We start from the raw sequence: 56,912 nt of genomic DNA, 5'->3' as shown, positions 1-56,912 counted from the left end.
CCGCTAATATACTAAAAATATTAGGTGCGTTTGCGGAGAATCAGTAAAATTAATAACAAGTGAGTAGAAACAATATGCTGTTGAGTTAATTTTTTGAGGCTCGGCACCTACTCTCATCTTAAACTTAATGAAAAAAAAATTTGTTTAGCCACTGAAAATACTCAAATTAGGCATTGATAAATATTTTATTTACGGATTAACCTTATTGTTTATGGGATTTATGAAAGAATTCAAGGAATTTGCCATGCGCGGAAGCGTGGTAGACCTTGCTGTCGGTGTGGTCATTGGCGGGGCCTTTGGCAAAATCGTCACCTCGCTAGTCAATGACGTCATCATGCCTCCTATCGGCTTCCTCACAGGGGGGATAGACTTCTCGGAGATGAAATATGTCATCAAACCGGGAGATGAGGCCAATGAGATCGCCGAAACGGCTATCAATTATGGTAACTTCATCAACGTAATCATCGAATTCCTAATTATCGCGTTCTGTATTTTCCTTGTTATCAAAGGTCTCAATTCCCTCAAACGGAAGGAGGAGGAACCGCCGGCAGCTCCACCCGAACCTTCGAAAGAGGAAGTGCTCCTCACGGAGATCAGGGATCTCTTGAAGGCGAAGCAATAGCAAAAATAAAAAAGGGGGTGTCTATGCCCCCTTTACAGTGTCTTCTAAAATGTTTTAGGTGTTTCCGGATTCGTGAGGATGATGAAATCGCCAAGGTGGGTGAAAGAGGCCCAGTCCGGCCGGTTGAAATTCTCATCGGGAAAACACGAAATATTGGCGATAGAAGTACGTCTTGGCACATAGTTGCGGAGCTGTGCTACCGTGCCCAGCCGTTCATCACTGTGGAACCGGCCGTTGAGGTGCAGGACTTTCCGTACATTCTTCCTTTTAATGAACCTCCCGATGCGGTAAGCCATGGTGGCGTCCCAGAGGTTCTGGCTTTGGTATATCTTCATGTTGCCCATGCCCTCGTGGCCGCCCATCAGCCCGGCGAACTTCTCATAATACCTGCCAGTCAAGGTATCTATAGGTAATGGGGCAAGTAATCGCTTGGCTGATTTGTCCAGTTGGTCCAGGCTTTCGAGCCCGGCACGCGTCACCCGGTTGGTGTATCGGCTCGGTGCGTTGGCGGCCAGCACAGATAGCCCATTTTCCTTGGCATATTCCACCATTGGGCGGTAATCCTTATAGTTGTTCCACAATACTGCATCCTTGTTGAGGTTACGTTCTGTGATGATACCGGCAAGGTATTCATCCAACACCAGCTGGTCGTCGCTTACGAACATTTCCATGGAGAGGGCTACGCCGTCGTATAACTTATCCATAGCTTTTAAAAGCCCGTGTTGCAAAACGTGAGCAATCGAGTCGTTATGCTCTTCACCGAAGAATACGATGTCTACACCGTCAAGAGAGGCCGCCAATTCATCTAATGTAATCTCTGCTTTTTTCTGCGTATCGTATATCACATAGAGCGAACGATCATTCTGGGCATGTAATGCGGCTTGCTGAATGAATAACGTGGCACAGAGCGCTGCAATTTTCATTATTCTCATCCTGCAAACTTAGATAAATTCTCGGTGTCTTAATTGCCGGTGGAAATATTTTTATAACGGAAATTTACTTAAGTTTAGGGCGTAAACGAAATAAGAAATGAAGTGCATCCAAACTATCTGTTTGTTTTTATTGGTGGCAATCTGTGCCCACGCATACGGCCAGGCTGCTACCCGGGGTGAATCAACCGTTCGGCTGAAAGTCCTATCGTACAATTTGCGTTTCGGAGAACTGGCGTCATTGGAAGAGTTAGCCGCTTTTATTTCGGCGGAAAGCCCCGATATCGTGGCCTTGCAGGAAGTTGATTGCCGCACGTATCGCGACCGGACACCACAACAACACGGCAAAGATTTTGCTACGGAGCTGGCTTTCCGTACGGGCATGATTCCGGCTTATGGAAAAACGATACCCCATGCAGGCGGATATTATGGAATCGCCATCTTGTCGAAATACCCTTTGGCGAAAGTAGAACGTATCTACCTGCCGAAAACCGAAAACGGGAAAGAGCAGCGGGCCGTATTGGTTGCCGATGTGGAATACCGGGAGGGTGAATATGTCACGTTTGCCAGTACACACCTAGACTATACCAATGCCGAAGAGCGGCAAGTGCAGGTGGCGAAGCTGAATGACGTGTTATTGAAGAGCGCTTATCCGGTTATCGTGGCCGGCGATTTCAACGCGAAGCCCGATGCCAAGGAAATCAGGGAAGGCATGGCTTCCTGGAAAACCGTATCCGATCTGGAGCCAACCGCGCCGGCCGATAACCCCCGTAATACCATCGATTATATTTTCTGTTATCCGAAAGATAGGTGGCACGTTGTAACATCGACCACCATGCGTGTGGAGCTTTCCGACCATTTGCCCGTCAAAGCCGTGATCGATTTAAAATAATTAGCCACATATATTTGATATTTATACGATTTACCCGTACATTTGCGCTCTCATTTTGGGGTTATAACAAAAAAAGATATCAAGCGTCATGAAGAGAACATTTCAGCCGTCACGACGGAAAAGAAGGAATAAGCACGGGTTTAGGGAGCGCATGAGTACCGCCAATGGCCGCCGTGTATTGGCCGCTAGACGGGCGAAAGGGCGGAAGCGCCTTTCGGTATCCGACGAAGGCCGCCATAAAGCCTAAATTTCAACGTTGCCGGTGACCGCTCGTGCCCGGGGCCCTCTGCCGGATTCGGGAGTATGTCATCGATAATGAAAAGGAATACATTCTCAAAAGAAGAACGGTTATGTAGTAAAAGGTTGATTGACGGCCTTTTCCGTGATGGTTCTTCTTTTTTTATTTATCCCTACCGGGTAGTGTTCATGCGCATGGAGGGCGTGCCTACGGCACAAGTGCTGCTCTCCGTATCCAAACGTCGTTTCTCCCGCGCTGTGGATCGCAACTTGCTGAAACGCCGTATGCGCGAGGCCTATCGGCTTCAGAAAAACGAGCTGTTATATCCGGTTATTGAAGGCAAGCCATACGGTTTGGTTGTTGCTATCCAATATGTTGCCGACAAACTACTGGATTTCCCATTGATGTACCAAAAGATGGCTGCCGTTTTGAAGCGGATGCATGATGAAGCGTTATGAAGGTACTGCATGACATCTGGGTTCGCATTATCGGTGGCACGATAAAAAACCTGTTTATCCTGTTGATACGTGCGTATCAGCTGCTACTTTCGCCTATGCTCGGCGCGTCGTGCCGTTACACACCCACATGCTCGCAATATGCTGTGGAGGCCATACGTAAACATGGACCGTTCAAAGGCGGCTGGCTCGCCGTCAAGCGGATTGCACGCTGCCATCCGTGGGGTGGGCATGGCCACGACCCTGTGCCATGAAAATTGCTGCTAAATATAGCCATCGATGAAAATCGCTAACTTTGCCTTCAATGATGTCCACCCAATACATTTTACAGATTGAAACCGCAACCCAGGTATGTTCCGTAGCCCTATCGGGCAATGGGGAAACGGTAGCTGCCATCGATATCGACGAGCCGAATGTACATGCCTCGCGGCTGACCCTTCTGGTGGAAGAAATCCTTCAGAAAACAGGACTTACGATTAATGACCTGTCTGCTGTTGCAGTAAGTATGGGCCCCGGGTCGTACACTGGGCTACGCATCGGTGTTTCCACCGCCAAAGGCTTATGTTATGCTGCCGATTTACCACTCCTTGGCGTAGGGACATTGGATGGAATGGCCGCAGGTTTCGTCAGTGTAAACGATAGTCCCATCGATGGAGATACGGCGCTATGCCCGATGGTGGACGCCCGCCGCATGGAAGTGTATACCGCGACGTTCGGCAGCGATGCGCAGCCGATAACACCCCCGCAGGCCTCCATCATCGACGCGCACTCATTCGATGGGATTGATCTAAACCGGCGGATCGTTTTATTTGGGAACGGCGCAGATAAATTCGGTGAGCTTTTTGCCAATCATCAGCAAGTTGAGGTGGTAGCAGGCTTTAAGAATTCGGCTAAGCACATGAGCCTATTGGCGTACAAGGCATTTGGGACAGGCCAGTTTGCCGACGTGGCTTATTTCGAACCGTATTACCTGAAAGATTTCGTGGCGACTACGCCGAAAAAACGACGATAACGTTTTTTGCTCGTGCCGCACGTCGGGAGGCCGCAGGCAGTGTGACGGGTTATATACCATAAAAAAAGCCGCCCAAGGGCAGCTTCTTACCTAAATGATATGTTTTTCACTACTTTTTCTCCTTGGCATACTCCGCATTCAGCGCGGTCAGTACGGCATCGGTAATCTCGAGGCTCTCGTCGGCGTATAGCACACCGGGGCTGGCAGCAGAATAGGTGAGGACAAACTTGTAGCCATTTTCCTTTGCATGCTTCTTTAGGTAATCGGTGATCCGGGCATAGAGTTTTTCATTTTCAGAAGCTTCTTCCTGCGCGAAAGAGGTGCTGGCATTTTGGTTATGGCGGGCGAGCTCATCTTGTTTACGTGCAAGGCGCTCTTCCGTACTCTGCCGGTCGGACGCGCTCATCGTTGCTGCCTTTTGTTGGTAGTCTGCCACCTCCCGCTGGAAAGCGGTGCCGCGCGATTGGAGGTCGGCCTGTGCTTTTTTAGCCTTTTCCTCCAGCTTGGTGCGCACATCCTTGAAATATTCATATTTCTCGAGCAGCGTATCCACGTTTACGTATACAATTGTTTCCGTATTTGCCTGTGTAGAATCACCTGTGGTTGAAACCGAGGCCGGACTTGTTCCCTGCTGGTTGCACGACATCCCCGTTACCACTAACATCCCTATACCAACTTTTGCAATCCATGCGAATGCTTTGTTCATAGTTTTCTAGTTTTCTTTTCAAATCAAAGCGCAAACCTAATATAAAAATCCGATATTTCAGTACTGGTGACCTCCTAATGTGGTACTTTTTTCGTATCTTTGGGCAACGAATTCAAAAACGATAATGAGCGAAGAAAACAAGAAAAATTCAACGTATTCTGCAGATAATATTCAGGTATTAGAAGGTTTGGAGGCCGTTCGCAAACGGCCTTCCATGTATATCGGCGACACCGGTGTCAAGGGGCTCCACCATTTGGTCTATGAGGTGGTGGATAACTCCATCGACGAAGCGGTGGCAGGATACTGCGACGATATCCAGGTTATTATCCATAAAAATAATTCGATCACGGTAATCGATAACGGCCGGGGTATCCCCACCGGTATCAACAAGAAAGAAAATAAATCGGCGCTTGAACTGGTCATGACCGTGCTGCATGCCGGTGGTAAATTTGATAAAGATACGTATAAAGTATCGGGTGGTCTCCACGGTGTGGGTGTTTCCTGCGTGAACGCACTTTCTACGGTGTTGACAGCTGAAATCCACCGGGAAGGGAAAATTTTCGTTCAGGAATACCATCAGGGAAAGCCCCAGTATGAAGTAAAAGCAATTGGCGATAGCGACCGCACGGGTACCAAGATCACGTTCCAACCGGACCCTGAAATTTTCACCACGGTCACTACCTACAACTACGATACACTTGCCAGCCGCCTTAGAGAGTTAGCATTCCTGAACAAAGGGATAAAGCTCACGCTGGTCGACGAACGCGAAGAGCAGGAAGACGGCTCATTACGCCAAGAAGTATTTTTTTCAGAAGGTGGCTTACGAGAATTCGTGCGGTTCCTCGATGGCACACGCCAGCCGTTGATCCCCGAGCCAATCTACGTAGAAGGTGTTAAACAGGGCATCCCGGTCGAACTCGCCTTGCAATATAATGAGACATACACAGAGAATGTGCACTCCTATGTCAACAATATCAACACCATTGAAGGGGGGACTCATGTAGCCGGTTTCCGCCGTGGCCTCACCCGTACATTGAAGGCATATGCCGACAAATCGGGGCTGCTCAAAAACATGAAGGTGGAAATCACGGGCGACGACTTTCGGGAAGGGCTCACAGCCGTCATCTCCGTGAAGGTGGCGGAACCTCAGTTTGAAGGGCAAACCAAAACCAAGCTGGGTAATAGTGAAGTGATGGGTGCAGTGGATATGGCCGTTGGGGAAATCTTGAATAACTACCTGGAGGAAAATCCGAAAGAAGCCAAAATCATCGTTCAAAAGGTTGTCCTAGCCGCCCAGGCACGGGCAGCGGCCCGCAAGGCCCGGGATCTGGTGCAGCGGAAAAGCGTGATGGGCGGAAGCGGGTTGCCCGGGAAATTGGCCGACTGTTCCAATAACGATCCGTCCAAGTGCGAACTGTACCTGGTGGAAGGGGACTCTGCCGGTGGCACAGCCAAGCAAGGGCGCGACCGGGAGTTCCAAGCCATATTGCCGCTGCGGGGTAAAATACTCAACGTAGAAAAAGCCATGGAGCATAAAATCTACGAAAACGAGGAAATCAAGAACATGTTCACCGCCCTGGGTGTGACCGTAGGGACCGAAGAAGATGCCAAAGCGCTGAATCTCGACAAGCTACGCTACCACCGGGTCATTATCATGACCGATGCCGACGTCGATGGATCGCACATTACTACGTTGATCCTTACGTTCTATTTCCGGTATATGAAAGAGCTTATCGAAAACGGATATGTCTATATCGCCACGCCGCCGCTCTACTTCGTGAAAAAAGGCAAGGAGCAGGAATATGCATGGAACGAAGACCAGCGCGATGCAGCCATACAGCGCCTCAAGGGATCAGGTAGGGAAGACAGCGTGCATGTACAACGATACAAAGGTCTTGGTGAAATGAACGCTGAACAACTATGGGAAACCACCATGAACCCCGAAACGCGGACATTGCGCCAGGTGACAATCGAGAATGCAGCCGAATGTGATCGGATATTCTCCATGCTGATGGGCGACGAAGTCGCACCACGCCGGGAGTTCATCGAACGTAACGCCAAGTACGCGAAGATCGATACGTAGGGTTAAAAACCTACTGCTACCTTGCTGTATAAGTACTTTTTCTTGTACTCCAAGGGTGTCATGTCGGTTACTTTCTTGAAGTGCCGGTAGAAGTTGGAAACGTTGTTGAAGCCGCACTCGAAGCAGATAACTTCCGTGGGAAGTATATCTTCGACGAGCAGCCGGCATGCGTGGCTGATACGTATTTCAATCAGGAAATCGTAGAACGTTTTCTTGGTCATCAGTTTGAAATACCGGCAGAACGACGTAACACTCAGGTTGGCAATGTTCGCTATTTCTTCCAAACTGATGTCTTTTTTATAATTGCTCAGCGTATAGGTACAGACCTTATTGATACGCACAGCATCCATTTCGTTTGATTTATAAAACGCGTGTGCCGAGGCAATCGATATGTATTCGTCGGTTTCAGCCATTGTTTTGAGGATTGAGAGCAGTACAATCAATCGTTCCATATCGGTGGCTTGCGTAGCTTTATACATCAGTTCGATCAGCCGCGAGCGGCTTCTTCCGGTAAACTTCATTCCTTTCCGCGCATTCTCGAAAAGTTTTGGCATCAAGTACATCTCAGGTAGATTAATGAAATCCCTGCCCATGCAGTCGGGAAGAAATTGGATGACAATGGCTTCTACCTTCCGCGTAGGATGGCTTTGATAGTACTCTTCGTTGCACTGCCACATGTGCGGTAAGTTGCTGCCCAATAACACGACCTCCCCAGCTGAAAAGTTGCCGATATTATCACCGATAAAGCGGACGCCCTTGCCCCGGATAACATGATGGAGTTCTAGTTCGGGGTGGTAATGCCAAAGTGATCCGAAGTTGGGCTGCACATCATGGCGCGCACTGAACGACGCCTGGATTTGGGTGGGTACCTTGTGGAAGAGTGGTTTCATAATTCATAATCGTTGTTTCTCCCTCCGTTTCCGAACGAAAAATGGTTTCTAATCTGCCGGTGTAACGGGAAGCCAAGTGCCCGGTTTTACATCATGAGTACTAAGGTATGCAATCGGAATCCGATATGCAAGGGAATGCTAAAATCGTACAATAAGTAGGCAATAACCACCAACAATGCCAAAGGCAATACCCCCACCTTTGTTGCGTCCCTTTTTTATAATCTTATATATGAATAATCATCCACATCAAGAAATTTGGCTGGTTGCGAGCGGCGACTTGCGACTCGCCGCTAATCAACTTTGTTGGCAAGCGCAGGAAGCGATGGAAACGAAACTAATTGCTGCCATCGAAAAATTGGGTAGGACCGTGAGGCGGGCACACGCCTACGATCCGGTAAAGCAGCATGGGTTTATCGACTCCCAACGCATGGGTATTGAGGTATTCAAAGGTATACCTGCCAATGCACCGCTGATTGTTGCGGAGAGTGTATGGCAGTACACCCATCACGTATTGGCCGGGCTGACCACCCATCGTGGACCTATCCTTACGGTAGCCAATTGGAGCGGCCAGTGGCCCGGCCTGGTGGGCATGCTCAACCTCAACGGGTCGCTTACCAAGGCGGGGGTTGCTTACAGTACCCTGTGGAGTGCGGATTTCACCGACGATTTTTTCAGCAGTGGCCTCAACGAATGGTTGCAAAAAGGCACTGTAAAACATGACGTCAGGCATGTGACCCCCTTCGCACTGGCTAAAATCCCTACGGCCGATGAAGATGCCGGCCGATCGTTTGCACGTCGGCTCCGCGATGCGAAGGCAATCATGGGGGTTTTTGACGAAGGTTGCATGGGCATGTACAACGCCATCGTGCCGGACGAGTTACTCCATGCAACGGGCATATTTAAGGAGCGGCTTAGCCAGTCGGCATTGTATGCCCGTATGCGCTCGGTGGAAGATGATGATGCGGAGGCCGTACTGGCATGGCTGTTGGAACGGGGGATGGCCTTTAAGTGGGGCGACGATGAACACACCGAGCTCACCCGTAGGCAAACGCTTGAACAGTGCAAAATGTATATCGCGGCGGTGCGTATCGCGGCCGAATTCGGCTGCGATACCATCGGCATCCAATACCAACAGGGATTGAAGGACCTTACCGTGGCCAGCGACCTAGTGGAAGGTTTGCTCAATAACACGGAACGGCCACCGGTCTATTCCGAAACCGGACAAGAACTATTTGCCGGAACGGCCATTCCACATTTCAATGAGGTGGATGAGTGTGCCGGTATCGATGCATTGGTTACCTACCGGCTTTGGAACGAACTGGGTATGGGCGGTGAAAATACACTGCACGATATCCGGTGGGGCGAACATTACACAGGTGAGGGCATCGATGATTTTGTATGGGTGTTCCTCATCTCCGGTGCGGTGCCCGCAGCCCATTTCGATGGTGGTTATGCTTCGGCAAGCAGCTGGCGGCAGTCGCCCATGTACTTCAGGCTGGGCGGTGGCACCCTGCGCGGGGTAAGCAAGCCCGGCCCTATCGTTTGGAGCCGCATTTACGTTCGGAATGGCCGGCTGCAAGCCGATTTGGGCGTGGGCAAAGCCGTAAGTCTGCCCGAAGCAGAAACACAGCGCCGCTGGCAATCCACTTCGCCCGAATGGCCCATCATGCACGCGGTGCTGGATGGGGTAGGGCGCGACCAGTTGATGGCCCGCCACCAAGCCAACCACATCCACGTGGTGTATGCGGATGATGAGTCATTGGCGCACCGGGCCTGCCGTATCAAGGCAGCGGCATTGGATGAGCTGGGTATAACCGTACATTTCTGTGGCGACGTAAATATTTCAGGCGAATGAGCAAAGCAGGTGAGAACTACGTGATAGGGCTGGATTTCGGAACAGACTCCGTACGTGCCCTATTATTGGATGCGGAGACCGGTTCGGAAATCAATGATGCCATAACGCACTACCGTCGATGGGGCGAAGGATTGTATTGCGACGATGGGCGTTCGCAGTTCCGCCAGCACCCCCTAGACCATATCGAAGCCATGGAAGCCTGCATCCGGGATGTCCTTTCGGGTCTTTCCGATGATACGGTGAACAGCATCCAGGGGCTATCAGTAGACACAACGGGCTCTACCCCGGTGGCTGTCGACCGCCAGGGTACACCCCTTGCCTTGCTTCCCGAATTTGCCGATAACCCCAATGCCATGTTTGTGCTGTGGAAAGACCACACCGCCATTGCCGAAGCCGAAGAAATCAATCAGCTGGCTCGTCGTTGGGAAGTGGACTATACGAAGTATTCCGGCGGTAGTTATTCATCCGAGTGGTTTTGGGCAAAGTTGCTTCATATTATCCGCACCGACCATGCTGTAGCGGCAGGGGCCTATTCCTGGATGGAACATTGCGATTGGATACCCGCATTGCTCTGTGGCTGTGATGACGTCCACGCTAACAAGCGCAGCCGTTGTGCTGCAGGCCATAAAGCCATGTGGCACGACGAATTCGGTGGACTCCCGTCGCAGGATTTCCTGACCGCCCTCGACCCGCGGTTGGAAGGTATCCGGGATCGGTTGTTCCACCAAACGTATACATCAGATGTAGCCGCGGGCATCATCGCGCCCGAGTGGGCCGACCGTACCGGACTGCCCAGGCATACGAAAATAGGGGTAGGTGCGCTGGATGCACACATGGGGGCCGTGGGCGCTGTGATCAGTCCCTATAGCTTGGTGAAGGTTATCGGTACATCCACCTGCGATATGTTGATCGCACCAAACGACCAATATGGTAGCCAATTGGTCAACGGGATATGCGGTCAGGTCGACGGATCTATCATCCCGGGAATGTTGGGTATGGAAGCCGGGCAGTCGGCTTTCGGCGACCTGTATCAATGGTTTGCCCGGTTGTTATCCTATCCGATTACTGACTTGTTGGATGGTAGCTTCAACCAACTTGAACAACATACCCTGACCAACCGTATACTGGCGGGATTGAGCCGGGAAGCAGCGGAACTTCCGGTAGCCGTTACAGACGAGGTGGCACTGGACTGGGTGAATGGCAGGCGTACGCCTGATGTCGACCCTACACTCAGCGGCTGGCTCACCGGTATCCGACTTGGTACCGACGCGCCACGGCTGTTCAAAGCGTTGGTAGAGGCGACGGCCTTTGGCTCCAAAGCCATCGTGGACCGCTTTGAAGCGGAAGGTGTTCCTGTGAAGGAAATCATCGCTACCGGTGGTATCAGCAAAAAATCTCCCTATGTGATGCAAGTATTGGCAGATGTGCTCGAACGGCCGATAAAGACGGTGAAAACTGAACAGGCCTGTGCGTTGGGGTCGGCCATGTATGCCGCGGTGGTGGCAGGTATCTACACCGATATCGCCGAAGCGCAGGTAGCGATGTCGCCCGGGTTTGAGCAAGAATACCTCCCGAGGCCAGACCGCGTTGCGGTGTACCGCCAACTGTATCATCGTTACCAGCAGCTGGCAGATGCCCAGGCGGGCGCAAATATCCTATAAATAGGCGCAAACATCGTAGAGCCAGTTATCAAATGAAGCCATTATCTTTACTCCTTGATTACGATAGCAAAATAGACCCCTGATGAACAATCTTCCCGTTATTGATATTACCGTCATCATCATCTACCTACTGGCCATGCTATTAGTGGGTGTATGGTTTTCGCGGAAAAACAAAAGTTCAGAACAATTCACAAAAGCCTCCGGCATGATACCCGGTTGGGCGGTAGGTATCTCGTTGTATGCCACCTTCCTCAGCAGCAATACCTTTCTCGGGGTACCCGGAAAGGCGTTTGGAACTAACTGGAATGCGTTGGTATTCAGCCTTTCCATGCCGCTTGCCGCGTGGGCGGCGGTGAAGTACTTCGTTCCGTTTTACCGTACCTCAGGCGATGTTTCTGCTTATACGCATTTGGAACACCGGTTTGGTGCATGGGCCCGCACCTATGCTGTGGTTTGCTTTTTGCTGACCCAGTTGGCGCGCATGGGATCCATCTTTTTCGGGATCGCGCTAAGCTTGCAGGCACTCACCGGATATGACATGACAACCATTATGGTCGTCACCGGTTTCTGTATCGTTATCTATACGGTGATGGGCGGTATTGAAGCCGTTATCTGGACCGAGGTGGTACAGGGTATCCTGCTGACCTTCGGCGGTCTGTTGATTTTGTATTTGGTGGTGATGAACGTGGATGGGGGTGTTTCCAGTATCATAGACGTTGGGATGGCCGACCACAAATTCAGTTTAGGTAGTTTTGATATGGATTTTGTCGGTTCGTCGTTTTGGGTGATTCTGCTATACGGCTTTTTTATCAACCTCAATAACTTCGGTATGGACCAGAATTACGTGCAACGGTACCACACCGCTACCTCTGCTAAGGAAGCAGCGAGGTCTGTATGGCTATGTGTAAAGTTATATATCCCCATTTCTTTATTGTTTTTTATTATCGGAACCGCGCTTTATGCATACTATGCGCAAAATCCCGACCTGACCGAGACCATCCGGCTGCAAGCTGCTGCTGAACGGTTGCCCGGAAGTGCCACGGAAAGCGAAATCAGCACCCTTGCCGCGACGTTGCAAGCCGAAGACTATGCCGATAAGGTGATGCCCCATTTTATGGTAAACATGGTGCCCGTCGGTTTACTGGGCTTGGTCATATCCGCAATTATGGCAGCGGCAATGAGCACCATCAGTTCCGGGATGAATGCATCGGCCACCGTATTCACCGAAGATATCTATAAACGCTATTTTAACCGTAAGAGTACCAATAAGCAAGCGTTGCGGATGTTATTCATCGCTACGGGGGTATTTGGAGTACTTGGCATCGTTACTGGGATAAGCATGATCGGGGTAAAGAGCATCCTTGATGTCTGGTGGGAATTGTCGGGCATATTTGCCGGCGGCATGCTTGGCCTGTTTTTATTGGGCCTTATCAGCAAGAAGGCTAACAATAACGATGCGGCCGTTGCGGTGATTGTGGGTGTTTTGGTAATCCTATGGATGACGTTCTCGTATTTGATACCCGAGCAATACAGTTACCTACGGTATCCGCTGCATGCGAATATGATCATCGTGGTGGGTACGTTGGTGATTTCGCTGGTGGGCTCGGGGATGGCCCGGTTGGGATGTACACGTAAATCGGAAAGGAAGACATGAAAAGCGAGCGCAATGACATGTATTCTGTGCCTGCATCCATGTCGTTTATCTCCAAAGACACGTAGTTCCGGCATAAATACATGTAATGCAGGGTAAACAACATTGCTTTTTTTGATAACTACCATGTCATCGTGTCTAAAGACACGTAATCCGTGGCTTTATACATGTTGTTGCAAACAGATTACATGTAAATGGAGATAAACTACATGTAGTTAGCGGCAAACAACATGTAGTTAAGAGAAAACTACATGTAGTTTGGAACTCATCAGTGATGGGTTTTTTGCGTAAATAACTATAATTTAGCATGTTAACAAAATTGGAGACATCGGTTTATGTTGCCATAGCGGTAGCGAGGTGTAATTTCAGGCCAGAATTCCGACTCGTCCGTCGGAAAATTGGCCCAAAGTGGCATCGGTTTGCCGTACGCGTGCCGGTACGATTTGCAAATAAAACGATTATTGGAATCCTTCCAAATTTCTTAAAAATTTTTTATCGGGTATCGGATGAATTGACCGTCGGCTTAACGTTTTGCATAAACGCGGAGGGGCTCATGCCGAATTGCTTCTGGAAATCCCGGGAGAAGTTACTTGGCGTCGTATAACCCATCTGATGCGCCACCTCGTTGACCTTATAGTCTCCCGTTGCCAACAGTTCGGCCGCTTTCTTCAATTTGGATAGGTTGATCAACTCGTTTGGTGTCAGGTCGGATAATCCCTTGATTTTCCGGTACAGCGTAGGCTTACTCATGTTCATCAGCGCCGCGAGTTTGTCGACGTCAAAGGCTTCTTCAACCATGTGAGCGTCAATTACCTCATTGAGACTTTTCAGAAAGGTCTGATCGGCTTTTGATGTCGAAATGGACCGGAGATGGCCCAGCGGTGAGCTCGAGAAATGTTCTTTGATGATACGCCTGTTGGCCAATAGGTTTTCGATCTGGGCGACCAGATGCTGCATGGAGAATGGTTTGGATAGGTAGGCATCAGCCCCCACTTCAAGCCCTTCTATTTTGGTGTTCAAGGTGTCCTGGGCAGTCAACAGGATGATGGGGATATGGCTGAACCGCAGATCGTTTTTTACGGTTTTGGACAAAGTAATCCCATCCATTACGGGCATCATGATATCGGTAACGATTAGGTGGACCTCGTGCTGGGCCAATAAGTTCAGTGCCTCCTGCCCGTGTGAAGCCTTCAGTACTTTATAGTTGCCGGCGAGTTCACGTTGCAGGTAGTGGATAATATCCCAGTTGTCTTCCACGATCAGGAGCGAAGGCCGCTGGTCATTGCGTTTCACATCATCAGCTAAATCACCGGATTCCTCGTTCGTTACCGGTGCAAAATCCTGGAGTGTTCGGATATCTTCTTCCAAGTTGGTCGGTAGTGACAAAACAAATAATGCACCCGGATCTGTTTGGCGGTCAAGCACCAAATTGCCCTGATGCAACTCGGCCAGGAAGCGGGCGAGCGATAAACCGATGCCCGTTCCGGTTTCTTTCGAGCGGTTTGGAACACGGAAGAAGGGTTCGAAAATTTTTTCGTGATATAACGCAGGTATTGGTGGCCCATCGTTGTAGCATTCGATTCGTAGCAAGCTTTCTGTCTCCTTCACGGATAATAGGTTTACCGTTACGGTTGAGGCAGCGTACTTCAGCGCATTACCGATTAGGTTATTCAGGATTTTTTTCACCGCCTCCCTATCCAACGCGATGGTAATGGCGGTTGCCGGAAGGAGCAACTGGTAATCAAGGCCTCTTTTTTCGGCAAATGGTATGAAAGATTGATATATCTCGGTTACCAGCTCATTGACATTGGCTTTGACCAAGTTGAGGTTGAGCTTATTGGCCTCCGCTTTCCTGAAGTCCAGCAGTTCATTGGTGAGGCTGATTAGCGTATTGGTGTTTCGCTCAATGAGGGTGAGCTGCTCCTGGTCATCCTCATGGCGGTGGGAAGTGGCCAACAGTTTGTCCAACGGCATCTTGATCAACGTCAAGGGGGTTCTTATTTCATGTGCTACGTTGGTGAAAAATTCGATTTTCGCATGGTAAAGTTCGCGTTCTTTATTGCTGTTCACTTGTTCCAGTTTACGCTTGTTTTTTTCGTTGAGTGCTAGGAAATAGTAGCGGAGTACGACGGCTACAATGCCACCAACGACAACCAGGTACAGGAAGTACGCCCATCCCGAAAGCCAAAAGGGTGGTGTGACGGTAATATGGAGTATCCGCTCGTGGTCGCCCCACAGGCCTTCATGGTTGGCCCCCCGTAGGTGAAACGTGTACTGGCCGGGAGAAAGCCTGCTGTAATTGATCGGATGCCCTTGCTGGGCCGTTACCCATTCCTTATCAATGCCATCCATTTTATATTGATACCTGTTCATGGAGGGAATCACATAACTGATTACCGCCGCATCAATACTGATGTTGGTACTATTGAACGGCAGCGTCAGCGCATCCGTGTAGGTCATGGCCTTTTTCAACGGGCTCTCGGGATCACGCAAGCCGACCGTACGGTGATCGATCTGCAAACCCGTAATATAGATCTGCGGAATATGCTGGGATTTGCTGAAATCCCGTGGCCGGAAACTGACCAGTCCCTTCAACGTTCCGAAATAAAGCGTGCCATTAGTATCTTTGAATGAGGAATTGTAGTTGAACTGTTCGGTAGGCAATCCGTGGTCGATATGGAACCGCTCGTACGCATCTTGTGATGCATCATAGCGGCACAGCCCCTTGCCTGTAGACACCCAGTAACTACCCGTGTCATCTTCGAGGACACGGAAGACCTGGTTGTCGGGCAAGCCATCCGCCACGGTATAGTGTTGGAAACTTTCGGTAATCGGGTCGAAGCGGGTGAGCCCACCTTCCGTACAAAACCAAAGCTGCCCGTGCCGGTCGCCATACACATGGTTTACGTAGTTGTTTACCAGTATGCCATGATGATTAATTTGATGCTGAAAATGTCCCTCCTTGCCCGTCTGCGTATTTTGGTAAAATACCCCCGAGCCATAGGTGCCCACCCACAGTGTACCTGCCCCATCTTCATGAATACTTTGGATATGCCCATCGAAGAACGGTAGCGGAGAGAAGGTGTCCGTTACGGGTAGGTACTTGAAAAGCCCATTCCAGGTACCTACGAGGATGTCCCCATTACTACGCCTATAAAGGGTGATGATGAAGTCACTGGTGAACGACTTTCCGTCAAAAGCAGCCCGGTAATGCCGGATTACCTTTCCCGTCCGCACGTCCAGCACGTCAATCCCATGCTCATAAGTGCCTACCCACAGCTCATCACCATCCGCCAGCAGTCCATGGATGTTGTGATAGGTAAGGTGGCCTGGCGAAGACGCAGGAAGGAAAGCGGTGATCTCGCCGGTTGCTGGATTCAGGCGGTTTAATCCGGCATCTTCCGTGCCTATCCAAAGATTTCCATACCGGTCTTTCGTGATTTCATGGACAATTTCACCGCTTAGGCTCGGCTGGCCCGGTTCGGGAAAATACTTCCGGAACCGGTTGTAGTGGGGCGAGAAATAATTGACACCGCCAAAATAAGTGCCAAGCCATATACCGCCCTCCATATCTTTGCATATCGCCGACACAATGTTATTGCTGAGCGAATAGGGATTTGTGGGTTGCCTGCTAATGAGTTCGCCAGTTTGCAAAGCGGCATCGTAACGTAGTAATCCTGACTCGGAGCCAATCCAATAGATCCGTTCGTTCTCCTTGAAAATGGTGTGTACATGGATATTAAGCGGGTTTGGACCTGTTAGTGCGCTTACTACGGTTGATGCGCGGATATCCATGTACAGCAGTTCATTCATCGTTCCCACGAGCAATGCTGTATCTCCCAATGCGCAGAGGGCTTTGATGGAAGATGTAGGCTTCCCATAAAGTGCCTGGATGGGATATTCGATAAAGCGTTGTTCTTTTTCATCAAACCGTTTGACGATTCCTTTGCTGGTAGCCAACCAAATCGAACCGGTTTCCGAAGCATGTAAGCTAATCGTTTGATCGCCCGAAAAATGGTGCTGCGTCACCTTTCCCGTTGCTGGATCGTATTGATACAGGTTCAGGTTGCTGACAATCCAGCTATTGCCCTGTTGGTCCCCATGGATGTAACGGATTTCCCCAGCCGGGATTTCAGGAAATAGCTGGAAAGTTTCGTATTGCGGGTCAAAGCGGTAGATACCCTGATAGGTGCCTACCCAAAGCTGGCCTTGGGAATCTTCGTGTAAACTGAAGATCGAGTTGCTTCCGATGCTGGTACTATCTTTCGGGTCGTGCTTGAATGTGTGGAACCGCTGCCCATCGAAGCGGTTCAGTCCGTTCCGGCTCCCAAACCACATAAACCCCATCCGGTCCTGGTATACAGAGGTGATGGTATTGCTGGATAGTCCATCGGTAACCTGGTAATTTCTGAAATCCAGAGGAGCCTGACCATAGCATGTAGCTGCAATCAAAATGAATAGAACCAAAAACAGCTGCTTGAGCATCGGCTTGTATCATTATACGGTTAGCGTATTTGGGTAAAAATAGGAGTATTAGCGCTATCATCCAATGTATTTGCGCAAATTGATACGTTTTGAATGCAAATTGATAACGTGAGATAGGTGAGTTTCGTGATAGACGTTGCATTGCTCCTTGTTTTTTATTATTTTTGAGCTTTGGGTAAAGAAAGAAGGTAAACATGAATGTGAAATCAAAAAAGCGGGATTCGGCGGCAGGTTTCAAAATCCATAAATCATATTCGCCGGCAGAAATCCTTGCTGCGGGAGGCACTACTGCTTTCGGAAAGAAAATGGGACAAAGCAATGAAAAAATCATTGCGGCGCTCGAAAAAAGCCCGGAGATTGACCCATTTACTGAAAAGGAGTGGCAACAAACGCTGAAATTGTTACGGGATAGCAAATAAGGACCCCTTAAAAGCGACTATTTTTTAATTTGCATCAACCTTTATCGACATGAACCTATTGTTTGATACGAACATCATACTTACCTTAGTTCGTTCGAAAGATTATAAAGGGATGATGGACTACCTAAACCCGGAAAACCGTTTGATTTACGTTTCCATTGTGTCTGAAGCCGAAATCAAATCAATTGCCCTTCGTAGCAACTGGAGCGATAAAAGGCGAAAAAAATTGGACTTATTTTTAGACCAGGTTTTTATCGTCGATATCAGCCATGAGTACGTAATCTGCGCTGGCTTCATTCTTGGGTCTCAAACTGGTCACAACTGATGCTGATTTTGATCATTTGAATGACGCGTTTATTGAAGTAAATAAAATCAGGCTTGATGACTTGTTGCAGTTTTTGCGATGATTAGACGAAACCTCTGCCGCTAACCAGGCTTTGGCCCTAAACCGGATCTTTCCCTTACCGGGTATTCACAAATGAAAATTTTATTCTCGTTATCTGCATTTACCAAAATTGATACGTTTTGAATGCAAATTGATAACATCAGATAGGTGAATTCAGGCGGATAGTCGTTATTTCGTACCGTTAAACAATTATAATCAAATCACCAGGGGATGGTTCCTTTGGTAATTATTATTCCTATATGTTATGGTAAACTTAGACGGTGATAAAAATGATTGGCTTAGTATGCGCCACTTCCTAATGCGGCTTGCCCGAAAAGCGGGTGTCGGTCTGATTTATTTCAGCGTGCTGGCGGTACACTTGGCATTTGGCCAGGACCGCACTACCGTGCAGGGTACGGTCAGCTCGTCCGATGGGGCACCGCTGGCAGGGGTAACGGTGAAGGAGGTGGGGACTTCCAACGCCGTAAGCACGGATAGCAACGGCACCTTTAGCCTAGCGACCGCCGGCACCCGGCCGTTTCTGGAATTCTCCATGGTGGGGTTTGATCCCATCGAACTCGTGGCACTGCCACAGATGCAGGTTATGCTGTATATGAAACAGGACGTGCTGGATGAGGTGGTGGTGGTCGGTTACGGTACCCAACGCAAAGGCGATGTGACCGGATCCATCGCTTCCGTAAGCGGCGAGGATATCCGTTCGCTCCCCGTTCCGGATGCCGGGCAGGCACTGCAGGGACGGGCAGCAGGGGTCCAAGTGGTGTCGCCGGGGGCACCGGGGAGCAACGTGACGCTACGGATACGTGGTATGGGCACCATCAACAACGCTGATCCGTTGCTGGTTATCGATGGGATACCCACAGATGTGCCCTTAAACACGCTGAACCCAAATGATATTGCTTCCATGGAAGTGCTCAAGGACGCGTCGGCAGCCGCGATATACGGTTCGCGGGGCGCGAATGGTGTCGTATTGATCACGACCCGCAGGGGTGTGGCCGGCCGGGCGAAACTCGAACTGAACGCCTACAGCGGTATACAACGTGCCACGGGCATGGTGGAACTGCTCAGTGCTGCCCAATTCGCGGCCATGCACAACGAAATGATGGCCAATAACGGGCAGGGCCAGAATCCGGCATTTGCCGACCCTTCGGCACTTGGTGCCGGCACGGACTGGCTCGGCGAGCTATTCGCCACTGCACCCATGCAGCACTACGGCCTCTCTTATGCCGGTGGGACAGACGAGTCCAATTATTACGTATCGGGTACGGTTATGGACCAGCAGGGCATTGTCATCCACACCGGTTACCGCAGGTATACGGCCCAGCTGAACATGGAGTCCAAGGCGCTGCCGTGGTTGAAAATCGGAAATAACCTTACGTTCAACCACGATGTCAAACAGAGTGGCTCCTACGATATCCGAAATGCCATGGCGGCGCTGCCTACACAGCCCATCTTCAATGCGGACGGCAGCTACGCCGGCCCGGTGGGGCAACCCTCGTGGGTTGGCGATGTGGCTAATCCCATCGGCAAGGCTACCTTGAATAGCAATACCACCAAAGGCTACAATATACTGGCGAATGTGTATGCGGAGGTAAAGATTATAGACGGCTTCACCTTCCGCACCACGGGCGGTGCACAGGCTATGTTTTGGGATAGCCGCAACTGGGCGCCGAAGTATGATTGGCAGCCCATACCCCAGCCTAATTCTTACCTCTCCCAGCAATACAATAAAAACCTGACCTGGTTGTGGGATAACTATTTTACCTTCGAGCGTACCATCGCCGATGACCACCGCCTCACGGTACTGGCCGGCAGCAGCGCCCAGAACAACCGGTATGATTACATAAACGGTGCGATACAGGAATTTGCGAGCGAAAATACGAGCCAGCTAAACAATGGTACTTCCCAGCCTACCGTAGGCGGGAGCGGCAATGAGTGGGCGTTGCTCTCCTTCATGGCAAGAGCCAATTACAGCTTCAAAGACCGTTACCTGGTTACCGCTACCCTACGCCAGGACGGCTCATCGCGGTTTGGGCCAGATAACCGGTGGGGTACATTTCCCTCGGCATCGGTGGCCTGGCGGCTTTCTGAAGAGGATTTTATGAAAAATGCCCCTACAGCGGTCAGCGATCTGAAGCTCCGTGTAGGCTATGGCGTCACCGGAAACCAGAACATCGGAAACTATCCCTTTGCTTCCGTACTGCAAACGGTGCAGTATGCCTTCAACGGACAGCCGGTATCGGCCATCGTTCCCCAGCGCATCCCGAACCCGGTTATCCATTGGGAAGAAGTGGCTCAGACAAACGTGGGCGTAGACCTGGGCTTGTTCGACAACCGGATTACGATGACCCTGGATGCGTACATCAAAAATACGAATGGCATGCTCGTACCTATGGCGGTACCGATATCAACCGGATATTCGGACATCGTAGTGCCCGAAATCAATGCGGGTAAAATCCAGAACAAGGGTGTCGAATTGGCCGTCCAGTCGCAGAACTTTACGGGTGAATTCCAATGGAATACCATGCTCAACTTTTCCCTCAACCGCAATAAGGTGTTGAGCCTCAATTCCGACGTGCCGATGTATACGGGCAGCATCGGCCTCAACCAAAACCTCGCCATCCATCACGAAGGTTATCCAGCCAATGCATTTTATGGGTTCGTGACCAATGGGGTTTTCCAAACGGAAGCGGAGGTTAGCGAATATGCCGTGCAGGTGCCGGGGGATGACACCTTTAACCGGACATCGCCGGGCGACATCCGGTTCCTCGACCTGGATAACAATGGGATCATCGATGACAACGACCGGACATTTATCGGCAACCCCAACCCGTCGTTCATCTGGGCAATGAATAATTCGCTTTCTTACAAGGGCTTTGATGCCACGGTGTTCCTGCAAGGGGTGGTGGGTAATGACATCTTCAATGCCAACCGGATTTACCAGGAGGGCATGGCGGTGGCCCAAAACCAGACCACGGCCGTGCTGGATAGGTGGAACGGAGAAGGCAGCAGTACGGTCATGCCGCGGGCGGTGTTCAATGACCCCAATAAAAACACCCGTGTTTCCGACCGGTTTCTGGAAGATGGGTCTTACCTGCGTGTAAAGAATGTCACGCTGGGCTATACCCTCCCCAACGCGCTGAGCCATAAAGCGCGGATATCAGCTGTGCGGCTCTATGTATCGGCACATAACTTATGGACCATCACCACGTATTCCGGCTTCGATCCGGAGGTGCCGGCAAACGGCATCGACCTGAATGTGTATCCGGTTATGCGGACATTGAGTGCTGGTATAAACCTTTCATTTTAATTGTTATGAAATCATCAACGTTAATGATCATAAGATATGCGGCCGTAGCCCTGTTCGTGGTTGCTGCCTCGGGTTGCGAAAAATTCCTCGATAAAGAGCCGTTCGATTCGGTAAATTCGTCCAATTTCTGGAAGACACAGGCGGATGCGGAATCGGCGATAAACGGTGCTTACCAGCCCCTGCAATGGCCGAAGCTGTACAACATGCGGATGTGGACCACCGATATATGGGCCGGCAACAGCATCGTTGGTGCGGGCGGCGGAACGGATGGTATCGAAACGCAGGACATCGCCAACTTTGTAACCACCACAGACAATGCAGCGGCATTGGACATCTGGCGCGGGCCAGCACCGGGTATCTTACGGTGTAACCTGGTACTTCAAAACGTACCGGGCATGGAGCACATCGATGGCGCGGTGAAAGACCGGATACTTGGCGAAGCGCGGACGCTTCGTGCACTCTATTATTTCCTGCTGGTGCAATTCTTTGGCGACGTACCCTTGCTGACCATACCCCAGACCCCTGTAGATGACCTGCGGCCGTTGCGCACACCAAAAGCCGAGGTCTATGACCAGATCCTTGAAGACCTGACGCTTGCTGTCGATTTGCTGCCCCAGCGCGAAACCTACGGCGGAGGCGATATCGGGCGGGTATCAAAGGGCACGGCAGCGGGATTGCTGGCAAAGGTATACCTGACTATCGGCAATTATGAGAAGGCGTTGGAATACTGCCAGCTGGTTGGCACGTTGGGCTATTCCCTCAATGCCAACTATGCTGATAACTTCAATCCGCTTTCCAAAAACTCGGCTGAATCCCTGTTTGAAGTGCAGTACCTCGGCAAGACTAACCATGGTTTCTGGAACGATGAAAACCAGGCCTCATGGGTGAGCACGTTTACCGGGCCCCGCAACTCGGATATGGTGGCCGGTGGATACGGCTGGAACCAGCCCACGGCGGAGTTTGTCAGTGCGTATGAAACGGGGGACAACCGTAAAGATCAGACCATCCTCTACGAGGGCGGTCCGGATTTCGACGGCATGGCCTACCAAAGCAGCTATTCACAGACGGGATATAACGTTCGGAAGTTTTTGGTGTCCAAATCGATATCACCCGATTACGATACCAATCCGGCCAATTTCCCGGTACTGCGTTATGCAGACGTGTTGCTGATGCAAGCAGAAGCACTCAACGAATTGAACCGCAGCGATGAAGCACAGGCGCCTGCCACGGATATCGCTACCGGCGGTCCGTTGAACCGCGTACGGCGGCGTGCCGGGCTCCCCAATGTATCGGGGTTGGATAAAGCGCAGCTGCGGGAGCGGATTCTGCACGAGCGGCGCATGGAGTTGGCCTTTGAGGGGCACCGTTGGTTTGACCTCATCCGGATTGACCAAGGGCAATATGGCTTGGCGTTTTTCCAAGGTATCGGCCGGACAAACGCCACGGCCAAGCATCTGCTGTTGCCTATCCCGCTTCGGGAAATCGAGGCAAATCCGAACCTGACCCAAAATACGGGCTATTGATGGCATCATTAAATGAATCGATCATGAAAAGAATTTCATCCTTTATACCCAACATAGTTATGTTGTTCGTGCTGGCAGCGTGTATGCTGTCATGCCAGAAGACAGACATGCGCGAACTGAACAAAGAAACGGGGCCGTTGGCACTTAGCGCCTCCGCCGAACAGTTGATGCTTGACCAGCGAAAGGCGTTTGAAACGGCACTGGAACTAACCTGGACCACCGGCTCGAACCAAGGCACCAATTCGGCACTGGAGTATACGCTATCGGTGGCCCGCAAAAGCAACCCTTCGGCCAATCCGGTGGTAGAGCCGCTGGGAAAAGCCGTGTTAGCCCGGAGTTATACGACCGGTGAACTGAATGCCTTGCTGATCGGCCAATTGCAGGGTGCACCGGGCGAAGAAATCGAACTTGTCGCAAAAGTTATTGCCGAGGTGACGATGGATGGTACCCGGGATTCGGCGGTTTTCGAGCTTCGTGCCACGCCTTACGAACCGGTGAGCGAAACGTTATACCTCGTCGGTGATGCGGCGCCTAATGGCTGGAGTGCCGATGCCGCTACACCGCTGGTAGCCAGCAACGAGACGCCTGGTTTATTCACCTGGCAGGGCACGCTGACGGCTGGCGAATTTAAACTCCTCACCACGCTGGGCCAGTTTTCCCCGTCATACAACCGTGGAGCATCTGCGGAAATGCTGGTACTGCGTACGGCCGATGACCAGCCGGACGATAAGTTCGTTATTGAAAGCACAGGCAATTATATCGTAACGGTCGATTTGCTAGAACTGACGATCACCATTGCGCCGGGCAGTGAACCGCTGTATGACCAGTTGTGGCTATTGGGCGATGCCGTGCCGACGGGTTGGGATATCCAGGCGCCCACCCCCATGCGGGTGGATTCGTCCAACCTTTTCGTATTCAATTACTACGGCATGATGAATGCCGGTGAGTTTAAAATCCCTACGGCAACGGGCGACTTCAATACCGATTATTTTATGCCATTGGAAAACCATCAGGACATCAGCCTGGATGGCATGCAGCTCGTGCCGGGCGGGAATCCGGATTATAAATGGAAGATTGACCAAGCCGGACCTTATAAGGTGACGCTGGATATGGAGCAGCTGACCATTGCCATCCGGCCATTCGTACCTTACACCGAGATCTGGATGGTGGGCGATGCATCCCCAGTGGGCTGGAATATAGACAACCCGCACCCGATGACGCCAGATCCGACCGACCCGTATGTGTTTACTTACGAAGGGCCGATGAACGCAGGCGAATTTAAATTTCCATTGGCCACGGGCAATTGGGGAGCAGATTTCTTCATGCCCGAAGTGAACGGTGCGGGTCCGGGTAGCACACGGATGAAATTTGTGCCGAAGGGCGAACCGGATTTCAAATGGAAAATCGAACGGGCAGGCACTTACCGGATCGTCATCAACCAATTGCTTGAAACAATAAGCATCGAACGGCGATGAACAAATATATCCTGTGGAGCATGCTGGTGGTGGGGTGGATGGCCTGCAAGAAAGGGTCGTCCACCAACGATCCCATTACGGTGGGCGACGGCTACCGCGTGATGCTGTATACCGACAAAGCCCGCTACGCGCCGGGGGAGACCGTGCAACTTGCTGCGGACAGGATGCCGGATGAAGCAATGACTGTACGGTACAGCCACTTGGGGGAAGTCCTTAACGAGCATCCACTGGCCAGTAAAGATTGGTCATGGGTACCGCCGTCGGCCGATTACCAAGGCTACTTGGTCGAACTGTATTCGGCAGTAGCGGGGGAAGGCGAAGAGGTCCACGCCAGTATCGGCGTGGACGTTTCGTCCGACTGGAGCAGGTTCCCGAGATACGGGTTCCTGTCCCATTTCGGGGACCTGCCTGCGGAATCAATGGCAGCCGTGATGGAAAACCTCAACCGGCACCACATCAACGGCATCCAATTTTACGACTGGCACTACAAGCACCACAAGCCGCTTGCAGGCACGCCGGATGCGCCGTTGCACAGCTGGCAGGACATCATCGGACGGGAAAACCGCCTCCAGACCGTGAAAGGGTATATCCAGCTGGCCAAGTCGTACAACATGGTCACGATGTCCTACAACCTGGGGTTCGGGGCGCTGGCCGATGCCGCTTCATCGGGAGTAAGCGACACGTGGTACCTTTACAGGGACAACCAACGGACGGAAAAAGACCGGCATGAACTGCCCAAGCCGCCTTTCGTGAGCGATATCTACCTGCTGAACCCAGCGAATACCGAATGGCAGCGATACCTTTCGGAGCAGATGGGGGAGGTGTACGAGGTATTTGATTTTGACGGTTTCCACGTGGACCAACTGGGCGACCGCGGCATGCTGTACGATGGCAGCGGCATGCCCGTATCGTTGGCCGGTACGTATCCCCCCCTGCTGGCCAGCCTGAAAGCAGCCGCTCCGGGGAAAAGGCTGGTGATGAACGCCGTGAACCAGTATGGGCAGCAGGGCATAGCCGGATCACCGGTGGACATGCTTTATACCGAGGTGTGGGGGCCCAACGAATCCTACAATCACCTCGTGGATATCATCCGTATGAACGACGGCTACGGGAACCATCGGCTGCCGACAGTGCTTGCCGCCTATATGAACTACGACAAAGCTGGGTCTCCCGGCCAATTCAATACCCCGGCGGTACTGCTTACCAATGCGGTCATCTTTTCGAGCGGCGGCGCCCACATCGAACTCGGCGAACACATGCTGGGTAAGGAGTATTTTCCCAACAACAACCTGCAAATGCCGGAGTCGCTGAAAAAGGCGATGCTGACTTACTACGATTTCATGGTGGCCTATCAAAACATCCTGCGCGGCGCGGCAGCGCCCTATCGCCCCGATGTGGAGGAAATGGGAGGCACGGGAACGCTGAGCATCGGCAGCATCGAGCAGGGCAAGGTGGCGGTAAGCGGCATGAATTGGGGTACAAGGCACGTGCTGCACTTCCTCAATTTCACGCAAGCCACGCATCTCCATTGGCGTGATGCCAACGGCACGCAGGCCACGCCAACGGAACTGCAAGGCCGTACGTACCGCCTCGATACGGCCCGGCCGGTCAAGCGGGTGTGGATGGCTTCACCGGACCGTGCGTTCGGCAAAGCCGAGCCGCTGTCCTTTGATACCACCCCGACCGGAATATCCTTCCGGATGCCGGAATTGCTTTATTGGAATATGGTCATACTGGAATTTAACGATTGATGCGTATACTATTGAAATACATACGGAAACAAGGATGGGTAACGGCTGTCATGGCGGCTTGTGTGGCCTGTACGGCTACTAACCACGGCAACAAGCTCATTTATAAAGGAAAGCATTATACGCTTACGGACGTTGCGGTGACTCAGAACGGCTTTACCGCACGGGCGCTTGGACCGGATGAAATTGTTTCGGATTACCATAGCCCCGAAAATCCTTTCCACACTGCCGAAATTACCTTCAAATTTGCCATCAATGGTGAGGACAATGAACTGCCCTCGGGCATGGACCACCGCTTGGTCGTCCGTCCCACGGATGGCAGTTACATCAGTCCGCTGCTGGTGTTCGGCATGCACCACGTGGACAGCAGCGATGCCAGCGGGTTATACCTGCCGCCTGACAGCGGCATCAAGCTCCGGGTAGACCTGCGGCACATCCACCGCGCATGGGATACCGCGGGCTACTGGATCAACTTTGCCGGGGACACGCTGCGGAAAGCCGACTTTTCGGGATTGTACGTGGCGGGAAGCGCAAAGCCGCTGACGTGGGATTTTGCATCGTTGCGTATGCACGATGACCTGCGGCTCCAGGATGAAGACGGTGACGGCATCCATGAAGTGACGTTGCAGATGAACCGTATATTCGATAAGCCGGAAGCACCGGCACGGTGGAAGCTCCGGGCCGATTTGTCGGCCTTCCCGCGGTACCATTCGGATTACCTGATGCCAGTGGCCCTGTACAACCTCGCCCTTGAAGAGCTGCTGCATGCCATCGAGCCGGACAGTACCTTCCGTACCGGGAAAGAGTGGGCAGGCGTGTGGACGCGCGACATCAGCTACAGCATCTTGCTTTCCCTGGCATCCCTGCAACCGCAGGTGGCCAAATACAGCTTGCTGCGGAAAGTAAAGGACGGGAAGATCGTGCAGGATACGGGTACGGGCGGCTCCTATCCCGTGTCCACCGACCGGATTGTATGGGCATTGGCAGCTTGGGAGGTTTACCTCCATACGGGCGACGGGGAATGGATGGCCGATTGCTATGAAATCATTGCCAATACATTGGCGGATGACGAAAAGAACGCTTTCAATGAAGCAACCGGGCTATTCCGGGGCGAATCTTCGTTTCTGGACTGGCGCGAGCAGACCTATCCCCGCTGGATGGAACCGGCGGATATCTACGGTTCGGAATGCCTGGGAACCAATGCCGTGTTTTTCAGGGCGTATGAAATCATGGCAGCGATGGCCGGTATGCTCGGCAGGAAAGGGGAACAGGTACATTACCACCGGATGGCCCAGCGCGTCAGGGACGGCATCAATGCCCAGCTTTGGATGGCGGAAAAAGGCTATTACGCACAATATCGGTACGGCCGCACCTATCCGCTCCTTTCGCCGAGGGCGGAAGCGCTCGGAAACGCGCTGGCCGTCCTGTTTGGCATCGCAGACGATGTCCGCAGCAAACAGGCGGTGCGCGGAATGCCGGTGACCGAATACGGCATCCCCTGCATCTATCCGCAGATACCGGGGATACCGCCGTATCACAACAACGGGATATGGCCGTTTGTGCAGGCCTTCTGGTCATTGGCCGCCGCCCGTGCCGGGAACGGCGATGCCCTGGTGCAAAGCATGGCCTCCGTCTACCGTCCCGCAGCACTCTTCCTCACCAACAAGGAAAATTTCGTGGCATCCACGGGCGATTTCGTGGGTACGCAGATTAATTCGGACAACATGCTGTGGAGCCTTGCAGGCAACATCGGCACCGTACACAAGGCGGTATTCGGCATGGAAAACACCCCGGAAGGGCTGTGGCTGCGCCCCTTCGTGCCGGAGCCGCTGGCGGGCAGTCATCGGTTGGAAAACTATGCCTACCGGGAGGCGGTGCTGGACATTTCCCTTGAAGGCAGTGGCAACCGCATTGCTTCCATGACGATGAACGGCGAGCCGATGGCGGAGGCGTTTATCCCGGCAGGAACAAAAGGTCCGTGCCGGATACATATCGTGCTGGAAAACGGAGGTAGGGGAGATGGCGGGTTCCATTTGATGGACCATGCTTTTTCGCCCGAAACACCGGAAACGGCGGTTGAAAAGGGGAAATTGATATGGAATCCGGTACCCGGTGCGGCAACTTATACGGTGTACCGCAATGGCGCAAAATGGCTGGAGACCACCGACACGGAGGTCAGCCTTACCGAAGAACAGGCCGGTGAATACAGTGTGGTGGCCATCGATGCCCAAGGGCTGGAATCCTTCGGTAGCGAACCGATAGCTGTATACAACGAACAGGGAACCAGTTGGGTGACGTTCGATGAACCTATCCGCACCACGCCGGGCGGCAGACCTATTGCCGGTGAACTCGTCGTGCCATCGAAAGGCCGTTACGCCATCACCGTGCGCTACGCCAATGGCAACGGCTCGATAAAGACGGATAGCAAATGCGCCACCCGTACGCTGAAAGTGAACGGCAAATGGACGGGGACATTGGTATTCCCGCAGCGGGGGAGCGGAAATTGGGCGGATTACGGATTTTCCAATACCTTGGTGGTCGATTTGGAACCGGGAAGGCAGCAATGGTCGATTGCCTTCGAACCGCAGAACAAGAACATGGATGGACAGGTGGACGAAGCGCTCGTAGCCGGCATCCGCATACAGAAAATCAATGATTAGCAAGTATAGCGTAATGAAGAAACTGATAAGTGATAATAGGCGATGGACGATTGGGATGGCCCTGCTGTTGATGACCGGTGTTTTACGCACTTACGGCCAGCAGACCGGAAGCCTGGGCGACTGCCAGGGCTATGACGTGGACGGAAACCGCGTGGTTTTCAGTGTAGGCGAACAGGGTAAGGTGCTGGTACAGGTGCTGCATGCGGAGGTGCTGAAGATATGGATTGCCCCGGACGGGAAATTCGAGCGGAACAACCCTTCCTTTGCCGTGGTCAACGAAGACCTGGGCTTTCAAGGGGAAGTAAACGTGCACGATGCCGGGCAGCAGTATGAAATCTTTACCGACCGCCTGCGCATCCGGGTGCAGAAATCGCCCTTTGGCCTACAGGTGTTCGACAAGTTCCAGAAATTGCTTTTCGGGGATTACCAGCAGCGTGGGTTTGTGGAGGAAGGCGAACGGGTAGCTGCTTACAAAGTGCTGCGTGCCGATGAACAGTTTTTCGGGCTGGGCGAGAAAGCCGGACCGGTGGACAGGCGCGGCCGGGCGTATAAGATGTGGAACAGCGACAAACCGTGCTACGGCGTGGACGAGGATCCATTGTACAAAAGCATCCCCTTTTTCATGAGCAGCTACCGCTACGGGGTGTTTTTCGATAATACGTACAAAACCGAATTCAAATTCGGGACGGAATCGCCGGATTATTTTTCGTTTGAGGCACCCGACGGGGAAATGCTGTACTACTTCCTATGGGGGCAGGACTATAAGCAGCTAATTGGTCATTACACGGCGCTGACGGGCAAACCCATCATGCCGCCGAAATGGGCATTCGGGTTTTCGCAGTGCCGCGGCGACTATACGTTTGAACACCTGGCCCGTGACGTGGCCGATGAGTTCCGGAACCGGCAAATCCCCTGCGATATCATTTACCAGGATATCGGCTGGGTGGAACACCTGCAGGATTTCAACTGGAACCCGGAGCGCTACGACAATCCGGCGACGATGGTGAGCGATCTGGCAGGTATGGGCTATAAAATGATCCTGTCGCAAGATCCGATCATCTCGCAAAGCAATGTAAGACAGTGGCAGGAAGCGGATTCATTGGGATACTTCGCAGCAGACATCCGTACAGGAAAAACCTATGACATGCCATGGCCCTGGGGTGGCAATTGCGGCGTGGTTGATTTTACCAACCCTGCAGTTGCAGATTGGTGGGGCGCGTATCAGCAAAAGCCATTAGCTATCGGCGTACGCGGGTTTTGGACCGACATGGGCGAACCTGCCTGGAGCAACGAGGAGGAGACCGACCGGCTGTTTATGAAACACCATGCGGGGATGCATGACGAAATCCATAACGTATACGGCCAAACGTGGGATCGTGTGGTCACCGAGCAGTTCAATAAGCGTAACCCCGGCAAGCGGGTGTTTCAGATGACCCGGTCGGCCTATGCCGGCATGCAGCGTTATACGTTTGGCTGGTCGGGCGACGCGGGGAATGGCAATAACGTGCTGGACGGATGGGCCCATTTGGCTAACCAGATTCCTGTGGGCGTATCAGCGGGGATGGGATTAATCCCGTTTTGGTCGTGCGATATTTCAGGCTATTGCGGGGATATTACCGATCCCCTGGTGATGTCGCAGCTTTACATCCGCTGGATGCAGTTCGGCGTGTTTAATCCATTGAGCCGCGCCCACCACGAAGGCAGCAACGTGTCGGAGCCCTGGGCATTCGGCGAGGAAGCCGAACGGCTTTCCCGCGAAGCCATCGAACTGAAATACCGCTTGTTTCCGTACAACTACACCTATGCGAGAAAAGCTCACGATACGGGTGTGCCGATGATGCGCGCCACCCTACTGGAATACCCCAACGATCGGGAAGCCACCAAAGCTGACGGCCAGTTTTTCATGGGTGAGGAGCTACTGGTCGCGCCAGTGGTTGAAAAAGACGCGGTGACGAAGGATGTGTACCTGCCCGAAGGCGAATGGGTGGATTACAACGACAAGCAGACGGTGCATAAAGGTGGCCAATGGATCACCGTTGATGCCCCGCTGCATGTTATCCCACTGTTTGCCAAAAAAGGATCCATCATCCCCACCATGCCCGTGATGCAGTACATCCATGAGGTGCCGGTTTACCCCATTACCTGGGATGTTTTCCCGGCACGGGTGAATCAGGAAGCCACATTCGAGCTCTATGAAGATGACGGAGAGACTACGGATTACCTCGAAGATGTGTATGCCAAGACCGAAATCAGTTGCCGGACCGAGCGCGATGGGTATTTGTTGCAGATCGGAAAGCGGGAACAACAAGGCTATCGTATCACCGGGGAGCGGAACTTCCTGTTTCGGATCCATTTATCGGAAAAGCCGAAGACGGTACTTTTGAGCAGCAAGAAAATAAAGCAGGTAAAGGCAGCGAAGGTTAATAGCAATTTGGCCAGCGCGACCGACGCTGTGCAATGGGCTTGGGATGAAGCCGCCAAAGCCATCCTAATCTGTCTGCCCGACACTGGAGAGGAACGGATGGTTTCGATTCGATAGTGCAAGGCCGGTACAATAGGAATATTACCTTGTTCATGTTTTCAAGGGAATGGCTGACTAAAAATTAGTCATCCAAACTTAGAAAAAGTTACTTTAATATGTAGCTATAAGCGCGTGGAATAAAAACCATTATGCCTTAAAAATATCGTAGAGGCGGGTGCAGCGAATTGGAACGGTTTTTGGGTAGGTTTAATCCGGTTTCACCAAGATTATAAGCTGGTATTATGGTTTTATTCAATCGAAGTATTTGGTTAACTACGCTATTAGGGTTGTTTAGTGTTGCGGTAATAGCCCAAGAAAGGAAAGTGGATTTCTATGAACCCGGTAAACGGGCCACGTCGTTTTATGTTGAGCTAGGTGGGCCGGGTTTTATATCAGCGAATTACGATTTCCGGTTCGGTGAAACACGTAACGGGATCGGCGCGCGCTTTGGTATCGGGTATTTCTCAATGGACGACGAATCTTACCTAACCGTTCCGGTACAGCTCAACTATCTATTGGGCAAGGACGGGAATTATTTCGAAATGGGTATCGGGGCCTCATATGTGCGCTATGCGTACGATGACTATTCTTGGTTGGGTGGCGAAACAGAACAAGTGAAACATGTAACGGAAAACCAGGTGATGGGTTCTCTCATTTTCGGTTATCGCCGGCAGCCACGGGACGGAGGGTTCACATTCAGGGCTGGACTTTCGCCGATCTTAATTGACGGCAATTTCATTCCCTACCTACCTTATATGTCGTTTGGCTATTCCTTTTAGAGTGGACGACCTTTATTCCCAGCCATGGTGGTTTGGGCGTACTCATATTTTAAAGAGTCTGTTGAGCGATATATGAAAAGAAGAAATTTTATTGGAAGTGTAGTTGGGGGAATGGCCGTGGCCGCATCGTCGCGGATGGCATTTGGTTATGGTAAAGACCAACCTGTTTACGGACACGGCGGACTATTTTATCGCCAAGTACCTAGATGGGGCGTATTGGATGCAGGTCGGTTTCCAGTGAATGATTGCCACGAGATGGTACAAGACCACCGGGGTAACATTTTATTGTTGACCAATGAAACCCGTAACAATGTGGTAGTATACGATACGGACGGACGACTGGTGACCGTTTGGGGCACGGAATACCCCGGTGCACATGGATTGACCATCGCTGGGGAGGGGAGTGACCAGTTTTTGCTCATTACAGACACCGCAAGACACCAAGTCTACAAAACCACATTGGAAGGCCGTGTACTCATGACAATCGATTACCCTGTTGAAACCGGATTATATCAGTCGGCCGAAGGGTTCGTCCCCACGGAGACCGCGGTCGCACCCAATGGGGATATCTATGTGGCCGATGGATATGGCCAACAATATATCCTGCATTATGATGCCAACGGCAAGCTGAAGCGTTGGTTCGGTGGCAGGGGAGAAGGCGACCGCTTTCTGGACAATGCGCATGGCGTATGTATCGACGGACGGATCGGTGAGCCAACACTCTTGGTGACCGACCGTACCCGCAACTGCTTCAAGCGCTTCAGTATGGAGGGAGAGCTGCTTGGAATTATCGATCTACCCGGCGCATGTGTCTGTCGGCCCGTCATACATGGCAACCGGATTTATGCGGCGGTACTCCGGTCGCCGGATATGGGTCATGTGAATTCCGGGTTTGTGACCATACTGGATGAGACGGGTCGGGTCATTTCCAATATTGGCGGTTCCGAGCCCCATTACATCGACGGCAAACTCCAACCCATGCGTCAGGAAGTGCCGTTATTCGTGCATCCGCATGATGTATGTGTGGACCGGGATGAGAATTTATATGTAGCACAGTGGGCATCAGGGAAAGTATATCCGTATAAATTTGAACGGGTGGCAGGGAAGTAAGAATCCCTATTCCTATCAACCTTTTGCCAGACCGCATTCTTTGTCAGGCCGGATTCCGCTTTTATAGTTGTCTAAACCCAGTTGGCTATCGATCTACGAGTTCTACAGCTTTCCCACTCACTTCGCTAACATCCTATAATACTCCGCCAATTTGGTATAAAGGCTGGATGCTTTAATGGAATACCTTTGAGTGTATCAATTACAAGTTCAACGTTTACTTTCGTATACAATGAGTGCCAAAAGCAAACAACGCATCGTCGGCCTTCTATTCTTTGTAGCTGCCTGCAATTGGTCACCGGCCGCTGGTCAGGAGCTGACCGATTCCCTGCCGCGGCGAATCATTTTGAATGTGACAGAGAACCTAGCATCCTCGGTCGCGATTAACTGGCAAACGGCGGGTCAAGTGAAAGCGAGTTTTGCAGAACTCGCCGTCGCCGATGCGGATCCCCGTTTTGTAGAGAAAGCCATCAGGAAAAAAGCAGCAACCGAACGGGTGAACTTGGGTGATACCGTTTCGTCCAACTACCATTCATTGATTTTCGACGACCTTATTCCCAACACCAAATATGCGTACCGGGTCGGCGGGGGGAACAATTGGAGCGAATGGTTTCACTTCGTTACCGCCAGCGATAAGCCGACAGATCCATTCCAGTTTATCTATTTCGGCGACGTACAGGTAAACATCCGGTCGCTTTGGTCGCGCGTTGTGCGGGAGGCCTTCGCGAAGGCGCCGAACGCCCGGTTACAGCTGTATGCCGGTGATCTCATAAACCGTGCAAATCGGGATGGGGAATGGGCCGATTGGTTTGCGGCGGGAGGATTCATTCACAGCATGATACCCGGACTTCCCTCGCCCGGTAATCACGACCATTTTGACCTGCCGAATGGGGAGCGGGCGGCGGCCGTTCTTTGGAGACCGCAGTTTAATCTGCCATTGAACGGTCCCGAAGGGCTGGAGGAAACCTGTTATTTTGTCGATGTGCAGGGAGTACGGTTCATATCGCTCAATTCGGACCAAGCGGAAGAATCAGACCATTACCTGGAAATCCAGCGGATATGGCTGGAGCGCATTTTGGAGCAGAACCCCAACACCTGGACGGTGGTGACCTTCCATCATCCGATTTATTCGCCTAAAGGAACACGGGATAATAAGCGGATGCGGGAGACCTTCAAGCCGCTTTTCGATCGTTATGGGGTCGATCTCGTACTACAGGGCCATGACCATACATATGCACGTGGCATGGGCAAAATCCCGATGGGTGGCAAGGACGAAGTGTCGGGGACCATGTATGTGGTTTCGGTAAGCGGTCCGAAGATGACCGGTAACCATGTAGAGAAAAAATCTTGGATGGACCGGTCGGCAATCTACACCCAGTTATTTCAAATCGTTGATGTATGTCCCCAGAAATTATCTTTTAAGGCTTATTTGGCCACCGGAGAACTTTATGATGCATTTGATTTGATCAAGCAGGAAGGAGCGATCAATAAACTGGTTGACAGGGTGCCGGCAGGTATGCCGGAGCGCCAGTAAAAATTTGCATCTTTATCTTACCAAAATAAATTAGTCCTGTGATCGGTAACCGTACGGGCGATCACGTCGGATTTTAAATGGATGTTATGAGACCAATTGTTCAGATTTCGTTGGATCTTACAAATATTGAAGAGGCGGTGCGTACCGCCCACCTCGCTTTGGAGGCGGGTGTCGACTGGTTGGAGGTAGGTACCCCGCTGGTCTTGGCGGAAGGCTTGCACGGTGTGCGCCGGTTGAGGAGCGAGTTCCCGGATACGCCATTGGTGGTCGACCTGAAGACCATGGACGGCGGTTACCTGGAAGCTGAGATGATGGCCAGGGCGGGGGCAACGCACGTGGTGGTGATGGGGAGAGCCCATGCGGAGACCATCAAATGTGTGGTGCAAGCTGGGCATGATTTCGGCATTAAGGTAATGGGGGATAATCTAGCCTGCGAGTCCATGGTAGATAGCGCTAAGTTTCTGGAAGATCTGGGATGTGACTACGTCATCCACCACATCGGTTATGACGAGCGGCGGGGATTGGTTGCAAAGGGTTTTGCGTGTCCCAGTCCGCTGGATCAGCTCACGGAGGTGGTGGAAGCGGTGAATGTACCTGTTCAGGCCGTTGGGGGGCTATCTGTCGACCAAGCTATTTCATGTCCTTCGCTCGGTGCACCATTGGTCGTACTTGGAGCTCCCCTCACCATCGATTCCGATGCATTCAAAACGTCGAGCGCCACCGATCTCCCAAGTATATTGCGGACTATATGCGAAAATATCCATTCGCAGCAAATCAAGAAGACATACAAACAACCATGGGATTTTTATCAGTCGTAAATTTTGATAACCAAAAGGGCTCCGTAGAACTGCGGAAAGTGCCCAAACCTGTGCCGCAGCGCGGCGAGGTCATCCTCGAAGTGAAGGCGGTAGGGGTATGCGGGAGCGACCTACACCAATGGACCTCGAGCCATAGCTGGCCGGTGAATTATCCGGTTATCCTTGGCCATGAATTCGCTGGGATAATCCACGAAACCGGTAAGGATGTAACAACCTGGGAGGTCGGCGACCGGGTGGTGAGTGAAACCGCTGCCGTAATCGATCTTGAAAACCCGCTGTCAAAAGTAGGGTTGTATAACCTCGACCCTACACGGAAGGGATTCGGTTACGGCGTCAATGGTGCGATGACCAAATACGTTGCGGTGCCGGCCCGCTGCCTGCACCGCATACCGGATGACCTGGCGTTCGAGAAAGCCTGTCTCACCGAGCCGTGCAGTGTAGCCTATAATGCGGTGGTGAACAATGCCGATATCAAGCCCGGCGATCGGGTACTGGTCATCGGCCCGGGCACCATCGGGATGCTTTGCGCGTTGATGGCCCAGCTCAGCGGTGCCGAGGTGGCTATCGTGGGACTGGAAACCGACCGGGTGCGGCTGGACATTGCGGCGTCCTATGGCATCCAACCCTTCACCGCAGATGCCGGGGCGTGGGTGAGGGCGGTGGACGGACTGGGCGCCGACTGCGTAATCGATTCTGCGGGGATTAGCCATACCCTGCAGCTTGCCATCGACTGGGTGCGGCCCAACGGACAGGTGGTCAAAGTAGGTTGGGGGCCACAGCCCATCGGCTTTTCGCTGGACCCTATCGTGCAGAAAAATGTACGCATACAGGGCAGCTTCAGCCACAACTGGCCGGTATGGGAGAAAGTGATCCGCCTATTGGCTACCGGACGTCTGGACATCAGCAGGATCGTCGGTGGGATGTGGCCACTGGAGGACTGGGAAGTGGCTTTCCGGAAGATGAAAGACGGCGAAGTCATCAAAAGCGTACTGATACCGAAATAAACCACTAAAGGGGGGATACCATGCAAAACAATCTGTTGAAAAATAAGGTGATTATCGTAACCGGGGCATTCGGCGGTATCGGGCTCGCAATTGCCAAAGCTTGCTTGGGTGCCGGTGCGCAGGTGCTCCTCCACGGGCGGAGCGAACGGAACCTAGCCGATGCGCTTGGCTACCTAGCCGGTGGTGACCGGGTTGAAACGTTCGTCGGCAACGTAACGCGTGCTGACTTTGCGGCGGATTTGGTGGAGGCCGCTATACGCCGTTTCGGCAAAATCAATGGCATTGTCAACAACGCAGCCTACGTGGTTTCATCCCGTGTGAATGATACGACACTCCCTTTGTTTCGTGAGGTGTTGGAAGTGAATACATTGGCTCCGTTTGCCATCATCCAGGCGGCGTTGCCCTACCTGGCGGAAACCAAGGGAGCGGTGGTTAATATCGGATCGGTCAATGCCTATGCTGGGGAACCAGGGCTTCTGGCGTACAGCGTCTCAAAAGGCGCGCTGATGACGCTTACCCGTAATTTGGGGGATAGCCTGCATCGGGATTTCGGCATCCGGGTGAACCAGTTGAATGTAGGCTGGGTGCTGACCGAAAAAGAGCAGGAACGGAAGGTAAGCCACGGTTTGCCACCTGATTGGTATAAACTTATTTCGCCGATGTATGCGCCTGCGCGGAGGTTACTGGATCCGATGGAAGTGGCGAATTCCGCGGTGCTGTGGCTTTCCGATGCGTTGGGGCCCGTCAGCGGCCAGGCAATCGAGCTTGAGCAGCATCCCATCATCGGCAGGAACCCGGAGAAAAACTTAGATGTGCTAGATACCGATTAGCTATTGACATATGCCCAAATTAGCTGTATTCCCGAAAGCATTCATGAAAGCGCTTTGCGTGACGGGTGAAATGACGCTCGATGAATGGATCGACCTAGCTTCGGGATTGGAAATCGACGGACTGGAATGGTATGCAAGCTTCCTGGAGATGGCAGACCCAAAGAACTGGGCCCGTTACCGAAACCGGGTACATGATACCGGACTCGAGATACCGATGATGTGCTGTTCGCCGGATTTCACCCATCCAGACCCGGCATTCCGGAACGGACAGATCGGGCAACAGAAAAAATGGATCGATATGACCGCCGCACTGGGCGGCCGCTATTGCCGGGTGCTGTCGGGCCAGCGCCGACCGGAACTTTCCGTCGACGAAGGTGTGAAGCTGGCGGTTGAAGCGATCCACGAATGCCTCGACTATGCCCGGACGCTCGATATCACCCTAATCCTGGAAAACCACTATAAAGATGATTTCTGGAAATTTCCGGAGTTCGCACAGAAAGCCGAGGTGTTCTGCCAGCTGGTCGAGGCCATCGAAGACCCCCATTTCGGCGTAAACTACGATCCCAGTAATGCCTTTCTCGCCGGCGAGGATCCGCTGGAGCTCCTGGAGAAAGTGAAATACCGTGTCAAAACCATGCATGCCAGCGACCGGTACCTCGTGGGTGGAACCCTTGAAGACCTACGGAAGATGGAAGATAACAGCGAAGGGTATGCCGCTGTGCTGCGGCATGGCGAAATTGGCAAAGGCCTTAACGATTATGATGCGATCTTCACTACCTTGCGCGCTGTCGGTTTCGATGGCTGGATCAGTATTGAAGACGGTGTGGACGGAATGGATCAATTGGCCAGGAGTGTGAGTTTTGTAAACCGGAAGGTCAAACAATATTGGTAACATCCTATAACATCCCGTTAATTTGATATAGAACGGCAATATGACCATCATCTATCTTTGTTTCTGATCAATTTAGGATTTACAAAGATATCAATGGGTAAAAAACGTAAAGGATATATTCCCGTCATGTTAACGCCTTTCAAGGACGACGGAGTGGTTGATTTTGACGGGCTCACGAAGCTCACAACGCTTTATCTCCGAGCGGGTGCCGCGGGCCTGTTTGCCAACTGCCAATCGAGCGAGATGTTCAACCTGTCGGGCGAGGAGCAGCTCGCGGTCACTAAGCATGTGGTGCGCGTAGCGGATGGTGCCGTGCCCGTGGTCGCTACCGGTACGTTCGGCGGACCGGTAGAAAAACAAGCTGATTTTGTGAAACGGTTATATGAAACCGGGGTGGAAGCGGTGATTGTGATTACCAATATGCTGGCCGGGGAATCGGAAAGCACTGCGTTGTTTGATGAGCGATTTGAACAATTGCTGGATGCCACGCTGGGTATTCCGCTCGGGTTGTACGAATGCCCCGAGCCTTTTAAGCGGGTATTGACCGCCGAACAGCTGAAACGTTTTGTCGGCACAGGCCGGGTAATTTACCACAAAGACACCTGTTTGGATATCCAACAGGTCAGGGCAAAGTTGGAAGCGACAAAAGGGGTGTCTGATTTCGGCTTGTACGATGCTTACATGGCGCATGCCGTGGAGTCGCTGAAAGCCGGTTCGGCGGGTCTTTCCTGCATACAGGGTAATTACTATCCCGAGTTGATCGTTTGGTTATGTAACCATTACGATGACGAACGGATGGCCGATCAGGTGGGGATGGTACAGCGGTTCTTTATCGAGCACATGGATATCATGCATGATGTCTATCCAGTCGTATCCAAATATTTTCTCCAAAAAAGAGGGTTGCCGATTTCGACGTTCACGCGGAAAGATGTCGGTCTATTCGATGCACCCACCCGAAAGGGGATCGATGCATTTTATCTGGAATTTAGCCAACTGTTGGAGCAGATCGAGTTAGTTCCCAATGGCGTAACGCCGTAGTATTAGTATATTTCGGACGAAGCACATGATCATGTCAAACAAACAGATAACCATGAAGAAACAAGCAAGGATATTATTGTCCATTCTCGCCATATTTTGCCTGAAATGCTCTCCACCCAACGGGGCAGAAGAACAACGATTTGACTTGCCGCCAAAAGCAGAGGCAACTACCGCTGGGTATGTGAGCAGTGAACTCCTCTACCCGTTGGATAACAAACCTACCCCGGAGTGCCATGCATCGACCTTGGTCGAAACGCCCGATGGGTTGCTCGTCGCCTTTTTTGCGGGTACGTACGAACGCCATCCCGATGTCGGTATTTGGGTGTCTCGTATGGTGGATGGCCGATGGGCTTGGCCTGAAGAGGTGGCAAACGGTGTGCAGAACGACACGTTGCGGTATCCCTGTTGGAATCCTGTGCTTTTCCAGCCCGAAGGCGGCGACCTGATGCTGTTCTACAAAGTGGGCCCTAGTCCGCAAACCTGGTGGGGCATGGTAATCACATCGAAAGACCATGGCAAAACATGGTCGGAGCCCCATAAATTAGGGGAAGACCCAAAAGTGGGCCACCTTCTGGGTCCAATCAAAAACAAGCCGATCCAGTTGGCTGATGGAACAATTATCAATCCGACGAGTATCGAATACCCCAAAGACGATGGGGAAGACCAGGATTGGCGTGTTTACTTTGAAATCAGTAAAGACCTTGGACAAACTTGGGAAGTCGTTGGTCCGATCAACGATGGTGTGGCGTTCGATGCGATACAACCCAGCATCCTAACCTATCCCGGCGGTAAATTGCAGGTCATCTGCCGCACGCGGCAGGATGTGCTTGCCCAAAGCTGGTCGGAAGATGGTGGGCAGACGTGGAGTGAAATGACGGCGATGACATTGCCTAATCCCAATTCGGGCACCGATGCGGTGACGCTGAACGATGGCCGGCAGTTATTGGTTTACAACCATTCCACGAAGGAGGGTGAAGAACCCAAGGGAAGGAATATCCTGAACATCGCCTTATCCGTCGATGGAAATACATGGGAACCTGTGATGACCCTGGAAAATGAACCCATCGAAGACGGGTATGCGTATCCTGCCGTTATCCAGTCGCCGGATGGCTTGGTGCATATCACGTATACCTACAATAGACGGTCGATTAAACATGTAGTCATCGATCCAGCAGCGCTTTAATACAACATGCATAAAATATTCGTATCTAATTAAACAAGGGTTAATAAAGGATGGCTTATTTAGTGTCCGGTGGAAAATGATAGTATATGGAATCGACAATGACTGTGCTTAAGATGATTAGCGGTAAGATACGCCATGGCGGATTATGCTTGGTGGCTTGGTGGGCTATCTCATTTCCAACGGCTGTTTTTGGTCAGGGAAATGGGCAGGTGACACCAGCAACGGCGTTACAAAGCTACCTCGGAAACGGAGATACGTCCTATAAATGGGAAATCAGGGATAGTTTGGTGTCCGACCAAGGGACGATTTTCCAGGTATTGCTTACTTCCCAGCGTTGGCGGGAGCATACATGGACACACCAGCTCAATGTGATCATACCCAAGGAAGTGGCCTACGACGGTGGATTGTTGTTTGTCAGCAGCGGCCGTATGCAGAAGGATAACCCCGCCATGCCCGAATGGCACGACCTTGCTACGAATAGCCTTATCCAAGACATGGCCAAAATTGCGGTGACCAACCGAGCCGTTGCGGCTGTCCTTCGGCAAGTGCCCAACCAACCACTATATAACGGTTTGGTGGAAGATGAGCTAATATCGTACACCTTGCATCAGTTCCAACAGGATGGTGATTATACATGGCCTTTGCTCTTCCCGATGGTAAAAAGTGCCGTACGGGCGATGGATGCGATGCAAGAGATCGCCGCGAGCCGTTCTTCCAAACCGGTGTCGAGGTTCGTCGTTTCAGGCCTTTCGAAGCGTGGTTGGACAACCTGGCTGACCGCATCACAGGATGAACGGGTGGAAGCGTTCGCACCGATGGTCATCGATGTTTTGAATATGCCGGTGAACCTCAATTACCAAGTCGACGTGTGGAATGAATATAGCCCGCAAATACAGGATTATGTCGCCCTTGGTCTTGTACAGGATATCGAAAGCGACCGCGGCCGTACGTTAGCTCAGATGATTGATCCATACGCTTACCGATGGTTACTCGATAAGCCAAAAATGCTTTTTATGGGTACGAATGACCAATATTGGGTAATCGATGCTGTGAAACATTACATCGACAGCATCCCTGGGCCGGATTACATCCACTACGTACCCAACGAAGGGCATGACCTTGGCGACAAGAAGCAGGCTTTCCAAGCACTTTCATCTTTTTGGGGATTTACTTTACAGGGAAAACCCTATCCGGTCATTGATTACAAAGTGACGGAACGCAAGGATAAATTGAAATTGAACATTAAGGCGACAAAACCGAGGTTGGAAGGTGCGGTGGTTTGGAGCGCTGTTTCGGAAGACCAGGATTTTAGGGATGAAACGTGGGTGAAGGAGGATTTGCATCTGGCACACAAACGGAAAGTGAAGGTCACCGCTACCTTGCCCGAATCGGGTTACAAAGCGTTTTACGTGGACTTGAAATACCGCGATGCCAATGGAGCACTTTACACCCAAAGTACCCGGGTTTTCGTAGGTGATAGTAACTCCTTTTTCGTTAACTAGTTAATCTCTTTGCACCTTGTCTATAGTGTAAATTTGAAGTCAATGAAATCGAGAAATAGGTTGTTTAGTTATCTACTGTTGCTGATCACGGCAGTTTCCTGCACGGTACAACGAACACAGGTAGACCATATTTGGCATCGATACCATCACGAGCCCAATACCGTATTGGTGGCTGCGCATCGGGGTGCCCACCTATCGGTTCCGGAAAATTCGTTGCCATCAATCGATGAAGCTATCAAAGCAGGGGCACACATCGTCGAGTTGGATGTCAGGCAAACCAAGGATGGTGTCTTCGTCTTGATGCATGACAAGACCTTGGACCGCACCACAACCGGGACGGGCGAGGTTAAAGAAAAGACTTATGAAGAGCTGAAGCAAATCCGGTTGACCAATCATGGCGAAGTTACCGCATATCATATACCTACCATGGAGGAAGCACTATTGCGGGCGAAAGGCAAGATACTCGTGGATATCGATTTCAAGGCAGATGGTATGCAGGCGCGATTTGATGCCTATCGGCAGATTGCTGATTTGGACGTGACGGACCATGTGATTTTTTTCCTCTATGACTATACGGAAATGGCCACGCTGCACGCATACGATCCGCGTATCAAAATCATGCCCCGCGCGTACGATACCGAACAATTGGATGAAATCATAAAATCGGGTCTCACCGATATCGTTCATATTGACGCTTCTTATTATAACGATAGCTTATTCCATGCCATTACCCAACGTAGTCCGATACGTATTTGGGCAAATGCATTGGGGACACCGGATCAGGAGGAAGCCGCCGGCCACGGGGGGTATGCGAAGCTGTTCGAACAGATGAAATATATCAATGTTGTACAAACGGACTTCCCGGAGAAAATGGTTGTGTTTATACGAGGAAGGTCTGAATCACAACCATGACAACCAAATAAGCCAGGTATGAATACGATTTTTCGCCTTTTTAGTTTATTAGCTATATCGTTAACCATGGGTATGTCGGTGTGCGCGCCCGTGCAGGATACCCGCCGGGATTCCGTGGCGGGCGTAATGGGCGATGTGGTTACCCGGCTGTATGAGCAGCTGACATCGGCCGAACTGGATACCATCAGCCATGCTTTTGTACTAGGGGTTATCTTGCCACAGGAAAAAAACACGCTGGCAACCGCCTATTGGAAGTTCGAGGTGAATGTGCCAGCCGTCGTGTCCGTGATGCGGGATACCGCACAACGGGAGATCCCGTTTTGGTTGACCGGCCAAGGGTTCCGGAAGACGGAGCTAATGGTGTCTAACGGGCTGTATACCTATGAAGTATGGCAAAAGGAGTATGCAGCGGGTGAGGTGGGTCTCGGCATTAATGGATTCGACAAGCATCGGCCAGTCTACTTCGTCAGTGTCGCATCCATAAATCCGAGCGATAACCTGGAAATCGCCCCAATCTTCCCACGTGATCAACGGATTACCGAATTGGACACCGGCGCATTCACTTACCTGGATTGGGATGGATTAGTCTTGACGGACGTTCCCCATGAGTTGCGGGGCCAACGATTGTTGCCGACCATACGTGGCCGTGCGCGGGAGGCCCATGTAGTGGAAGGCTTTCGGTATACCGACTTCCCTTCGGGTGTTGTGCCGGACCAGATTACATTAACATTGCCCGAAGACCCGTCGACGGGCATGGTGGTACAGTGGCGTTGCGACCGGACGGTGGCCGGCTCGTGGATAAAATACTGGCAGGAAAATGCCACAGATACGGCTTTTATCGAGGCTAAACGCCAGTTATTGGAGGATCGGCAGCTACGGAATGATCGGTATACCAGCCGGTTCACCGCAGCGCTGGATGGGCTGGCGCCGGGGGCAACCTACTTTTATATGGTAGGACATGACGGTGCCATATCGGACACGTTGCATTTCAAAACGGCCGATGCGGACAACCGGTTTGCGTTTACCTGGTTCGGGGATGTACACAACGATCCAAAATGGGGAGCGCTATTGCAGCGCGCCGCCGTGCGTTACCCCGAAACTGCCTTCTACGTCCTAGCGGGTGATTTGGTCAATACAGGTCTGCACGGTGACGACTGGGATACCTTATTTGGATATTCCAACGGTGTATTTGGTCGGACGCCGCTGATGGCGGTACCTGGAAACCACGACAGCCAGGACGGGCTGGGCGCGGCGCGTTACCAAAGCACACTGGCCTATCCCCAGAATGGCCCGGCAGGTCTGCCATCCGGGCTTACGTACGCCTTCCGGTATGAAAACGCGTTATTCCTTATGCTTGATGTGGTTAGTTTTTCCGTTGCGGAGCAGAAGGATTGGATTGCCCACCAACTGCAGGCCACCGATGCTGTTTGGAAATTTGTGGTCTTCCACTTCCCCCCTTATACATCCGAGGAGCCCTATCCAGACATCGTTGCGGACTGGGTGCCGCTGTTTGATCAATATGGGGTGGATATGGTGATGAACGGGCACTTCCATTACTACCTGCGTACAAACCCGCTGAAGAGAGGGGAATCTCAGCCAGAAATGACCGCAGGCACAACGTATATTATGTCCGTGGGTACGAAGGGTAAGAACGAGTCGGGCACTATAGAACCCTACGCGGCAAAACGTTTAAACGAAGGATACCTGTATCAGCACCTCCGAATCGACGGGCGGAAGCTGGACTACGTGTGCATGGATTCGACAGGGAACGTGCGGGATACCTTTCGTATCCATAAATAACCGATGGCAACGCTGGATAATGATTAACCATGAAAAGACTGATATTGACATTTTTTTACTTCTTTACCGGTTTTGTGCTTGCTAATGCGCAAGGAGGTACCTCAAAAGTAACCGTTACTGATTCGGTATTGGTGTTTCCCTTGCAGGCGCAGCATGTGCACGGAAGCAGCGTGGTGGAGTTGCCGAATGGAGATCTGTTGCTCGCGTGGTTCCAGGGCAGTGGGGAACGTACTGCAGACGATGTGCGGATCATGGGAGCACGAAAGAAAAACGGAGGCCGGTATTGGAGCGAGCCTTTCGAGCTAGCGGATACGCCCCACCTGCCCGATTGCAATCCGGTGCTCTTCATGGCGGGAGATAAGTTGTTTCTGGTATGGATTGCCGTACAGGCCAATAAATGGGAGAACTCGGTTTTGCGTGTACGGTCCACCATTCAATATGGTGACATGGGGGCGCCTGTGTGGGAATGGCAGGATAACATACTCCTCAAGCCCGGCGAGGATTTCGCGGAAGCGGTTGTGCAGGGGTTCAAGGAACTCCCACCTACCCACCATGGCTGGTCGGAATACGCGCCACGATACGACGAGATGATCATCGATGCCAGTACGGATGTCACCAAGCGGAGCACGGGGTGGATGACCCGTATCAAGCCGCTTATCACCGCCGATGGCCGGATCTTGTTACCACTGTATTCCGATGGGTTCAATTTTTCAATGGTCGCAATTTCCGATAATGGGGGCGTGTCTTGGTTGCCAAGCCTACCCATAGTGGGGAGGGGACCTATCCAACCCACATTGGCGCAGCGAGAGGATGGCCGTATAATTGCCTACATGCGGGATAGCGGAGATGCACCCACACGTGTGCAGGTGAGCGAGTCATTCGACGGCGGGAGGAGCTGGACCGTTGCGCGCAAAACGGAAATCCCCAACGGTGCCAGTGTAGATGTGGTGGTTCTGGCAGATGGCAGATGGGCCATGCTGGGCAACGATGTCGACGACGGCCGGTACCGGTTGAGCCTATACTTATCAACCGATGAAGGAAAGACGTGGCCGGTGAAATTCCCCATCGAATACGATGCCTCCAAATCAGGAAGGTATTCGTATCCGTCGCTGATCCAAGGACAAGATGGAGTGCTCCATATGACCTATTCCTTCCATCCGGACAATGGCCGGAAGACAATCAAATATGTGGCGGTAAGACCGTAGGGGTTGTCGCGGCCGCCGTAATTTTTTATCACTCAATAGATGAACATGACACGTAATATACGATTACTATTATTGATTGCGTTTGGGACTTATGCCTGTGGTAAACCAGGACCTCGGCAGGGCACGGCCTATTCCGATACTGTATTTATGCAGGATTACAGTGTGAAATACCTTTTCAGTGAGGAGGGCGTGCAATTGCAACGGGTACATGCTGACCGCGACGGGAAAGTGCAAATGCTCGCATCGGATGGGCTCAAACACCTGCGTGACGGACGGTTCCTGTACCCGGGTAGCGTAGTAACAGACAATACGTACCGGTTTATGTCGGCAAAGGCAATCGTGGATATGGTGCTTTGCAAGGACGAGTTCGTTTATCTCGATAAACAGGCGGTTTTCAGCAATGCTTGGTCCGGGCGATTGTTTGTGGAGCATCAATTGGAAGAACCGACTGTCTTCGCCGCCAACGATGCGCAGGAGTTTTTGGCGACCGACGGGCGTGCTGTACACTTCATTCAGGATGGGGTCGTTGCCTGGAAAGGCCAGGTTTCGGGTAGTGATGTTGTCGACATGGTAGCCCACCCCAAAGATCATTCACTGTTTTTTTTACTTGTGGAAGATGGCGTGTACCGGTTTACTACCCCGACGCGTTCATTGGAGAAAATATATGACGGCGCGAACCTGACGGCTTTCGATGTTGACGATTACCGTAATGAGCTGGTTGTGGGTACGTCCGATGGCTATTTTCGCTATGATTTGGAACGTGGTGAAGTAGCTGCGGATATCCAGCGGATACTTCCGTGGACGGATATCACCGTGGTGAAACTGATTGATGGGAATTCTTGGTTCGGTACTTCCAAAGGAGCTTTCGTGGTGCGGGAAGGAGATGATATCGCATATTATGCGAGCAAGCGTTGGTTGCCGAGCGACCACGTGGTGGACATCGCCGCTGGACCGGACGCTTCGGTGTTGTTATTGACCGATGGTGGGCTCGGTGTTATCCATTTCAAAGAAATGACCCTGCATGAAAAGGCCATGTATTATGAACAACAGGTACGGGAGAGGCACATCCGGAATGGTTTCAATGCCACACTCGTAGGCATGCAGGAAGGTGATCTGAGTACCGGCTATCTAGGGGATTCCGACAATGACGGACTATGGACGTCGCTTTACCTAGCTGCGGAAGCGTTCCGCTATGCAACCACGGGTGAGCAAGAGGCACTGGACTATTGCGTGGAGTCGTTGGATGCCATGAGCCGGTTATATGATATCAACCCCGTTCCAGGTTTTCCGGCGCGTTCCTTTGAGCGGCGCGGAACAGGGGATACCCGCGATATACTTTCCGACCCCGAGCGCTGGCAGCTGGTAGACCACCCCGACTGGTACTGGAAGGCCACGACCAGTAGTGATGAGGCGATCGGTCATATCTTTGCATTCGGTGTAATCGCCGAATTGGTAGATCACGAGGAAACGCGGCAGAAGGCCATTCGTCTTATCGATACCTTGATGGGGCATATTGTACAGCACGACCTTTATCTGGTAGACTATGACGGACAGCCCACCACCTGGGGTCGGTGGAACCCCGAGTACGTCAATGCATTCCCCACGAACGTGGGCGACCGGAAACTGAATTCGTCCAATATCATCGGTATGCTCCAGACCGCTTATCACTTCACGGGTAAGCCCATATATCGCGAAACCGCTTTCGATCTGATGGACAACCATGGGTACCTGGAGAATCTCTTGCGCCCGATGGCAGAAATCGGAACGGCGCCGGATGGCGCCGACGATTGGAGCCAGATGCTTTCGAGTGCGTGGAACCATTCGGATGACGAAATGTATTTTGCAGGCTACTGGGGGTTGTACCGGTATGCGTTCAATGATACGCTCAAATCGAAATATGGCGAGGCCATCCGCGATCATTGGGAAGCGGAAAGACCCGAAAAGGAAGGCGCGTGGAATATTTTCACTGCGATTACCGGCACAGACTCCATTGATCTGAAAGAGGCCGTATGGTATCTGAAGGAATATCCGCTCGACCTGATCCAATGGACTGTTACGAATAGCCATCGGAAAGACATTGAACACGTGGCGCCCAATTTCCGGGGTCAGACCACCGCGGAGGTATTACCTCCAGATGAATTGAAGATATCCCGCCATAATGCTAATCGGTTCACACTGGATGGGGGTACCCATGGCGCAGCTGAAAACAGCGCTGGCGACATCTGGCTGTTTCCGTATTGGATGGGTAGATACCTAGGGGTTATCGAAGCCCCGATAAAAGAATAATCGTTGGCCAATGACTATGGGTAAATTCATTGTTTATTAATGTAGTGGTTACCTGTTATTAATCTTTTTTACATTCTGTAAATCAATGTGTTGTTAGTTGGGTAACATGATAAAATGCGCCATGCAAATGATAATATTGTATAAAGAAAATAGGCATACTCCATCTATTTTTGGGTAGTTAAAACAAGGTAATCGCTTTCAGCGATAAGAACGGGCGACAAGTATATTCGGATTCTAACCAATCATTAGCAATACAATAGCAATGACAAAAAATACGGGAGTTGGGCGTTTGGTTTCCTTGGATGCGTTCCGGGGATTTACGATAGCAGCAATGATTATCGTGAACACACCGGGCTCGTGGGAGTATGTGTATGCGCCGTTGCGGCATGCATCTTGGCATGGTATTACACCTACTGATTGTATTTTTCCCTTTTTTGTTTTTATCGTCGGTATTTCCATTACGCTTTCCTACCGTAAGATGCTCGACGCCGGCCGGTCGAAAGCGGGGCTGGTGGGAAAGACCCTGAAACGCGCAGCCCTTATCTTTCTTATTGGGATTTTCTTGGGATTATTTCCAGACTTCGCTTTCGAGGATATACGCATTCCAGGCGTGCTGCAACGGATCGCGGTCGTGTTTTTAGTATGTGCATTGCTTTACTTGTATACTACCTGGAAACAGCAGGCCATCATTGGCAGTGCCCTACTACTCCTGTATTGGGCTGCGATGCTACTGGTGCCTGTGCCGGGCGTAGGTATAGGCGTATTGGAACCGGGCAAAAATCTTGCCGCCTGGGTTGATGGCTTGCTCATACCGGGCACGATGTGGCAGGGCACGTGGGATCCGGAAGGTATACTCAGTACTTTTCCAGCAATTGCTACCGGGATCTCCGGGATGTTGGCCGGAAAGCTTTTAGCAATTGATGGTATGTCATACGAGCGGAAAGTAATCTGGTTGTATTTGGGGGGATTGTCGGCTTTCATCGTTGGCTCGGCATGGGGATGGGTGTTTCCCATCAATAAGAATCTGTGGACAAGTTCCTATGTGTTATATACCGCCGGCTTGGCCGCCATGGTGTTCGGGTCGCTTTTTTTCGTTATCGAGGTATTGAAGTTAAGCGCTTGGGCGAAGGTTGGGGTCGTATTCGGGGCTAACGCGATAACGGCATACGTCATCGGTGGGGTGCTCCCTGAGCTCTTGGAACCAGTCAACACGTGGTATGGCCATCATTTCATCAACGGGGGTGGGGCTGAGGTCGCTTCCCTGCTTTGGGCAATCGGTATTTGCGCCTTATGCTACATCCCCATTTACGTGCTTTATAAAAGGCAAATCTTTATCAAAATCTAATGGCAACTTAATAAGCAACAACTTTTTTTGCGACGTCGAAACTCATCAAAGCATCAAGTATGGATAATCGAATAAACCAAAGTGAATCGTTATGGAAATAGGAAAATTTACAATTAGGAAAAAGTGGTTTGGAGTCTTGTTTTGCGTCGTCATCGTCTTGTTGTTCGGTGTAGACGTGCAGGCGCAGAGCCAAACGAATGTATCGGGGGTTGTTACAGGTCCCGATGGGAGTCCGGTCGCGGGGGTAACCGTTAATGTCCAAGGCACGGAGCAGGCTGTATCCACGGACGGTTCAGGGCGTTATGTACTTAATAACCTGCCTGCGGGAGCGTCGTTGGTATTTAACGCGTTGGGTTATGAAACCATGACCATTGCGGTCGGCGGCAGATCAGTGGTCAATGTGGAATTGAAGCCTAGTGAGGAAGCCTTGGAAGAAGTGGTGGTTACGGCGTTGGGCATCAAACGGGAAGAGCGGTCGCTGGGTTATTCCGTGGGTAAGGTGGATGGCGCGGAGCTATCGCGTGTAGCTAATGAGAACGTGTTGAGCGGTATGGCTGGGAAGGTGCCCGGGGTGGCGATCAGTTCCACAGGCGGCACAGGCTCTTCTGTCAGTATGGTGATAAGGGGAGCTACGTCGCTGGTTAACGACAACCAGCCCTTGTTTGTCGTAGACGGCGTACCAATAGCGAATACACTGAATAATGTATCGCAGATGGGTAATGACAACAAGGTGGATTATGGGAACGCTATTTCCAGCTTGAATCCGGACGACATCGAAAGTGTATCCATTTTGAAAGGTCCGAGTGCTGCTGCGTTATACGGTTCCAGAGCGGGCAACGGGGTAGTCCTTATCACCACGAAATCAGGAGCCGGCGTCAATAAAATGACGATATCGGTAACCAGCAATACGGTGTTTGATATGCCGTACCGCTATTTGGACATGCATAGCCAGTTTGCCACGGGCATCTTTCCGTTTACCCCTGAGTTCAGTCCTTATCCGGGTGGTATCTTGCAGATTGAAGAGGGATCTGCCGGAGGCGTAGGCCCCGAGTTGGACAAAGGGTATAAAGCCATACAATGGAACAGTCCGCTGGATGAAAACGGGAATAGAATACCCACAGAATTGAAATCATACCCGGATAACGTTAAGAATTTTGTGCAAACGGGTATTACTTCGACCAATGGCGTGTCGATTGCCAATAACTCCGAAAAGATGAATTATCGGATTTCGTATTCAAATATGGCCAATCGCGGTATCATTCCGAACACAGACCTTTCGCGCAATTCGATTAACATGAGCTCGACGTTGAAGCTGCATCCTAATTTTTCCATTTCGTCCAATATAGACTTCAGCAGAAACGGGTCGGATAACCGGCCGGCAAACAATAGGGGGGCAAATCCGTTGGAATGGGCTTATAAAGTATCACCGCATGTTAATATCCTCGACCTTCAAAATTATTGGGTAGAAGGGAAGGAGAATATTGAGCAGTTTACCACAGCGCTTGGTGAAAAGAATAATCCCTACTTTCTGGCATACGGCGTGAATAATTCATTCGTCCGCGATCGGGTGTTTGGAAATGTCCGGGCGGATTGGCAGATTACTTCCAACTTAGATTTGATGGTGAGGTACGCACTCGATACTTACCAGGAACAACGGGAGTCTAAAATCCCGTACAGTTATACCAATGACGCCAAAGGTGTTTATGGAATAATGAATTTACACCGGCAGGAACAGAATATCGATTTCTTAGCTACCTATAAACGGCGCGTGAATTGGCTTGACCTATCGGTTTCGGCCGGTGGTAATACCCTTTATGTACGAAACCGGGATGAAAGCAATTCCAGCAAAGGAGGATCGGGTTTGGTGGTGCCGGGCCTATATACGTTGTCGAATATCAGTCCATCGGGCTTGAACTACGGTAGCTACCTAGCTGAGAAGGCGGTGAACAGCGTCTATGGACTGGTGAATTTTGGGTTCAATGACATGGTTTATCTCGATTTGACAGCCCGTAATGACTGGTCCAGTACGTTGCCGGAAAACAATCGATCCTATTTCTACCCGTCGGCATCCCTCAGCGTATTGGTAGACGAAATATTCCGTTTGCCGCAACAAGTAAACCTTTTGAAATTACGTGGCGGGGTGGCGCGAGCTGGAAACGATACAGGACCGTATAACCTCATTAATGTGCTGGCCAACGCAGGAGCCTGGGGTGATGTGACACGGCTTACGAAGCCAGGAAATATGCTGCTGCCCGATCTCAAACCCGAGATTGCTACTTCTTATGAATATGGTTTGGATTTGGCACTGTGGGACAATCGCCTGCGCTTTGAGGGCACCTATTATCAATTGGATAATGAGAACCAGATTATTCCAGCCAAGTTACCGGGGTCTAGCGGTTTCACGTCAAAGAATATCAATGCGGGGCTGTTGCGTAGCCGTGGTTTTGAGCTGGCACTGAGTGGCACGCCCGTGCTAACAAACGATTGGCGGTGGGATGTCGGCTTAAATTGGTACCGCAATAGAACACGGATTATGGAACTGAGTGAGGGGCTGGAATTCTATGATTTATGGGGCGATGCTAAAGGCGGTGCGCGGACCTATGTAGGACAAGAAATCGGTGATCTGTATGACGCAGAGCTGGTAACGGTTACCGATCCGAATTCGAAATATTATGGTTGGCCGATACTTGACGACGAGGGCTCATGGCAAGATGTGGGGATGAACAACGCAACCAATAAAGTTGGGAATTTCAACCCCGATTTCTCGATGGGAATGATGTCTTCGTTAAGTTACAAACGCTTTTCGTTGAACTTCTCATTGGATATGCGTTTTGGGGGGGATTTTGTTTCGCAAACGTATCGGTACTCAGAATCGGATTTAATGACCCAGCGATTCTTGGACAATTTGATTGACCCGAAAGGCATGACAGGCACCGAGCTTGCCAACTACCTGATTGATAATGATCTGATCGTGGTCCGTGGGAACCGGTTCAACATTGTTGGCGGGCCTACCGCGGAGATGGGCGGTTTCCCTTTCAATTACGAGGGGCAGGCGTACCCCTACGGTGGTGTATTTAATCCCGGTGTGATTGCCCAGTACGATGGCGACGGTAATATCGTAGGCTATACCGAAAATCTGGGCGGTGAAGGAACCCAATATATCCCGTATAGTGATAACTATCCCTGGAACTTTATGCGGGCGGCCTTGTTCGATGCATCGTATATTAAATTACGGGAAATTTCGCTGGGCTACGACCTACCCACCAACTTTGTGCGCCGCTTGGGTATAAGCAACGCCAATATTGCCGTATATAGTAGGAACATCATTTTATGGACCAAATCAAAGATCGGTATCGATCCTGAAATGGCCTTCCAACAGGAGAGCGGCGCACAAGCCGGGACCCAGTTCAAACAAGGAATCGAACGTTATAACGTAACCCCCTGGGTTATGCCGATCGGTTTTAAATTAGGTGTTAACTTCTAAAGGATAAAAGCGATGAAATCGATTAAAATAAATAGACAATGGGTTTTTGGGACATTTCGCGTGTTAGGAATGGGTTTCGCGTTCCTGTTTTTTGGGGCGTGTAAAGACCTGACGGAATTGAATATCAACCCCAATGGTGCCAGTGAAGAGAATGTAAACCCTAATCTGGTGCTGCCGACCGTATTAACGGAGAGTGCCAAAATATATCTTAATCTAGGATACCAGGACATTGCGGGTGTGGTACAGCACACACAAAAGGACGCTTGGGCAAGTGGCCATAATGACTATGACTGGGGTGGCAACCAAAGTTGGAACGGGTATTATGACGTGCTTCGGAACAATACGCTGTTATACAAACGTGCGTCTGAAGAGGGGATGGAATTCCACCAAGGAGTGGCCTTGGTGATGCGTGCATTTATGTTTGGTTTGATTACGGATTTATGGGGCGATGCGCCATATACGGATGCGCTAAAAGGAGATGAGGGTGGGGTAGAATACATGTTGCCCAAATTTGATACCCAGGAAACGATTTATACGGGGATCATCGGCGAACTAGAGCAGGCGAACGGGTTGTTGTCTAAGTCGGCTTCCGATTACACCGGGATTGTCGCAAACGCCGATGTATACTACCGCGGTAAGCCTGAGCAGTGGCGCAAATTTGCTAATTCGTTGTTGCTGCGGTATTATATGCGCATCGCCGAAAAAATGCCTGAGGTCGCAAAAGCGGGGATTGAGAAAATAGTGGGTAATCCGGGTCAATACCCCATTATCACTGTTGCCGCCGACGATGCAACGATGCCCTTCCTAGGTAACTCGGCCTCGGATTCCTGGCCGCATAACATACAATTTGATGTTGACGCCGGCAGTAATTATAGGCGATTGAAGATGTGTTCAACGTTGGTTGACTACATGCAGGCATTGAATGATCCCCGACTTTTCAAGTGGGCGAATAAAGTGGAGGTCCCATTGAAGATGGATGCGAGCTTGCCGGCGGGTACGGACGAAATCAGGGATGGTGTACGATACCTATCGCCGGATAAGGTAGGGGCAGTTGCAATCGATCAGGATGCGGATTACGTAGGCATACCACCCAGTTGGTCTGCACTGCCCTCGGCCTACAACCTAAATCCTACACCAGGGCAATTGTCGTACAACCCCCATGTATCTTTCCTGAACGACATCTATAAGGACGCCTCTGGCCCACTTTTGAAAGTTCGTCTGCTATCTGCTGCTGAAGTGAACTTTATTTTGGCCGAAGCCGCAGTGAAGGGTTGGTCTGTAGGAAATGGGGAGGATTATTATAACGAAGGGATCAAGCAATCATTGGAAGCTTGGACAGTAGGTGGCTCTTATGGTGATTATATAGAAAATGAGGGGGTAGCTTATGAAGGAACCGTAAAGCAAATTATCGAACAAAAGTGGATCGCCAGCTGGACAGCGGCTACTGAGGCTTGGTTTGATTTCCGCCGCACGGGATACCCCGAGTTGGTAGCAGGCCCGGTAGCTTTAAGGGATGTGCTTCCTGTTAGGTTTTATTATATGCAGGACGAATTATCTGTTAATCGCCAAAACGCTGAAGCAGCATTGGAACGATTGGAAGTAACCTCGCATTCGCAGGCTGACAATAAGAACAGTGCTTGGTCTAAACCATGGGTGATTCAAGGAACGGGTAAACCTTGGTAATCGAAGTGTTTTCGTCGATAAAAGGATAGCGCGCACGTGTTTTTGAAGAAATTGTATGGCAATGGTGTGGAAAATTGTATTTTCGTCTACCAAGATAAATTTACATACGATTATTTTTCAGCTATCATGAACAGACTTTCTTTCATCCGCGTCATCGCACTTGCCTGCGCGCTTTGCTGCCTTTCGCCGGTTGCTTCCGCTCAATCCCGGCCGCCGCACCCCATACAGGTGCTGGTGTCGCCGGATAAACCGGATTGGACGTATACACCCGGGGAAGAGGCAACATTCACGATACAGCTATTGAAGCATCAGGTGCCGATGGCTGACGTGGAAGTATCATACACCTTGGGTCTCGAAAAGATGCCGCCGACCGACCAGGGCACGGTCATATTGAAAAACGGTAAGGCGCAAGTGAAAGGCAAGCTGAGCGATCCCGGGTTCTTGCGCTGCGAAGCGCGTATCTCGGTTGATGGTACCACCTACCGGGGATTAGCTACTGCCGGCTACGCACCGGAAAATATCCAGCCCACGCAGCAGCTGCCGGATGACTTCTGGGACTTTTGGAACAACGCGAAAGCTGAGGCAGCTAAAGTCCCCATGGATGCGAAGCTGACCTTGCTGCCCGATCGCTGTACGGAGAAGGTGGATGTGTATCAGGTGAATATCCAGAACTACGAGACCGGTAGCCGTCTTTACGGTATCCTTGCTAAGCCTAAAGCCCCTGGCAAGTATCCCGCGGTGTTGCAAGTGCCGGGTGCGGGAATACGGCCGTACTACGGTATTGTGGATTTGGCAGAAGAGGGTATCATCACCCTGCAAATCGGTATCCACGGTATTCCGGTTGTTTATGAGACGGGTCTGTATAATGATCTGCGGGCCGCATCGTTGAAGAATTACCAGTTTTTCAACCTCGATGACCGCGATGAATATTATTATAAAAGGGTGTACCTCGGCTGTGTGCGGGCCGTGGATTACCTTGTTTCACTTTCTGAATTCGACGGCAGTAACTTAGCGGTTTGGGGTGGTAGCCAAGGTGGAGCGTTATCGATTGTGACTGCGGCATTGGACAACCGGATAAAGTACCTCGTGTCGCTATATCCGGCCCTTTGTGATTTGACAGGCTACCTCCACGGCCGTGCGGGTGGCTGGCCGCATATGTTCAATGCATCCAATGCGCCGTTCATGGCGAAGGAAGAAAAAATCAAGACTTCCGCGTATTATGATGTTGTCAATTTCGCGCGGTCGGTCAACGTACCGGGTTTTTATACCTGGGGTTATAACGATGAAACCTGTCCGCCCACGTCATACTATTCGGCTTATAATAAGATACAGGCACCGAAAGAATTGTATTTGGTGCAGGAGACCGGGCATTGGACATATCCCGAACAACAGGTAAAGATTCGGGAATGGCTTTTTTCGAGACTGCGGAAATAGCAGAGGTGGGAACAGCTAATTAAAATTTGAGTCTTTTGGGGTTTATTGTGGTGATAGTCACTTACGGCATCTTGAGTCCAGGTGAGCCTCATCGAAATTACCGTTTATTATGATACAGATTCGGGTATTTGTTTCTTGTATTGGCCATTACATCTTCGTGCGATATGACACGTCCTTCTTCGGCAGATTTCAAGGCGGCATCGACGGCCTCCTTTTCCTCCGTACTTAAGTTCAATTTAACTTGTTTTGTAGTGGAGTTTTTTAAAGATACTAGTTGGCTAATCAATTTTCTGTCATCGAGAGTACTCAGCCAACGGATAATACCTAGTTTTTCAGCTTGAATATCCATGTTAAATCCCTAATCTGTTAATAACGTTATTATGTCACCACGGCCGCGTTGCCTGATTTTTCAATAATTCGTTTTATCATACTATGGGTCAATTCACCAAAAGTAATGTTTTTCAGTGATTGTATTCACCAAAAGTAATGCTTTTCAGGGATTTCGCTTTTAAAGTTTTAGCACCTTTTCACGGTATTT

40 protein-coding genes are annotated in these 56,912 nt (G+C 51.2%); 35 read left to right on the top strand and 5 right to left on the bottom strand.

The features are described from left to right. The first annotated feature begins 211 nt into the window (after positions 1–211). Complete coding sequence (mscL, locus tag NGM62_RS14560; protein WP_262248984.1) at positions 212–622, top strand: large-conductance mechanosensitive channel protein MscL; 411 nt, start codon at positions 212–214, stop codon at positions 620–622. A 44-nt stretch (positions 623–666) separates the two neighbouring features. On the opposite strand, the gene NGM62_RS14555 is transcribed toward mscL, so the two are convergent. Next, the gene (locus tag NGM62_RS14555; protein ID WP_262248983.1) at positions 667–1,554 is read right to left on the bottom strand and encodes a ChaN family lipoprotein; all 888 of its coding nucleotides are present in this window, start codon (positions 1,552–1,554) and stop codon (positions 667–669) included. Positions 1,555–1,651: 97 nt separating this feature from the next. Here NGM62_RS14555 and NGM62_RS14550 point away from each other — a divergent pair, with 97 nt between their 5' ends. The 5 genes from NGM62_RS14550 (at position 1,652) to tsaB (ending at position 4,148) form a co-directional block, all read left to right on the top strand. Next, a complete protein-coding gene (locus NGM62_RS14550; RefSeq protein ID WP_262248982.1) occupies positions 1,652–2,443 on the top strand; it encodes an endonuclease/exonuclease/phosphatase family protein in 792 nt (263 codons plus the stop codon). 88 nt (positions 2,444–2,531) lie between these two features. Next, positions 2,532–2,690: a 50S ribosomal protein L34 gene (gene rpmH / locus NGM62_RS14545; RefSeq protein WP_262248981.1), complete on the top strand. Its 159-nt coding sequence runs from the start codon at positions 2,532–2,534 to the stop codon at positions 2,688–2,690. Between the two features lie 68 nt (positions 2,691–2,758). Continuing rightward, positions 2,759–3,139, top strand: a complete 381-nt coding sequence (rnpA, locus tag NGM62_RS14540) for a ribonuclease P protein component (protein WP_262248980.1) — start codon at positions 2,759–2,761, stop codon at positions 3,137–3,139. Next, positions 3,136–3,390 carry a membrane protein insertion efficiency factor YidD gene (gene yidD, locus NGM62_RS14535; RefSeq protein ID WP_262248979.1) on the top strand — a complete coding sequence of 85 codons (255 nt, stop codon included), beginning with the start codon at positions 3,136–3,138 and terminating at the stop codon, positions 3,388–3,390. Before rnpA ends, yidD begins: the two co-directional genes overlap by 4 nt. Before the next feature lie 50 nt (positions 3,391–3,440). Further along, positions 3,441–4,148, top strand: coding sequence for a tRNA (adenosine(37)-N6)-threonylcarbamoyltransferase complex dimerization subunit type 1 TsaB (tsaB, locus tag NGM62_RS14530; RefSeq protein ID WP_315975875.1), 708 nt, complete (start codon positions 3,441–3,443; stop codon positions 4,146–4,148). A 109-nt stretch (positions 4,149–4,257) separates the two neighbouring features. Here tsaB and NGM62_RS14525 read toward each other — a convergent pair whose 3' ends face one another. Then, complete coding sequence (locus tag NGM62_RS14525; RefSeq protein WP_262248978.1) at positions 4,258–4,854, bottom strand: OmpH family outer membrane protein; 597 nt, start codon at positions 4,852–4,854, stop codon at positions 4,258–4,260. Between the two features lie 124 nt (positions 4,855–4,978). On the opposite strand from NGM62_RS14525, the gene gyrB reads away from it, so the two are divergent. Beyond that, entirely contained in the window at positions 4,979–6,937 is a 1,959-nt protein-coding gene (gyrB, locus tag NGM62_RS14520; protein WP_262248977.1) for a DNA topoisomerase (ATP-hydrolyzing) subunit B, read from the top strand. A gap of 2 nt (positions 6,938–6,939) precedes the next feature. Here gyrB and NGM62_RS14515 read toward each other — a convergent pair whose 3' ends face one another. Further along, positions 6,940–7,827, bottom strand: a complete 888-nt coding sequence (locus NGM62_RS14515; RefSeq protein WP_262248976.1) for an AraC family transcriptional regulator — start codon at positions 7,825–7,827, stop codon at positions 6,940–6,942. A 229-nt stretch (positions 7,828–8,056) separates the two neighbouring features. On the opposite strand from NGM62_RS14515, the gene NGM62_RS14510 reads away from it, so the two are divergent. From NGM62_RS14510 to NGM62_RS14500, 3 genes are all read left to right on the top strand, one after another. Beyond that, complete coding sequence (locus NGM62_RS14510; protein WP_262248975.1) at positions 8,057–9,682, top strand: fucose isomerase; 1,626 nt, start codon at positions 8,057–8,059, stop codon at positions 9,680–9,682. Further along, positions 9,679–11,343, top strand: a complete 1,665-nt coding sequence (locus tag NGM62_RS14505) for a ribulokinase (protein WP_262248974.1) — start codon at positions 9,679–9,681, stop codon at positions 11,341–11,343. Before NGM62_RS14510 ends, NGM62_RS14505 begins: the two co-directional genes overlap by 4 nt. 82 nt (positions 11,344–11,425) lie before the next feature. Further along, the gene (locus tag NGM62_RS14500; protein WP_262248973.1) at positions 11,426–12,997 is read left to right on the top strand and encodes a sodium:solute symporter; all 1,572 of its coding nucleotides are present in this window, start codon (positions 11,426–11,428) and stop codon (positions 12,995–12,997) included. Positions 12,998–13,486: 489 nt separating this feature from the next. Here the strand turns inward: NGM62_RS14500 and NGM62_RS14495 are convergent, their stop codons facing one another. Continuing rightward, entirely contained in the window at positions 13,487–17,479 is a 3,993-nt protein-coding gene (locus NGM62_RS14495) for a hybrid sensor histidine kinase/response regulator transcription factor (protein ID WP_262248972.1), read from the bottom strand. A gap of 194 nt (positions 17,480–17,673) precedes the next feature. On the opposite strand from NGM62_RS14495, the gene NGM62_RS14490 reads away from it, so the two are divergent. From NGM62_RS14490 to NGM62_RS14370, 25 genes are all read left to right on the top strand, one after another. Further along, positions 17,674–17,898 (top strand): hypothetical protein, encoded by a 225-nt coding sequence (locus tag NGM62_RS14490; protein ID WP_262248971.1) that lies wholly within the window; start codon positions 17,674–17,676, stop codon positions 17,896–17,898. A 650-nt stretch (positions 17,899–18,548) separates the two neighbouring features. Then, the gene (locus tag NGM62_RS14485; protein WP_262248970.1) at positions 18,549–21,611 is read left to right on the top strand and encodes a SusC/RagA family TonB-linked outer membrane protein; all 3,063 of its coding nucleotides are present in this window, start codon (positions 18,549–18,551) and stop codon (positions 21,609–21,611) included. Between the two features lie 23 nt (positions 21,612–21,634). Next, a complete protein-coding gene (locus NGM62_RS14480; RefSeq protein WP_262248969.1) occupies positions 21,635–23,134 on the top strand; it encodes a RagB/SusD family nutrient uptake outer membrane protein in 1,500 nt (499 codons plus the stop codon). A 23-nt stretch (positions 23,135–23,157) separates the two neighbouring features. Beyond that, positions 23,158–24,609 (top strand): SusF/SusE family outer membrane protein, encoded by a 1,452-nt coding sequence (locus tag NGM62_RS14475; RefSeq protein WP_262248968.1) that lies wholly within the window; start codon positions 23,158–23,160, stop codon positions 24,607–24,609. After that, positions 24,606–26,360, top strand: coding sequence for a glycoside hydrolase family 66 protein (locus tag NGM62_RS14470; RefSeq protein WP_262248967.1), 1,755 nt, complete (start codon positions 24,606–24,608; stop codon positions 26,358–26,360). Before NGM62_RS14475 ends, NGM62_RS14470 begins: the two co-directional genes overlap by 4 nt. Continuing rightward, entirely contained in the window at positions 26,360–29,017 is a 2,658-nt protein-coding gene (locus tag NGM62_RS14465) for an alpha-L-rhamnosidase-related protein (protein WP_262248966.1), read from the top strand. The genes NGM62_RS14470 and NGM62_RS14465 overlap by 1 nt, the downstream gene beginning before the upstream one ends. Before the next feature lie 13 nt (positions 29,018–29,030). Further along, positions 29,031–31,556, top strand: a complete 2,526-nt coding sequence (locus NGM62_RS14460) for a glycoside hydrolase family 31 protein (protein WP_262248965.1) — start codon at positions 29,031–29,033, stop codon at positions 31,554–31,556. A gap of 224 nt (positions 31,557–31,780) precedes the next feature. After that, complete coding sequence (locus NGM62_RS14455) at positions 31,781–32,317, top strand: hypothetical protein (RefSeq protein ID WP_262248964.1); 537 nt, start codon at positions 31,781–31,783, stop codon at positions 32,315–32,317. Between the two features lie 72 nt (positions 32,318–32,389). Continuing rightward, positions 32,390–33,427 (top strand): hypothetical protein, encoded by a 1,038-nt coding sequence (locus NGM62_RS14450; protein WP_262248963.1) that lies wholly within the window; start codon positions 32,390–32,392, stop codon positions 33,425–33,427. Positions 33,428–33,656: 229 nt separating this feature from the next. After that, positions 33,657–34,958, top strand: coding sequence for a purple acid phosphatase family protein (locus NGM62_RS14445; RefSeq protein WP_262248962.1), 1,302 nt, complete (start codon positions 33,657–33,659; stop codon positions 34,956–34,958). Between the two features lie 86 nt (positions 34,959–35,044). Beyond that, on the top strand, positions 35,045–35,776 hold the full coding sequence (locus tag NGM62_RS14440) for an orotidine 5'-phosphate decarboxylase / HUMPS family protein (protein ID WP_262248961.1): 732 nt from the start codon (positions 35,045–35,047) through the stop codon (positions 35,774–35,776). Then, the gene (locus NGM62_RS14435; RefSeq protein WP_262248960.1) at positions 35,755–36,780 is read left to right on the top strand and encodes a zinc-binding dehydrogenase; all 1,026 of its coding nucleotides are present in this window, start codon (positions 35,755–35,757) and stop codon (positions 36,778–36,780) included. The genes NGM62_RS14440 and NGM62_RS14435 overlap by 22 nt, the downstream gene beginning before the upstream one ends. Positions 36,781–36,800: 20 nt before the next feature. After that, positions 36,801–37,610 (top strand): SDR family NAD(P)-dependent oxidoreductase, encoded by an 810-nt coding sequence (locus NGM62_RS14430; protein WP_262248959.1) that lies wholly within the window; start codon positions 36,801–36,803, stop codon positions 37,608–37,610. A gap of 10 nt (positions 37,611–37,620) precedes the next feature. Next, positions 37,621–38,502 (top strand): sugar phosphate isomerase/epimerase family protein, encoded by an 882-nt coding sequence (locus NGM62_RS14425; protein WP_262248958.1) that lies wholly within the window; start codon positions 37,621–37,623, stop codon positions 38,500–38,502. A gap of 93 nt (positions 38,503–38,595) precedes the next feature. Continuing rightward, positions 38,596–39,540 carry a dihydrodipicolinate synthase family protein gene (locus NGM62_RS14420; protein ID WP_262248957.1) on the top strand — a complete coding sequence of 315 codons (945 nt, stop codon included), beginning with the start codon at positions 38,596–38,598 and terminating at the stop codon, positions 39,538–39,540. Between the two features lie 52 nt (positions 39,541–39,592). Next, a complete protein-coding gene (locus tag NGM62_RS14415) occupies positions 39,593–40,723 on the top strand; it encodes a sialidase family protein (RefSeq protein ID WP_262248956.1) in 1,131 nt (376 codons plus the stop codon). An 86-nt stretch (positions 40,724–40,809) separates the two neighbouring features. Further along, on the top strand, positions 40,810–42,225 hold the full coding sequence (locus tag NGM62_RS14410; RefSeq protein WP_262248955.1) for a PhoPQ-activated pathogenicity-related family protein: 1,416 nt from the start codon (positions 40,810–40,812) through the stop codon (positions 42,223–42,225). 42 nt (positions 42,226–42,267) lie between these two features. Beyond that, entirely contained in the window at positions 42,268–43,137 is an 870-nt protein-coding gene (locus NGM62_RS14405; RefSeq protein WP_262248954.1) for a glycerophosphodiester phosphodiesterase family protein, read from the top strand. 18 nt (positions 43,138–43,155) lie between these two features. Beyond that, a complete protein-coding gene (locus NGM62_RS14400) occupies positions 43,156–44,937 on the top strand; it encodes a purple acid phosphatase family protein (RefSeq protein WP_262248953.1) in 1,782 nt (593 codons plus the stop codon). A gap of 29 nt (positions 44,938–44,966) precedes the next feature. Further along, positions 44,967–46,142 (top strand): sialidase family protein, encoded by a 1,176-nt coding sequence (locus NGM62_RS14395; protein ID WP_262248952.1) that lies wholly within the window; start codon positions 44,967–44,969, stop codon positions 46,140–46,142. Positions 46,143–46,181: 39 nt separating this feature from the next. Then, positions 46,182–48,428 carry a hypothetical protein gene (locus NGM62_RS14390; protein WP_262248951.1) on the top strand — a complete coding sequence of 749 codons (2,247 nt, stop codon included), beginning with the start codon at positions 46,182–46,184 and terminating at the stop codon, positions 48,426–48,428. Positions 48,429–48,690: 262 nt separating this feature from the next. Beyond that, the gene (locus tag NGM62_RS14385; RefSeq protein ID WP_262248950.1) at positions 48,691–49,773 is read left to right on the top strand and encodes an acyltransferase family protein; all 1,083 of its coding nucleotides are present in this window, start codon (positions 48,691–48,693) and stop codon (positions 49,771–49,773) included. Positions 49,774–49,864: 91 nt separating this feature from the next. Then, positions 49,865–53,257, top strand: coding sequence for a SusC/RagA family TonB-linked outer membrane protein (locus NGM62_RS14380; protein ID WP_262248949.1), 3,393 nt, complete (start codon positions 49,865–49,867; stop codon positions 53,255–53,257). A gap of 12 nt (positions 53,258–53,269) precedes the next feature. Then, entirely contained in the window at positions 53,270–54,940 is a 1,671-nt protein-coding gene (locus NGM62_RS14375; protein ID WP_262248948.1) for a SusD/RagB family nutrient-binding outer membrane lipoprotein, read from the top strand. Between the two features lie 126 nt (positions 54,941–55,066). Next, a complete protein-coding gene (locus NGM62_RS14370) occupies positions 55,067–56,374 on the top strand; it encodes an acetylxylan esterase (RefSeq protein ID WP_262248947.1) in 1,308 nt (435 codons plus the stop codon). A gap of 97 nt (positions 56,375–56,471) precedes the next feature. Here NGM62_RS14370 and NGM62_RS14365 read toward each other — a convergent pair whose 3' ends face one another. Continuing rightward, positions 56,472–56,723 carry a hypothetical protein gene (locus tag NGM62_RS14365; RefSeq protein ID WP_262248946.1) on the bottom strand — a complete coding sequence of 84 codons (252 nt, stop codon included), beginning with the start codon at positions 56,721–56,723 and terminating at the stop codon, positions 56,472–56,474. Between the last annotated feature and the right edge of the window lie 189 nt (positions 56,724–56,912).

It is taken from the genome of Parapedobacter soli (genome assembly GCF_025460835.1).
GTDB classification, from domain to species: Bacteria; Bacteroidota; Bacteroidia; order Sphingobacteriales; family Sphingobacteriaceae; genus Parapedobacter; species Parapedobacter soli.
This window is presented reverse-complemented; position numbering and strand designations above follow the sequence as displayed.

Bases quoted from the DNA above. Each gene is read 5' to 3' on its own strand.
- NGM62_RS14480 (WP_262248969.1), top strand. From the start codon at position 21,635: ATGATCATAAGATATGCGGCCGTAGCCCTGTTCGTGGTTGCTGCCTCG.
- NGM62_RS14430 (WP_262248959.1), top strand. From the start codon at position 36,801: ATGCAAAACAATCTGTTGAAAAATAAGGTGATTATCGTAACCGGGGCA.
- NGM62_RS14505 (WP_262248974.1), top strand. From the start codon at position 9,679: ATGAGCAAAGCAGGTGAGAACTACGTGATAGGGCTGGATTTCGGAACA.
- NGM62_RS14500 (WP_262248973.1), top strand. From the start codon at position 11,426: ATGAACAATCTTCCCGTTATTGATATTACCGTCATCATCATCTACCTA.
- NGM62_RS14420 (WP_262248957.1), top strand. From the start codon at position 38,596: ATGGGTAAAAAACGTAAAGGATATATTCCCGTCATGTTAACGCCTTTC.
- NGM62_RS14390 (WP_262248951.1), top strand. From the start codon at position 46,182: ATGAACATGACACGTAATATACGATTACTATTATTGATTGCGTTTGGG.
- NGM62_RS14525 (WP_262248978.1), bottom strand. From the start codon at position 4,854: ATGAACAAAGCATTCGCATGGATTGCAAAAGTTGGTATAGGGATGTTA.
- NGM62_RS14380 (WP_262248949.1), top strand. From the start codon at position 49,865: ATGGAAATAGGAAAATTTACAATTAGGAAAAAGTGGTTTGGAGTCTTG.
- NGM62_RS14495 (WP_262248972.1), bottom strand. From the start codon at position 17,479: ATGCTCAAGCAGCTGTTTTTGGTTCTATTCATTTTGATTGCAGCTACA.
- NGM62_RS14445 (WP_262248962.1), top strand. From the start codon at position 33,657: ATGAGTGCCAAAAGCAAACAACGCATCGTCGGCCTTCTATTCTTTGTA.
- NGM62_RS14460 (WP_262248965.1), top strand. From the start codon at position 29,031: ATGAAGAAACTGATAAGTGATAATAGGCGATGGACGATTGGGATGGCC.
- NGM62_RS14490 (WP_262248971.1), top strand. From the start codon at position 17,674: ATGAATGTGAAATCAAAAAAGCGGGATTCGGCGGCAGGTTTCAAAATC.
- NGM62_RS14410 (WP_262248955.1), top strand. From the start codon at position 40,810: ATGGAATCGACAATGACTGTGCTTAAGATGATTAGCGGTAAGATACGC.
- NGM62_RS14515 (WP_262248976.1), bottom strand. From the start codon at position 7,827: ATGAAACCACTCTTCCACAAGGTACCCACCCAAATCCAGGCGTCGTTC.
- NGM62_RS14395 (WP_262248952.1), top strand. From the start codon at position 44,967: ATGAAAAGACTGATATTGACATTTTTTTACTTCTTTACCGGTTTTGTG.
- yidD (WP_262248979.1), top strand. From the start codon at position 3,136: ATGAAGGTACTGCATGACATCTGGGTTCGCATTATCGGTGGCACGATA.
- NGM62_RS14550 (WP_262248982.1), top strand. From the start codon at position 1,652: ATGAAGTGCATCCAAACTATCTGTTTGTTTTTATTGGTGGCAATCTGT.
- NGM62_RS14465 (WP_262248966.1), top strand. From the start codon at position 26,360: ATGCGTATACTATTGAAATACATACGGAAACAAGGATGGGTAACGGCT.
- gyrB (WP_262248977.1), top strand. From the start codon at position 4,979: ATGAGCGAAGAAAACAAGAAAAATTCAACGTATTCTGCAGATAATATT.
- NGM62_RS14425 (WP_262248958.1), top strand. From the start codon at position 37,621: ATGCCCAAATTAGCTGTATTCCCGAAAGCATTCATGAAAGCGCTTTGC.
- NGM62_RS14375 (WP_262248948.1), top strand. From the start codon at position 53,270: ATGAAATCGATTAAAATAAATAGACAATGGGTTTTTGGGACATTTCGC.
- NGM62_RS14365 (WP_262248946.1), bottom strand. From the start codon at position 56,723: ATGGATATTCAAGCTGAAAAACTAGGTATTATCCGTTGGCTGAGTACT.
- NGM62_RS14405 (WP_262248954.1), top strand. From the start codon at position 42,268: ATGAAATCGAGAAATAGGTTGTTTAGTTATCTACTGTTGCTGATCACG.
- NGM62_RS14440 (WP_262248961.1), top strand. From the start codon at position 35,045: ATGAGACCAATTGTTCAGATTTCGTTGGATCTTACAAATATTGAAGAG.
- NGM62_RS14415 (WP_262248956.1), top strand. From the start codon at position 39,593: ATGAAGAAACAAGCAAGGATATTATTGTCCATTCTCGCCATATTTTGC.
- rpmH (WP_262248981.1), top strand. From the start codon at position 2,532: ATGAAGAGAACATTTCAGCCGTCACGACGGAAAAGAAGGAATAAGCAC.
- tsaB (WP_315975875.1), top strand. From the start codon at position 3,441: ATGATGTCCACCCAATACATTTTACAGATTGAAACCGCAACCCAGGTA.
- NGM62_RS14485 (WP_262248970.1), top strand. From the start codon at position 18,549: ATGGTAAACTTAGACGGTGATAAAAATGATTGGCTTAGTATGCGCCAC.
- NGM62_RS14385 (WP_262248950.1), top strand. From the start codon at position 48,691: ATGACAAAAAATACGGGAGTTGGGCGTTTGGTTTCCTTGGATGCGTTC.
- NGM62_RS14435 (WP_262248960.1), top strand. From the start codon at position 35,755: ATGGGATTTTTATCAGTCGTAAATTTTGATAACCAAAAGGGCTCCGTA.
- NGM62_RS14475 (WP_262248968.1), top strand. From the start codon at position 23,158: ATGAAAAGAATTTCATCCTTTATACCCAACATAGTTATGTTGTTCGTG.
- rnpA (WP_262248980.1), top strand. From the start codon at position 2,759: ATGAAAAGGAATACATTCTCAAAAGAAGAACGGTTATGTAGTAAAAGG.
- NGM62_RS14555 (WP_262248983.1), bottom strand. From the start codon at position 1,554: ATGAGAATAATGAAAATTGCAGCGCTCTGTGCCACGTTATTCATTCAG.
- NGM62_RS14400 (WP_262248953.1), top strand. From the start codon at position 43,156: ATGAATACGATTTTTCGCCTTTTTAGTTTATTAGCTATATCGTTAACC.
- mscL (WP_262248984.1), top strand. From the start codon at position 212: ATGGGATTTATGAAAGAATTCAAGGAATTTGCCATGCGCGGAAGCGTG.
- NGM62_RS14455 (WP_262248964.1), top strand. From the start codon at position 31,781: ATGGTTTTATTCAATCGAAGTATTTGGTTAACTACGCTATTAGGGTTG.
- NGM62_RS14370 (WP_262248947.1), top strand. From the start codon at position 55,067: ATGAACAGACTTTCTTTCATCCGCGTCATCGCACTTGCCTGCGCGCTT.
- NGM62_RS14510 (WP_262248975.1), top strand. From the start codon at position 8,057: ATGAATAATCATCCACATCAAGAAATTTGGCTGGTTGCGAGCGGCGAC.
- NGM62_RS14450 (WP_262248963.1), top strand. From the start codon at position 32,390: ATGAAAAGAAGAAATTTTATTGGAAGTGTAGTTGGGGGAATGGCCGTG.
- NGM62_RS14470 (WP_262248967.1), top strand. From the start codon at position 24,606: ATGAACAAATATATCCTGTGGAGCATGCTGGTGGTGGGGTGGATGGCC.